The organism is Gemmatimonadota bacterium, from assembly GCA_026706345.1.
GTDB lineage: Bacteria > JAAXHH01 > JAAXHH01 > JAAXHH01 > JAAXHH01 > JAAXHH01.
Genome location: JAPOYX010000239.1, coordinates 1 through 46924 on the forward strand (window position 1 = coordinate 1; position 46924 = coordinate 46924).

At 61.1% G+C, this 46924-nt stretch carries 43 protein-coding genes; 17 read left to right on the forward strand and 26 right to left on the reverse strand.

What is annotated here, in order from left to right; all coding sequences use genetic code 11:
• On the reverse strand, window positions 1-561 hold a 561-nt coding region (locus OXG98_17245), incomplete at its 3' end, for an Rrf2 family transcriptional regulator (GenBank protein ID MCY3773755.1).
• A gap of 255 nt (window positions 562-816) precedes the next feature.
• Here OXG98_17245 and OXG98_17250 point away from each other — a divergent pair.
• Together OXG98_17250 and OXG98_17255 are read left to right on the forward strand one after the other, a co-directional pair.
• A complete protein-coding gene (locus OXG98_17250) occupies window positions 817-1908 on the forward strand; it encodes a sialidase family protein (protein MCY3773756.1) in 1092 nt (363 codons plus the stop codon).
• Between the two features lie 39 nt (window positions 1909-1947).
• Entirely contained in the window at window positions 1948-3078 is a 1131-nt protein-coding gene (locus OXG98_17255; GenBank protein MCY3773757.1) for an exo-alpha-sialidase, read from the forward strand.
• Window positions 3079-3133: 55 nt separating this feature from the next.
• On the opposite strand, the gene OXG98_17260 is transcribed toward OXG98_17255, so the two are convergent.
• Window positions 3134-4324: a D-galactonate dehydratase gene (locus OXG98_17260; GenBank protein MCY3773758.1), complete on the reverse strand. Its 1191-nt coding sequence runs from the start codon at window positions 4322-4324 to the stop codon at window positions 3134-3136.
• A 60-nt stretch (window positions 4325-4384) separates the two neighbouring features.
• Window positions 4385-5362, reverse strand: a complete 978-nt coding sequence (locus OXG98_17265) for a mannonate dehydratase (protein MCY3773759.1) — start codon at window positions 5360-5362, stop codon at window positions 4385-4387.
• Window positions 5363-5648: 286 nt separating this feature from the next.
• Here OXG98_17265 and OXG98_17270 point away from each other — a divergent pair, with 286 nt between their 5' ends.
• Window positions 5649-6374, forward strand: a complete 726-nt coding sequence (locus OXG98_17270; protein ID MCY3773760.1) for an aldolase/citrate lyase family protein — start codon at window positions 5649-5651, stop codon at window positions 6372-6374.
• A gap of 50 nt (window positions 6375-6424) precedes the next feature.
• Here OXG98_17270 and OXG98_17275 read toward each other — a convergent pair whose 3' ends face one another.
• The 5 genes from OXG98_17275 to OXG98_17295 form a co-directional block, all read right to left on the reverse strand.
• Window positions 6425-6649 (reverse strand): hypothetical protein, encoded by a 225-nt coding sequence (locus OXG98_17275; GenBank protein MCY3773761.1) that lies wholly within the window; start codon window positions 6647-6649, stop codon window positions 6425-6427.
• Window positions 6650-6693: 44 nt separating this feature from the next.
• Window positions 6694-8436, reverse strand: coding sequence for an ABC transporter ATP-binding protein (locus tag OXG98_17280; GenBank protein MCY3773762.1), 1743 nt, complete (start codon window positions 8434-8436; stop codon window positions 6694-6696).
• 206 nt (window positions 8437-8642) lie between these two features.
• Window positions 8643-9914 (reverse strand): histidinol-phosphate transaminase, encoded by a 1272-nt coding sequence (locus OXG98_17285; GenBank protein MCY3773763.1) that lies wholly within the window; start codon window positions 9912-9914, stop codon window positions 8643-8645.
• Between the two features lie 53 nt (window positions 9915-9967).
• A complete protein-coding gene (locus OXG98_17290) occupies window positions 9968-11635 on the reverse strand; it encodes a GMC family oxidoreductase (GenBank protein ID MCY3773764.1) in 1668 nt (555 codons plus the stop codon).
• 13 nt (window positions 11636-11648) lie between these two features.
• Entirely contained in the window at window positions 11649-12329 is a 681-nt protein-coding gene (locus tag OXG98_17295) for a gluconate 2-dehydrogenase subunit 3 family protein (protein MCY3773765.1), read from the reverse strand.
• Between the two features lie 197 nt (window positions 12330-12526).
• Here OXG98_17295 and OXG98_17300 point away from each other — a divergent pair, with 197 nt between their 5' ends.
• From OXG98_17300 to OXG98_17335, 8 genes are all read left to right on the forward strand, one after another.
• Window positions 12527-13483, forward strand: coding sequence for an LD-carboxypeptidase (locus OXG98_17300; GenBank protein MCY3773766.1), 957 nt, complete (start codon window positions 12527-12529; stop codon window positions 13481-13483).
• Window positions 13484-13542: 59 nt separating this feature from the next.
• Window positions 13543-14484 carry a D-glycerate dehydrogenase gene (locus OXG98_17305; GenBank protein MCY3773767.1) on the forward strand — a complete coding sequence of 314 codons (942 nt, stop codon included), beginning with the start codon at window positions 13543-13545 and terminating at the stop codon, window positions 14482-14484.
• A 7-nt stretch (window positions 14485-14491) separates the two neighbouring features.
• Window positions 14492-14725: a hypothetical protein gene (locus tag OXG98_17310; protein ID MCY3773768.1), complete on the forward strand. Its 234-nt coding sequence runs from the start codon at window positions 14492-14494 to the stop codon at window positions 14723-14725.
• A gap of 12 nt (window positions 14726-14737) precedes the next feature.
• A complete protein-coding gene (locus tag OXG98_17315; protein ID MCY3773769.1) occupies window positions 14738-16030 on the forward strand; it encodes a Ppx/GppA phosphatase family protein in 1293 nt (430 codons plus the stop codon).
• 99 nt (window positions 16031-16129) lie between these two features.
• The gene (locus OXG98_17320; protein ID MCY3773770.1) at window positions 16130-16858 is read left to right on the forward strand and encodes a phytanoyl-CoA dioxygenase family protein; all 729 of its coding nucleotides are present in this window, start codon (window positions 16130-16132) and stop codon (window positions 16856-16858) included.
• Window positions 16840-18528: a dihydroxy-acid dehydratase gene (locus tag OXG98_17325; GenBank protein ID MCY3773771.1), complete on the forward strand. Its 1689-nt coding sequence runs from the start codon at window positions 16840-16842 to the stop codon at window positions 18526-18528. The genes OXG98_17320 and OXG98_17325 overlap by 19 nt, the downstream gene beginning before the upstream one ends.
• A 65-nt stretch (window positions 18529-18593) precedes the next feature.
• Window positions 18594-19340 carry an isochorismatase family protein gene (locus tag OXG98_17330; protein MCY3773772.1) on the forward strand — a complete coding sequence of 249 codons (747 nt, stop codon included), beginning with the start codon at window positions 18594-18596 and terminating at the stop codon, window positions 19338-19340.
• 72 nt (window positions 19341-19412) lie between these two features.
• The gene (locus OXG98_17335; GenBank protein ID MCY3773773.1) at window positions 19413-20372 is read left to right on the forward strand and encodes a carbohydrate kinase family protein; all 960 of its coding nucleotides are present in this window, start codon (window positions 19413-19415) and stop codon (window positions 20370-20372) included.
• A 20-nt stretch (window positions 20373-20392) separates the two neighbouring features.
• On the opposite strand, the gene gcvT is transcribed toward OXG98_17335, so the two are convergent.
• Complete coding sequence (gene gcvT, locus OXG98_17340) at window positions 20393-21490, reverse strand: glycine cleavage system aminomethyltransferase GcvT (protein ID MCY3773774.1); 1098 nt, start codon at window positions 21488-21490, stop codon at window positions 20393-20395.
• A gap of 173 nt (window positions 21491-21663) precedes the next feature.
• Here gcvT and OXG98_17345 point away from each other — a divergent pair, with 173 nt between their 5' ends.
• The 3 genes from OXG98_17345 to OXG98_17355 all read left to right on the forward strand — a co-directional run bounded on the left by OXG98_17345 (window position 21664) and on the right by OXG98_17355 (window position 25610).
• Entirely contained in the window at window positions 21664-23322 is a 1659-nt protein-coding gene (locus tag OXG98_17345) for a lamin tail domain-containing protein (protein ID MCY3773775.1), read from the forward strand.
• 116 nt (window positions 23323-23438) lie between these two features.
• Window positions 23439-24386, forward strand: coding sequence for a ribose-phosphate pyrophosphokinase (locus OXG98_17350; protein MCY3773776.1), 948 nt, complete (start codon window positions 23439-23441; stop codon window positions 24384-24386).
• A 105-nt stretch (window positions 24387-24491) separates the two neighbouring features.
• Window positions 24492-25610, forward strand: a complete 1119-nt coding sequence (locus OXG98_17355; protein MCY3773777.1) for a TRAP transporter substrate-binding protein — start codon at window positions 24492-24494, stop codon at window positions 25608-25610.
• A 61-nt stretch (window positions 25611-25671) separates the two neighbouring features.
• Here OXG98_17355 and OXG98_17360 read toward each other — a convergent pair whose 3' ends face one another.
• The 15 genes from OXG98_17360 to OXG98_17430 form a co-directional block, all read right to left on the reverse strand.
• The gene (locus tag OXG98_17360) at window positions 25672-26385 is read right to left on the reverse strand and encodes a hypothetical protein (protein MCY3773778.1); all 714 of its coding nucleotides are present in this window, start codon (window positions 26383-26385) and stop codon (window positions 25672-25674) included.
• A 97-nt stretch (window positions 26386-26482) separates the two neighbouring features.
• A complete protein-coding gene (locus OXG98_17365) occupies window positions 26483-27451 on the reverse strand; it encodes a phytanoyl-CoA dioxygenase family protein (protein ID MCY3773779.1) in 969 nt (322 codons plus the stop codon).
• 109 nt (window positions 27452-27560) lie between these two features.
• Entirely contained in the window at window positions 27561-29321 is a 1761-nt protein-coding gene (ptsP, locus tag OXG98_17370) for a phosphoenolpyruvate--protein phosphotransferase (protein MCY3773780.1), read from the reverse strand.
• Between the two features lies 1 nt (window position 29322).
• Window positions 29323-29586 carry an HPr family phosphocarrier protein gene (locus OXG98_17375; protein ID MCY3773781.1) on the reverse strand — a complete coding sequence of 88 codons (264 nt, stop codon included), beginning with the start codon at window positions 29584-29586 and terminating at the stop codon, window positions 29323-29325.
• Between the two features lie 38 nt (window positions 29587-29624).
• Entirely contained in the window at window positions 29625-30590 is a 966-nt protein-coding gene (hprK, locus tag OXG98_17380) for an HPr(Ser) kinase/phosphatase (protein MCY3773782.1), read from the reverse strand.
• A 100-nt stretch (window positions 30591-30690) separates the two neighbouring features.
• Window positions 30691-30993 carry a ribosome-associated translation inhibitor RaiA gene (raiA, locus tag OXG98_17385; protein ID MCY3773783.1) on the reverse strand — a complete coding sequence of 101 codons (303 nt, stop codon included), beginning with the start codon at window positions 30991-30993 and terminating at the stop codon, window positions 30691-30693.
• Between the two features lie 31 nt (window positions 30994-31024).
• Window positions 31025-32500: an RNA polymerase factor sigma-54 gene (gene rpoN / locus OXG98_17390; protein MCY3773784.1), complete on the reverse strand. Its 1476-nt coding sequence runs from the start codon at window positions 32498-32500 to the stop codon at window positions 31025-31027.
• A gap of 15 nt (window positions 32501-32515) precedes the next feature.
• Complete coding sequence (gene lptB / locus OXG98_17395) at window positions 32516-33259, reverse strand: LPS export ABC transporter ATP-binding protein (GenBank protein ID MCY3773785.1); 744 nt, start codon at window positions 33257-33259, stop codon at window positions 32516-32518.
• Window positions 33260-33272: 13 nt separating this feature from the next.
• Window positions 33273-34523: a hypothetical protein gene (locus tag OXG98_17400; protein MCY3773786.1), complete on the reverse strand. Its 1251-nt coding sequence runs from the start codon at window positions 34521-34523 to the stop codon at window positions 33273-33275.
• 101 nt (window positions 34524-34624) lie between these two features.
• Window positions 34625-35236 carry an LPS export ABC transporter periplasmic protein LptC gene (gene lptC, locus OXG98_17405; GenBank protein ID MCY3773787.1) on the reverse strand — a complete coding sequence of 204 codons (612 nt, stop codon included), beginning with the start codon at window positions 35234-35236 and terminating at the stop codon, window positions 34625-34627.
• Window positions 35237-35294: 58 nt separating this feature from the next.
• A complete protein-coding gene (locus OXG98_17410) occupies window positions 35295-36191 on the reverse strand; it encodes a lysophospholipid acyltransferase family protein (GenBank protein ID MCY3773788.1) in 897 nt (298 codons plus the stop codon).
• A gap of 19 nt (window positions 36192-36210) precedes the next feature.
• The gene (gene kdsA, locus OXG98_17415; GenBank protein MCY3773789.1) at window positions 36211-37041 is read right to left on the reverse strand and encodes a 3-deoxy-8-phosphooctulonate synthase; all 831 of its coding nucleotides are present in this window, start codon (window positions 37039-37041) and stop codon (window positions 36211-36213) included.
• Entirely contained in the window at window positions 37038-37808 is a 771-nt protein-coding gene (kdsB, locus tag OXG98_17420; GenBank protein MCY3773790.1) for a 3-deoxy-manno-octulosonate cytidylyltransferase, read from the reverse strand. The genes kdsA and kdsB overlap by 4 nt, the downstream gene beginning before the upstream one ends.
• Before the next feature lie 7 nt (window positions 37809-37815).
• Complete coding sequence (gene gatC, locus OXG98_17425) at window positions 37816-38100, reverse strand: Asp-tRNA(Asn)/Glu-tRNA(Gln) amidotransferase subunit GatC (protein ID MCY3773791.1); 285 nt, start codon at window positions 38098-38100, stop codon at window positions 37816-37818.
• A gap of 42 nt (window positions 38101-38142) precedes the next feature.
• Entirely contained in the window at window positions 38143-40374 is a 2232-nt protein-coding gene (locus OXG98_17430; GenBank protein MCY3773792.1) for a UvrD-helicase domain-containing protein, read from the reverse strand.
• Window positions 40375-40661: 287 nt separating this feature from the next.
• Here OXG98_17430 and OXG98_17435 point away from each other — a divergent pair, with 287 nt between their 5' ends.
• The 3 genes from OXG98_17435 to OXG98_17445 all read left to right on the forward strand — a co-directional run bounded on the left by OXG98_17435 (window position 40662) and on the right by OXG98_17445 (window position 43862).
• Entirely contained in the window at window positions 40662-42089 is a 1428-nt protein-coding gene (locus OXG98_17435; GenBank protein ID MCY3773793.1) for a GHMP kinase, read from the forward strand.
• A 33-nt stretch (window positions 42090-42122) separates the two neighbouring features.
• Window positions 42123-43019: a sugar phosphate nucleotidyltransferase gene (locus OXG98_17440; protein ID MCY3773794.1), complete on the forward strand. Its 897-nt coding sequence runs from the start codon at window positions 42123-42125 to the stop codon at window positions 43017-43019.
• Window positions 43020-43145: 126 nt separating this feature from the next.
• The gene (locus tag OXG98_17445) at window positions 43146-43862 is read left to right on the forward strand and encodes a ribonuclease activity regulator RraA (GenBank protein ID MCY3773795.1); all 717 of its coding nucleotides are present in this window, start codon (window positions 43146-43148) and stop codon (window positions 43860-43862) included.
• Window positions 43863-43866: 4 nt separating this feature from the next.
• Here OXG98_17445 and OXG98_17450 read toward each other — a convergent pair whose 3' ends face one another.
• Together OXG98_17450 and OXG98_17455 are read right to left on the reverse strand one after the other, a co-directional pair.
• Window positions 43867-46200 (reverse strand): MFS transporter, encoded by a 2334-nt coding sequence (locus OXG98_17450; GenBank protein MCY3773796.1) that lies wholly within the window; start codon window positions 46198-46200, stop codon window positions 43867-43869.
• A 76-nt stretch (window positions 46201-46276) separates the two neighbouring features.
• A partial coding sequence (locus tag OXG98_17455) for a sodium-coupled permease (GenBank protein ID MCY3773797.1) occupies window positions 46277-46924 on the reverse strand: 648 nt, incomplete at its 5' end.

Sequence of the window (46924 nt, forward strand, 5' to 3'; positions counted from 1 at the left end):
CTCCTTGAAACGATTAATCCCTGCCGTTCTGAACAAGCCGTGCGTACGGGCTATGTGGATCGTGCCGCCCCTCGCCTGGCCCCGCAGGGTATCGCGGGAAACCTGCTCCACCACCTCGAGCACCTGGTGTTCCGTCTGCAGCAGGTCCGCGAGGGAAATGTGATCGAGCACGCCGGACAGGTACCGGGCCAGGACCGTCCAGACCGGACGGATGGCGCATGCGTTCAGGTGCGCGCACGCCTCCAGGTGGCCGGAGAAATGATCGCACATGTGGCTGTCCGGGCTGGTGATCACGATCCCCTCTTCAGAACTCAGGGCGCGCATGACCTCGCCCAGCGTGATGCTTCGCGGCTCCTTCGCCAGCGCGTATCCTCCCCTGATTCCCCGCACGCTTCGGACGAGTTCCGCCCGCCTGAGGATCATCAGCAGCTTCGAGACGTAGTCCAGGGAAATGCCCTCCGACTCGGCGATCTGGCGGCCCGTTACCGGGTCGCGGGAATGATGTCGCGCCAGTTGCAGTATGCACCGAAGTCCGTATTCTTCCTGGGCGGTCACTTTCATGGAGGCGTCTCCTTTTTCATCCGATTTGCCTACGTGAATATAGCAAACCTGACTTTTCTGTCAAGTATTAAATCTGTTTCTTAATCGAAGCTGTTGTTGCGTGCGGGTTTGCTGTGCCGAGCCATGCCGGCCGCTCAAGCTGAGACGCTGTCGTTTCCTGTGCGATCTCCTTGACATCAAAGGCTGCCTGCGTTACAGTCGGTCCCATATCCGCTTAACCGAATCACACGCTTACACAAGGACATCAGACCACCCATGCCCGGTAAACTCGATGTACGCCTTTTGCCCGGTACCCATTCGATCGACGCGCTAGTGGGTGAGGGGTATTTCCCTGTCATAACCTGCCTGGGAGGCAGCGAACTGCTTGTGGCATACCGTTGCGGCGCCGCGCACATGGGCCTGGGCGGTCGCCTTGACGTAGGAAGGTCGCTTGACGGCGGTTTGACCTGGTCCGCACCAATGACCGTGGCCGACAGCGAAAGAGACGACCGCAACCCCGCACTGGGCCTGGCTCCTGACGGCACGCTCGTCCTGGCCTACCACTGGCAGGGTTCCTACGATGAAGACGGCGCGTGGAAACCGGAATTGGGCCGCGTCGATACCCGGGTCGTATTCTCCGCAGACGGCGGACATACCTGGACCGGCGACGAACTCATCGATTACACTCCGATCAACGGGGCCTCTCCCTTCGGCAAGATCTTCACCGCGGACGGTGTCCTGCACATGCTGATCTATGGCGGCTCGCCGTTGTGCCAACCCGGTGACGGTACGGTCCGCGTCGGCCCCGCGACGACACCGACGTATATCCTCCGATCCACGGACAACGGCCGTACCTGGGGAGACCCGACCCTGGTGGCGATGGGATTGAACGAATCGGACGTGGCCATCCTTCCCGACGGCCGCTGGCTGTTTGTCGCCCGTTCGGAGAACCGGTCCGAACAGGCGCTGTACGCCTGTGTTTCGGAAGACGGCGGGTACACCTGGCGTGGGACCGGACGGGTCACGGACGCGATGGAGCATCCGCCGGACATTACCCTGCTATCCAACGGCTGGCTGCTGATGCTCTTCGGACGCCGTCATCCACCCTTCGGCGTGGAAGGCCTGATCAGCCGGGACGGCGGGGCGACCTGGGACGACCGGAGGCTGGTCATCGATGACTCCCTGCCCGGGGCCGACATCGGTTATCCCTCCACTGCCCGCCTCGAAGACGGCCGGCTGGTTACCGCCTATTACACGGCAGGGACCGCGGAGAAGCAGTGGGAGATGTTCCGTGCCGCGGACGTCGCCTGCAAGGTCGTGTCCTACGACGAATCCAGCCTGATCGACCACTGGAGTAAAGTCACGTAACCACAAGTTCAAGAGCGGGTTACAATTTTTGGAGGATTCGTGCGCCTTGTAGATTCCGGCGTGATTTGCGACGACCAGGTCATCCCGGATCACCGCAGGAACTGCGCCTTCACCACCATCAGCCGGCTGCATGACGGCACGATACTCGTTTCGGGCCGCTGGGGCTCGGCACGCGATTCGGTGGACGGGCACGCCTGTATCTGGGCCACGGCGGATCTCGGCCGGACCTGGGAACTGCGTTACGACGGCTTCGGCAAGGGATCGTGGGACGGCAAGCCCGGCGAAATCAAGGGGCTTACCAGTACGGAACTGTCCCCCGGGAAGCTCACCGCCACGGCTCTGTGGGTAGACCGTTCCGACCCTGATCTACCCTTCATCCATCCGGAGACGCAGGGCCTGCTCCCCATGCGCATCATGCACGCGGATTCTGAGGACGGGGGATTCACCTGGAGCATGCCGCGCTCCATGGAAACCACGCCCCACCTCGCCGCCTCACCCTGTTCGCACCCCATCATACGGTTGCCCGGCGGTGTCCTGGCGCAGCCCTATGAACAGTGGAAGGAATACTTGGATTCGTCACCGGGCCGGCCCGCGGCCAGGCTGCGTTTCTCCCGGGACGGGGGCCGGACCTGGCCGGACTTCGCCACCGTGGCCCGGCATCCGGACAATGCGCTGGCCTACTGGGACCAGCGGCTGGCTGTCCATCCCGATGACGGCCGCCTGGTCGCCACGTTCTGGACCCACGATTTCTACGCGGGCATCGACGTCGACATTCATATCGCCTTCGGATCGCCGGACGGCAGGTCATGGACGGTCCCGCGCGTTACCGGCCTTCCCGGCCAGCACTGCCAGCCCCTGTCCCTGGGCGGCGACCGCCTGCTGGCCGCCTATCCGCGACGCAGGGATCCTCCGGGCATCGTGCTTTCCATCAGCGAGGATTTCGGGGAGAACTGGGATCGCGAACGGGATCTCCTGGTCTACGACAGCACTGCGGGCACGGAATCCGGCGCCAGCGGCGCCCGCAGCCAGTCCGAACTGTGGGGCGACATGGAGCGGTGGCGCTTCGGACATCCCCGGATGGTGCGTTTGCCGGACGACGAGGTGTTTGTCGTCTACTATGCGGGCAATGATACCGTCAAGACCGCACGATGGGCGAGGGTGCGCGTTTAGGCGGGCGGCGACACGGCCCGACGACCAGCGATACGCTTACTCCAATCACCCGGGTTCAGCCCCGCACGTCCCGCCACGGCCGGGCCATGATCTGCTCGAATCCTTCCGGGTCGATGTCGACACCGAGACCCGGGCCCTGGGGAACCGCCACGCAGCCGTCCGCATCCAGCACGAAGGGTTCGGCGAAGTACCCCTTGCCGATGAACGTCCTGCCCCCCTCGCGCCAGCAATTCACTTCGTTGTGTTCCTGGACCAGGAAATTCGACGCGCAGGCGTCGATCTGGATGGACGCGGCCAGGGCCAGGGGGCTCAAAGGGCAGTGCAGGGCGAGTTTCGCGTAAGCGCTTTCACCCATCACCGCGATCTTGTGGCATTCTGTGATCCCGCCCGCGTGGCACAGGTCCGGCTGCATCACGGACAGGGCGTTCTTGCGCAACGCATCGTAGAAGATCCACTTGCCCATCCATCGTTCCCCGGCGGCGATGGGGACTTCGCTGTTGCGCGCGATGTCCGCGAGCACGTCGACCCGTTCCACGGGCATGGGTTCCTCGATGAATAAAGGACGGTGGGGCGTGAGGGCGGAGATCATCTGTTTCGCCATCGCGGGGTGCGGATTGTGGATATCCACGGCCACTTCTACATCGGGACCGGCCCCCTTCCGCACGGCGGCGAAAGCTTCGGCAATCCGTTCCACTTCATAAGTAGGTTCCAGTCCGGTACCCATGCCCACGTGCAGCTTCATGCATCGGAAGCCCCATTCTTCGATAATGACCCGGGCTGCTTCCTCGTGGCCCTCCGGGAAAACCCAATCCGGTTCCCGGGAAGGATCCCAACCCGCATCGTAGGGCAGACCGGGCTCCACGCACCACGGCAACTGGCCTCCCACGGCGCGGTACATGCGTATCCGGTCGCGGCAGGCCCCGCCGAGCATGCCGTGGACCGGGATCCCCGCGGCTTTCCCGGCAAGGTCCCAGAGCGCCATGTCGATGCCGCTGATCGCGCTCATCTTCACCGGTCCGCCCACGTAGCCGGAACCGCCCTCGTACATGGTATGCCACAGCGACTCGACGCGGCATGGATCCTTGCCGATCAGCAGCGGCTCGAGGCGCCGCACTTCGGCAATGACGCTTTCGGGGTGGTTTTCCAGATAGGGTTCGCCCCAGCCGAACAGCTCGGTGTCCGTGTGGATCTTCAGCCATACCCAACTGGGCGGAACGCGCAGGATTTCGAAGTGGGTTATTTTCATGTTCGATTTCGCTCCTCGTCTGGTTTTGCGGAATGGCCGGATCGGACCGCCTGGCCGTGATTACCGGCCGTAGACCGTCTGGATCGTGGCGCGAATGTAGCCGTTCGCATAGGCGCGCCCGGCCCATCCGGCCCGTGCCTGCGGAAATCCCGGCGTGTGGTCCATCCCGAAAGGCCCGTCGTACCCGTTGTCGCGATAGGTTTCCATGGCCCGGCGCATATCCACTTCGCCTTCATCGATGAACACCTCGGCGAACCTCGGCAATTGGCCCCGGACGTTTCGGAAATGAACCAGGGCGATCTTGTTCCGGGACGCCATCTCGGCAATGATGCCGTATACACCCTGGGGACCCGCCAGTTCGGTCATGCAGCCCTGGCAGAAAAGCATCCTGTGGTTATCGCTCGGTACCGTGTCGAAGATGCGCCGGAAGTGCTCCACCGTGGAACAGATCTGCGCGACGCCGCCCAGCGGCTCGGGAATGGGCGGGTCGTCCGGGTGGAGCGCCAGGTTGACGCCGGCCTTCTCGGCGGCCGGAACCACGATATTCATGAAGGTGACCATGTTGTCCCACATCACCGCTTCGGAGACGGGCGGCTCGCGGGGCGGAGGACGGTTCCGGTCGAACTCGGCATAGTCGAACGTGCTGTAGACCACGCCGCCGCGGCCAATGTCGGAGGGGGTCCGGAAATTCCCCATCGGCTTGAAATTCCAGGCGAGGGTTGGTATGCCCGCGCGGCCGATGCATTCGATGAGCCGGACAAAGGCGCCCAGTTCGTCGTCCCGCTTCTCCGTGGCCAGGGTGATCCCTTCCAGGACCGGCATGAAGACGGTATGCAGCCGGAGCCCATGGGATTCGGTCTTCTCCCGGGCTTTTTCGAAGAGCTCCGTGCTGTCCTTGCCCGCCCTCACGTGCCGTTCAGCCTCGACCCTGCCGCCGGTCCTGAGATCCAGCTGGATCAAATCCACGCTGATCGCGCGATAGAAGCTGAGCGTATCGTCGTCGAATTCGGTCCAGTTTACGACATCGTGCAGATACATCGGGCTCCTCCAATGCGGGCGCTGTGGACCGGACGCCGGATTTCTGCGGCCTGGCCATGGGGATGGGGATCTGGTGTTAAGATAGACCGCCCGGAAGTCTCGGCAATTCGAAAATGGAAAATGAAAGCCCACAGCGCCATATTGACTGTCGAAAAAAGGCGTCGCGCATTATACTCGAGATTACTTGACCATCCCTGTACGGCGTCAGTCGCGGCAGGCTGGCGCGATCCTTCGATAGTTTTACACCCTATTTGCAGAAAGCAAACCACAACAGGAGCAAATCCATATGGCGGCGGGCAATTTGAAACAGCGCATTGGTGCGGGCGAGCAGATCATTGGCGCCAATGTCGGCATGACCCATACCCTGGAGCAGTTGAAAAAGATCGTTGAATCCGGAAAATTCGATTTTCTCTGGGTGGATGGACAACACAGTGCCTTCAGCGAAGACCGGCTGGTGGAGTTCTGCGACCGGGCCGATACGCTGGACGCCGACGTGGTATTCCGAATCAAGCACACCTGTCACAGCTATCTCGTCGGCAACCTGCTCGACCTCGGCCCGGCGGGGATCGAAGTGCCCCAGGTCGAAACGGAATCAACCGTCGAGGAGGCGGTCGACTTCTTCTACTACCCGCAGAAGGGCATGCGGAGCTGGGGAGGCGGGGCGCGGCGGAAAGTCAACGAAGTCGGGGGAGACCGGCTTCAGTACGCCGCATGGTGGAACAACTACGGCGTATTGATGATCCAACTCGAATCGATCCCCGCGGTGACCGGTGCGCGGAGACTGGCCAAGGCGGGCGTGGACTGCCTGTCCTTCGGCCCGAACGATCTGATGTACAGTATCGAAGCGCACCCGCAACACCCCTTCCGCGACGTGGACGACTGCGTCCAGCACGTGGTCGACCAACTCAGGGACTCTGACACGCGAGTATGCTTTCGCAACTACGCGCCGGAAACCCGCCAGGAATACGTGGACATGGGTGTAACGGTATTTCTGGAGAATCCGGTTCTGTAAATTACCGGTTTGCCAACTGATATCGTAATCTTTTCCTGTCGGTCACGCCGCTAGTCCCTGCCCGACGAGAACGCGCCAAAAACCACGTTGGCCAGTATGAACGCCACGGCGAGCTTCAGCGATGTCGTCCAGGACAGGGTATCGACGATGAGACCCTGGGCCACCGCTTCGGGGAACAAATCGGGTATGATCCAGGCCCATAGCCATCTCAGAACCAGAATCGACAGGACAAAGATGACGACCATGGCAAGCAGTCCGATTGGAAGTATGTTCATGACTATCTTTTTATTCACCGGATGACCTCCGCAAATGGTAGATTCTACTCGAAATCCAGCGCCTGGGCCTCGTACATTTTTGAGAAGATGCCACCGCGAGCTACCAGTTCTCTCGGTGTGCCCGATTCGACCAGTTTTCCTCCGTCGATGACCAGGATGCGGTCCGCATGACGGATCGTGGACAGACGATGGGCAATGACGATGGCGGTTCGGCCCGTTCTTGCCTCTTCAACGGCTATTCTGATCTTCTCCTCGGCCAGGGCGTCCAGGGCGGAAGTGGCCTCGTCGAGAATCAGGATCCTCGCACTGCTACGCATGAATGCCCGTGCCAGCGCGATGCGTTGCTTCTCCCCTCCCGAGAGCGCGACCCCGCCCTCTCCCGCGAGCGTATCGAGGCCCTCCGGTTGATTTCCAATGAATTCTTCCAACGAGGAGGAATGCACGGCCCGGGCTACCATCTCCGGACGATAGTCGGTTTCGGGGTAAGCGATGTTCTCCGCGAGCGTGGCGTTCCAGATGAATACATCCTGGGACACCACGGCGATCTGGTTCCGCAGCGATTCAAGGGACATATCACGAATGTCCCTTCCAGCGACTGTGATCCGGCCGCTTTCAGGTTCCTGTAATCGGGTCAGCAGATCGATAATCGTGGTCTTCCCCCCACCGCTGGGACCCACGACGCCGACGAATTCCCCTCCGTTCATCCTGAACGACAGATCCTTCACCTCATAGCCCCGTTCGTATCTGAAATCCACATTGGAAAATTCGATGGCCGGCGGTTCGATGACGAGCGGTTGAGGGCTGAACGTACCTCGCAGACCCGGTTCAAGGGGAAGATCGAACAGGTCGTTCAGACTCTCGACCGAGACCTTGATCAACCGTGTGCCGGTATAGGTGGTGAGCACCGTTCGCAACGCGGCGTACGCCCGAGGCGCATAGGCCATAATCGCCACCAGGCTGCCGATGGTGACGGCATCGTCCATGACCTGGAATGCGCCGTATCCCAGCAGCACGCCAAGTACCAGTCCGTTGATTACTTCGTTCGGAAAAGTGAGCATGATGTCGTGGAGGGCCGCGCCTCGTATCTTGATCCGGGTGAGGCTGTCCATGTGGCCGGCCCACCGCCTCATGGCATGTTCCTCGCCGTTGAACATGCGTATCGTGCGAAATGCGTTGAATACTTCGTAGAGAAAGCTCTCCGAGACCTTGCCCTGGTCGTTCACCTGCCGGTCCATTTCCTTCGAGTACCGGGTCAGGTACCGGGTCACGAGATAGGTCGCCGGCAACGCGGCGCAGAAGACGGCCGCCAATTCGACGTTCAAAACGAACATCACGGCCAGCACGCCGGCCAGCACGATCGCGCTGGAAACCACCGGCAACAACTCGTTCTTTATGTACATGTCGCCGATCTTGCCGGCATCCCGCGTTACCCGATAGACCATGCCGCCCCTGGGAATCTTCTCGACGGCATCGAGCCGCACGTGCAGCAGATGGTTCAAGACCGCCTTGCGCAGGGCCAGCGTTACCGTATAGCCTATTCGGACCCTGATATGTCCCTCGAAATAGGAGATCCCGATCGCCACCAGGGGGGTCGCCACCATCCCCGTCAGCAGCCACCACAGCAGACCGGTGTCCGATTCCGGGATCACCCTGTCGAACAGCATCTTGTAAAACAGGGGCTGGACCAGCATGACGGCCGATCCCGCAAGCATCATGAGGACCACTGCGATAATGGCGTACTTGCGCCGATACAGCGTCTGCCGGATTATCTCGGCGGTACGTGGCACTGAATCATGGTTTCCTTGGATTCGCCTGTTTTTCGGTTCGTCTGACGCCATGTCTATGAACTCCTTTGATCGTCAAAATCCACCCGTCGACCGTAAAGTCGCCTACGCGCAGGCATCCGATCTGTCGACCTCACAAACAGGCAAAGCCCCCGGCAGCATGCACCACCAGGGGCTTGGTCTTGTTTGCTTCGAAACCGATCGTCTGACTAACCCTGGTTCGACCCACCCAGGATATCCTCGAGTTCATTCACGAACACCTCGAGTTCGTCCGGCTTGCCGATGGTGACCCGCAGATGATTTCCGAGGAGATCGGTCTCCCTGGTGCGGTATCCCGATCCGGCGCGCACCATAACACCGCGTCTGAACAGTTCGCCCGACATCCGCCGGCTGTCCCGCTTGACGTCCACGATCATGTAGTTTCCGTGGCTCGGCGTATACGCCAGTCCCAGGCGGTCGAACTCGGCAGACAGGTATTCCTTGCCGTCGTTCACGACCTTCAGCGTGCGCGCCACGAATTCATCGTCGTCCAGGGCCGCCAGCGCCGCGTGCATGCCCAGCGTGCTCAGCCCGCCCCCGAAGAAACCCATGTGCGCCATCAGCATATCCATCATCCGCTGGCCAGCGACGGCGTACCCGATGCGCATGCCGGCCAGGCCGTAGATCTTGGAGAAGGTGCGGGCGACCACCACGTTTTCCCGCTCCAGGGCGAGTTTGACGGCATCCTGGTAGTCCGGATCCCGAACGAAGTGGATATAGGCTTCGTCGATGAGCACGATGGCCTTCTCGGGCGCCGCATCCACCAGGGACACCAGTTCGTCGTAAGGCACAATCGTTCCGGTGGGATTGTTGGGATTGGTGACGACGATCAGGGACGTATTCGGGGTGATGGCCGCCTTCATGGCGCCAAGATCGTGCACGAAATCACCCGTGGTCGGCACGCGGACGACGCTGACGTTCTTCCCCATCATCTGAAAACTCTGAAATCCCCGTGCGACCGATCCATATCCCGGGACCGCCTCGATACACTCCCTGCCGTCGCTCGCGGCCATGACGGCGAGCGCCTGAAGAATCGGACCCGAACCGGGGGTAACCATGATCCGGTTCAATTCCCTGAAACGCATGAAGGAGCGCATGTCAGTGAAACTCAGTTCGAAATTCTCGACGCCGGGGACGCCGTGGAACTTGTTGAGGCGGACCGGCAGGTCGACGCCGAAATCGTATCGGTTGATTTTATGCAGGTTCTCGGCGATGGCCGCAATGGCACGGGGGGACGCGCCAAGCGGGTTCTCGTTGGCACCGATCTGAACCCGGCCCGGATCAACACCGTAGCCATGGACGTCGCTCGCCTTCTTGCCGGTGGCGAGCGCTTCCGCGATGTCCCAGGTCGATCCCGCGGCCACGGCGCCGGCGCCCAGCAAAGCGCCCTTCATGAAACGACGCCGGGTGAAACCGTTCTTCAGTACACTCCCGAAACCCATGATCATGCCTCCGCAATTAAAAGTGATCAAACCACGTTCTGAGCTCGAACCTGCTACCTGATATTCAATCTTGACATCTGCGTAATGATGTAATCGGCGCAGCGGAACGCCAACGCCTGGATCGTCAGCGTCGGATTGCTCTTTCCGCTGGTGACGAAGGACGAACCGTCCACGATGAACAGGTTGTCCACGTCGTGGGCCTGGTTGAACTTGTTGACCACCGAAGTCGCCGGATCGTTGCCCATGCGGCAGGTACCCATGAGATGAGCGTCGCCGTGGGGTACGAAATTCGGTGAGGCGACGATCCCGTGGGCCCCGGCGGTGTCGAGCAGCTCACGGGCCCGGTCGCGGAAGAAGTCCCCGAGTTTATGCTCGTTCGGATGCACGTTGTAGGTTACGCGCGGGACAGGCAGGCCCCACTTGTCCCTGACGTCTGGATCCAGGTCTATCGTATTGGATTCCTGGGACATGGACTGCATGCTCGTCAGGGCGACCATGTAGCGGGTGTAGTTGTCCATGATCCATTTCTTGCGCCGGGCGCCCCACCTGCGAAGGCGCGGCATGTTCAGGTTGGCGAAAGATATGGTTTCGCCGTCTCCCCGCGGTTCCAGCACGCCCCCGCCGAAGAAGCCGTACTTGTCCGGATCGGGGTCGTAGACATCCTGTATGATCCGGGAATCCATGACCCCCTTGTACTCGTTCAGATCCTTCTCGAAGAAACCCCGCGCGGACTGGTAGTAGTTGAACATGAGGTGCCTGCCCACCTTGCCGCTGCTGTTCGCCAGACCGTCCGGAAAGAGATTCGATTTGGACATGAGCAGGAGGCGGGGGGTATGGACGCCGTTGCAGCAGACGATCACGGCACGGGCCTCCAGGCGATGCTCCCGAAGGTCCTTGTCGAGGTAGATGACCCCTTCCGCTCTGCCGTCCTCGTCGACGACGATCTCCCGCACGCAGGAATCGGCCCGCACCTCGCAGTTGCCCGTCCTCAGCGCACGGGGGATCATGGTGACCAGCATGCTGGACCGAGCGCCGATGGTACAGACGTAGCTTTCACAAAAGCCACAGTTCATGACCGGCGGCCGCCCGCCGTATTCCCGGGAGTTGATGGCCAGCGGCGCCGGGTAGGAGTGCCAGCCCAGCTTCTGGGCCGCCATGTCGGCCAGGGCGCCCGAGCTGGTCCGCGGCACCGGCGGCATGGGATAGGGCCGGCGGCGCGGCGGATCGAAGGGATTGGCGCCGGCGAGTCCAGAGATGCCGACTTCGTACTCGGCCTTTTCGTAGTAGTGCTCGAGGTCCCAGTAGTCGATGGGCCAGTCCTGCACGTCCGCGCCGTCCAGGTCGCCGAAGAGGCTTCGCTCCTTGAAATCGTTCTCGTGGAGCCGCCAGGATATGCCCGTGTAGTGGAGCGTGCTGCCGCCCACCGTGCTCTGCATGTGAATCCCGTGATCCTCGATGGCCTGTTCACTGGCCGACTGCCGGTAGGTATTGGGCTGGTCATGGCGATAGATGTCGGCGTGTTCATGCAGGCTGCTGCTGGCGGGATGCATCGCCGTGAGCTCGTCCTGGTCGAAGTGCCGCGTCTTCAGGAAGGGCCCCATTTCCATGGCGACGACCCTTAGGCCCTGCGTGCTCAGTTCCTTCGCCATGACGGCGCCGGCGGCACCGGTGCCGATGATGATGACGTCAGGTCGGCGGATTCTGGGATTGGGAAGGGACATGATCGCTCCGGAACTACTCCTTGCCGATGATCCTGCTCTTCATAGGTCCGCCGTAGGGCTGCCATTCGGGGTAGGCGATCTCCGGAATGGTCATGTCGAATTCACTGAAGGGGGGATCGTAGCCGAAAGGCGCACGGCCCGGGAAACGGATCAGCTTCCATCCAGTCTCACGGTAATTCCCGCCGTGGGCTGGATCGCAGAACATCCCTTCCATGGTATGCGTAACCACTATGCGCAGGAAGTCGCGGGCGCCCATGGGGGCGTCCTGCGGCCATTCCCGGGGAGACCTGGCCCGGTCGATTCCCATGAGCGCTCTTCGCTTTCCCCGGGTATCCAGATCCACGAAATCGGATTCGAGCGTAGCCCGGCAATACCGGTCGAAGGTGTCGAGGCCGGCTGTATAGGACGCCTTGTAGTCTGACCGATGGGCGCCGAGGGCCTGGTCGATATACACGACCACGCGGGCTTCCGCCGCGCCGGGACCGTTTTCGTCCGACGGCATGATCATCCGGGTCAGGGCATCCACCGTCCGTCCCTGGCGGGCGTCCAGATTCTGCCAGACATGTTCGTAAGGGACGTCCTCCTGCGCGTCGAGGACGCCGGTCCGGCTGAGTACGCCCAGCGTGACCACGCCGCCCGTGGCCCGGGCGGTGTTGGATATAAACGACCTGCGTGAAAACCGCTTGGTAGTCATGGTTGCGGGGCTCCGGAATCCGGTGATTACCACGTTCGAACGTACATCGGGAATGTATACACATTTCGGGCCGATTTATTCAAACTATCCGCTCCAAAAATACGGCTGGATACCGGGTTGACAATAGAATTCGGCCGCGCGTAATCAGACGGGCAAAGAAGTTGACGGCTATGCCTTCGAATCTATATTCATTTAGCATGGATGTTCTGAAACCTCCGGCATTAAAACCCGGAGATACCATCGGGATCGTCGCGCCGGCCAGCCACTCCGCGCTCCCGAGCGCGTTGAATAACGGCCGCCGATCGCTCGAAACGCTCGGATTCCGCACGGTCACGGCGACGCATCATGCCGACAGGCACGGGTTCCTGGCCGGACGGGACGATGATCGTCTTGGCGATCTGGAAGCCATGTTCGCCGATCCGGATATCCAGGGCATCGTCTGCCTCCGCGGCGGGTACGGCTCGGCGCGGATGCTGCCGCGCATGGATTTCGAGATGATTCGCGCCCACCCCAAGGTCTTTGTCGGCTACAGCGACATAACGGCACTCCACGGGGCCATACGCCGGCATACCGGTCTGGTCACATTCTGGGGGCCCATGGTCTCGTCCGACATGAGTCCCGATTTCCGTCCGTTCAACCGGGACGCTTTCATGAAGGCGGTTACAGGCACGGCCGCCATCGGGACGATACCGCATCCGGACGATCTGCCCCCCGTGCAGGTCATTCGTGGTGGAACGGCCGTCGGACCATTGATCGGGGGCACGCTTTCGTTGCTTGCCGCCGCGGCGGGGACACCGTACGAATTCGAATACGACGGCGCCATCCTGTTCTTCGAGGATGTGGGCGAGGAGCCCCACCGGATCGACCGGATGCTGACGCAGTTGCTGCAGGCCGGCAGGCTGGAACGGGTATCGGGGATCGTGATCGGCGAATGCGCCGGATGCGGCAGCGCCCCGAACAATCCCGCCTTCCCCTACGGAAATTTCAGCATCGAGGAAGTGTTTGCGGAACGCCTGCTGCCTCTTGGCATTCCCGTGATCTTCGGCCTGGGAATCGGCCACGGCACGTACAAGGCGACGCTGCCCCTGGGGGTACGGGCCACGCTGGATGGAGATGCCCGCAGACTCACCATCGAAGAATCGGGCGTCGGCTAGTCTTCATCGGTCGAAATGTCCCCCCGGTAGCCCGCAGTTTACGTGACAAAGGAATCTCAATGGGCAGTCACATCTTGCTGGACGTACCCTTGCCGCCATCCGTAATGGATCTCTTCGACTCCGGGGACCGGTTTCATCTGCTGGGTGACCTGGCAGATGAAGATGACCGCTGGCAACTGATCGACGCGTACCTCACCTACGGCCATCCCCCCACGGACGGCGCGGTGATGGACAGGATGCCGAATCTGAAGGTCATCAGCAACTTCGGGGTGGGCGTGGATCATATCGACACCGAAGCGGCCCGGGTCCGGGGGATCCCCGTCGGCAACACGCCGAACATGCTCGACGGCGCCACGGCCGATATGACCTTCACCCTGCTGATGGCGGCGGCGCGGCGCGTTGTTGTCGGCGACCGGTTCGCGCGCAGCCCCGGGTTCACCCATTACGACCCGAGCATTCTCCACGGCTATGAAGTGCACGGGAGCACCATCGGCATCATCGGGATGGGCAGTATAGGGAAGCAGGTCGCCAGGAGGGCCCGGGGATTCGACATGGAGATCATCTATCACAACCGGAAGCCCGATCCCGAAGGATCGGAATACGGGGCCCGGTATGTCTCCCTGGAAACGCTGCTCGATACCGCGGATTTCGTGACCCTGAACTGCCCCCTCACCGACGAAACCAGGGGACTCATCGACGAAGACGCGCTGAAACGCATGAAGCACACCGCCATATTGATCAACCTGGCGCGCGGCGGGGTGGTCGATCATGACGCCCTGTTCAACGCCCTGAGTAATGGCTGGATAGCCGGAGCGGCGCTGGACGTCACCGAACCGGAACCGCTGCCCAGGGACCACCCCCTGCTCACGTTGGACAACCTGGTCATCGCGCCCCACCTGGGCAGCGCGACCACGCGCACCCGCCACGCGATGGCCCGCAGGACGGTGGAGAATCTCAAGGCGGGACTGGACGGGCGGACTCTGATCACCGGCGTCGCCTGAGGTTGCATTGTATTCCTTTGCGCCACTCGATCACCGTGTTGCCATTATCGACCTGGGGTCGAATACCCCCCGGCTCATGATCGCGCAGTACACCACCGACCGGGTCTTCAAGATTACGGATGAGGTGAGCCGCCGGGTCCGCCTGGGCGAGGGCACCGCGGCCGAGAACCGGTTGCGCGTCCGGGCGCGGTCACGGGCGATCGACGCGGTCCGCATGTTCAGGTCCTTCTGCGACGCCTAGGGCATTGAAGAGGTGATCCCGGTGGCCACGGCGGCCGTAAGGGACGCGGAAGACGGTCCAGCGTTCCTCGAAGAAATCAGACAGGCGACCGGACTGGAATTCAGGCTCCTGAGCGGGGAAGAAGAGGCCTTCTACAGTTCCGTGGGCGTTATGAACAGTCTGGGGCTGTACGACGGGGTCATGCTGGACATCGGCGGCGGGAGCGCGGAGATCGGGTTGATCCGGAACGGTGCGTTTGCCCGGGGCGTAACCACGTTTTTCGGCACAGTGCGTACCACCGAGACCTTTTTCCCGGACGACAGGGTGTCTCCGGGCCAGATGAAGCGGCTCGACAAGGTGCTTGACGCGTGTTTTTCCGGCATCGATTGGCCGAAGGCGAAGGGGAACCGGGCCATCGCGGGCGTAGGCGGCGTCGTTCGCGCTCTGGCCCGCATCGACCGCGTGGACAGGCGGTACCCGCTCGGACTGGTCCATGGGTACGAACTGAAGCGGGGACGGGTAGAAAAGCTGATCGGCCGCATCGCCGAGTTACTCGTTTCAGACCGGGCCCGACGGATACCGGGACTCCAGTCGGATCGCGCAGACATCATCCTGGCGGGCGCCATGGTCGTGGCGGGCGTTATGCGGAACGCCGGCGCCGGCGGACTGGTCGTAAGTGGACAGGGGCTGAGGGAAGGACTGTTCTTCGAGCACGCCCTCAGGCCCGCCAGCCGTCCCGGTCACAGCGCCGAGTTACGGCGCTTTACCGTTCTGAACCTGGTCCGTCTCTACGGCTACGAAGGAGCGCACACGGCCCACGTCGCCCGGCTTTCGCTCTCCCTGTTCGATCAGCTTCATGACGTGCACGGGTACGGAGTACGCGAAAGGGAATACCTGTGGGCCGCGGCCATGCTGCACGATATCGGCACGGTAATCGACTACTACGATCATCACAAACACTCGGCCTACATCATCGTCAACGCCGGGCTGCCCGGCTTCGACCACCGCGAAATCGTGATCATTGCCTATCTCTGCCTTAATCACCGTCGCGGGAAACCGGACTTCTCCCGGTACCACGCCATGTTGAAAAAGGGTGATTTGAACCTGGTATACCGGCTTTCCGCGTTGCTCAGGCTGTCCGAGTACCTGGACCGGAGCCGGTCTCAGGCCGTCGAAGGCGTTCGACTTGTCGTGACGGACAAAGAGGCGCGTCTGAAGATTGTGGCCGACAGCCCCGCTGCCGCCAGGGTCGAGTTGTCGGAGGCCCGCCAGCGTATTCAGTTGTTCGAAGAGTACTTCGGCTTAAAACTCGACATCGTAGTGTGACCGAGGGGCCGGAGCGGGCTGTTGTTCAAAGCGTACTTCGGTCCTGGTGTGGTGTGGCGGCGGCGCGGACGGCGGCCGTCACGAGGGAATCTGCCCGAGATGATACTGAGCCATCACCAGAAGCGATTTTTTGGCGACTTCGGCTACCTCGCCCTTCCCGGCCTCATGCGGGAGGAGGTCCCGTGGATCGTCGAGGAATTCGAACGGGTGTTCCGCGAGGCCGGCGTCGTGCACGACGGAACCGCCCGCTCGAGTCTGGGATGCTTCATAGAACGAAGCGAACGGCTGTGTGCGCTGCTCGACAACCCCGGGGTCGACGGACTGCTGGCGGGCCTTCTGGGGGAGGACTACAACTACCTGGGCAGTGGCGGCGAGTTGTATGTCGGGGACGGCCTGTGGCATCCCGACTGCCATGGAGACCCGGTAGTCCAGGTCAAGTGGGCCATGTATCTCGATCCCCTGACCCGGAAGACCGGGGCCCTGAGGCTCGTGCCGGGTTCCCACCGACAGGGTTGGCAGGGAAACCTGGATACCCGGGCGCTCTGGGGCATCGGCATGGAGGAGGTCCCTTGCGTTGTTCCGGACAACCAGCCCGGCGACGTGATCGTGTTCAACCAGATGACCCTGCACAACGCCCTTGGGGGCGGAAACCGCAGGCGCATGCTGAATATCCTGGCCTGTTCGTCCTGCCGTACGGAGACCGAACGGGCCTTTCTCAGGCGCAGGCTCCCGGCCGGCCGGAACGAACTGCGGTGGGAACTGATGCGCAAGACGGCGACGCCGGAGCGCATGCGCCACCTGGATCAACCATGGCAGATGCTGGCATAAAGGGAATCGACCGGAACCTGACCCGGTACGGCGACACGGAATTCAGCCGTTACATGCGGCGGGCGTTCCTGTCTTCCGCGGGCTATGACGGCGAAGACCTCGACCGGCCGATTATCGGTATTGCGGACACGTCATCGGACTACAACACGTGTCACCGGGATATGCCGGCCCTGGTGGAGGGCGTCAGACGCGGGATCGCCCAGGCCGGCGGTCTCGCCCTGGTCTTCCCCACGATCTCGCTGGCCGAAACGCTGCTTTCGCCCACCTCCATGCTCTTCCGCAACCTGATGGCCATGGATACGGAGGAAATGATCCGGTCGCAGCCGATGGACGGCGTCGTGCTGCTGGGAGGCTGCGACAAGACCGTGCCGGCCCAGTTGATGGCCGCCGTTTCGGCCGGCGTGCCGGCGATCTCGCTGGTGACCGGGGCCATGCGCACGGGCAGCTGGCAGGGCGAACGCCTCGGAGCCTGCACGGACTGCCGGCGGTACTGGCTCCGGCACCGGGCGGGTGAGATCGGCCCGGAGGAAATCGGCGAAATCGAACAGGCCCTGTGCCCCACGGGCGGAACGTGCATGGTCATGGGAACGGCCTCTACCATGGCCTGCCTCACGGCGACGCTGGGCCTGATGCTGCCCGGTGGAGCTACCCCTCTTTCGGGATCGGGAGACCGGCTCAGACAGGCGGTAATGACAGGCAGACGCATCGTCGAACTGGCCAGATGCGGGGCAGATCCGCTCAAGTTCCTTACCAGGGCGTCATTCGACAACGCCGCGACCGTGCTCGCGGCGCTGGGCGGGTCCACCAACGCCGTGATCCACCTCATCGCCATCGCCCGCCGCGCCGGCATTGCCCTTACGCTGGACGACATCCACGAAGCGGCTGCGGAAACACCCGTGCTGGTGAACTGCAAACCCGTGGGTACGGGATACATGGAGGACTTCCACAAGGCGGGCGGCCTCCCCGTACTGTGGAAGGCCCTGGAATCCAGGCTGGAACCGGATGCCCTGAACGCCAATGGCAAGTCACTGGGGGAGATCCTGAAGGACACGCATCCGCCGGCCGTCTGGCAGGATACCATTGGCACCCTGGAAAAACCCATCGGTCCACCCGGCGTACTGGTCGTCTTACGCGGGACCCTGGCGCCCGACGGCGCCCTGATCAAACAGGCCTCGGCAGCATCGAATCTGCAACATCACCGGGGGCCGGCCGTTGTATTCGAGTCGCCGGACGACGTGGCGGCGCGGATCGACGATCCGAAACTGGGGCTGACCCGTGATCACGTGCTCGTCATGCGAAACGCGGGTCCCGTGGCCATGGGCATGCCGGAAGCCGGCTCGCTGCCCATTCCGGCCTACCTGGCGAAGAGAGGCGTGGTAGATATGGTGCGCGTGTCCGATGCGCGGATGAGCGGCACGGCCTACGGTACGGTCGTGCTGCACTGCTGCCCCGAGGCCGCTGCCGGCGGCCCGCTGGCGCTCGCCAGGGATGGCGACATGATTGAACTCGATGTGGAGAACAGGCGGCTAGACCTGTGCGTGGATGGGGAGGAACTGGCCCGGCGCAAGTCCGGACACCTCCCTCCCCCGGCGCCTGACCGGGGGTGGCGCAGATTGTACGCCGAACACGTCCTTCCCGCCCATCTGGGCGCCGACCTGGATTTTCTTTAGGACGGAACGTATAGAACCCGATTCGTTATTCGCCCAGGCAGTTCGACCGAGAAAGGAACCTTGTCATGGCAGATAACCGGCTTGACCTGAAACTGCGCCGCCAGGAACTGGTGCGTGACGACGGCTTTGCCGTGTGGAAAACGATCACGAAGGCGACCCGCTGGGAACCGGAGCGTACCGCGCTGGTACTTTGCGACATATGGGATTCTCACTGGTGCCGCGGCGCGGTGGAGCGATTGAACGCGCTGACCCCGCAAATGAACGAAGTCGCGGCAGCCTGCCGGTCCCGCGGAGTCCTGATCGTTCACGCTCCGTCCGATACGCTGGATTTCTACAGGGATACGTCCGCGCGGAAAAGAGCCGAGTCCGTGCCGCCCGTGGATACACCGCCGGATCTCGATCTCCCGGATCCCCCGCTCCCCGTCGATGCGTCCGACGAAGGTGCGGATACGGGCGAAACGAAGACTTTCAGTGCCTGGTCCCGGCAGCATCCGGACATCGTCATCGACCAGGAAAGAGACCTCATGTCCGACAACGGCGGACAGATCTACGCCTGTTTCCAGCATTACGGAATCCGCAACATGCTGATGATGGGCGTGCATACCAACATGTGCATCCTGCACCGGACCTTCGGCATAAAGCAGATGGCCCGGTGGGGCGTTCCCGTGGCGCTGGTCCGCGATCTCACCGACACCATGTACAATCCCGCGATGCCGCCCTACGTCAGCCATGAAGAAGGCACGCGCCTGGTGGTCTCCTTTATCGAGAAGCACTGGTGTCCTTCGGTTCACAGCTCGGACCTCCTGCCGTGAACGCGAGGCTCGGACCAGCCCGCGGCTGTGTGGAAACAGCCACCTTCATATGACCCGGTTTCAGGTGATGCGATGAAGCGCGAGCTGGAGGTGCTGTCCGTGGGGGACGGTAACCTTGACGTCTGGATGCGGGTACCGCGCCATCCGGACCGGCGCGCCGGAGGCGTAAGGGAAACCGGCGTCGTCGGTGAGGCCTGCCATGTCGGTCCGGGAGGCGCGGCGGCCAACGTCGCCCTGGGCGTTGCCCGGCTCGGCGGTCGCGCGGCCTTTGTCGGCGCGGTAGGCGACGACGCGCCCGGCGCTCAGTTCGCGGATCGCATGCGGGCGGAGGGGGTAGATCTGTCCCATCTCCACGTCATGCCGGGACAGGCGACCTCCCTGGCCTGCATGTTCGAGACGCCGAACGGCGAGTACGAGTTCTACGTGTGCCCCGGTCCCAGGACCATACCCGCCCACTGCCTGCCGCACGATTTCGTTCGGTCGGCGCGCATCCTCTACCTTACCGGGCATGTACTGACCGAGGACGAATCGACCAGCCGGAACATGCTCGACGCGATGGCGGCCGCGCGGGAGGGCGGCGGGACGGTAGCCTTTGATCCGGGCAAATACTGGCTGAATCCAGCACTGGAATCACGTGTGCACGAGGCCTTGAAGCTCACTGATATCATCATTCCGAACGAGCCGGAAGCGGAACAGCTCACCGGCCGGAAACCGCCTCACGACGCCGCGGCGGTTCTGCTCGAGACGGGTATAGCGGTTGTGGCGCTTACCATGGGCAAACGCGGCTGTCTGGTGGCCTCCAAAGACAGCATGGTTGAACAGCCAGCCTTCCACGCCAGCGACGGGTCCACAGTGGGTGCGGGGGACGCTTTCGCCAGCGGACTGCTGTACAGTTACCTTGCGGACAGGACTCTGGAGGAAATGGCGGCATTCGCGAATGCCGCGGCGGCCATCAAAATCGGTACGCCCGGCGCGGCGGAAGGACTGCCTGCCGCGGATGTCGTATGGGCGTTTCTGAATAAAAACGGTTAGAGGTACGGTTTGAGTTCCAGCTACTTTCTGCTGCCGGTATAAAAGGGCAGTTTCACCACTTCGGCGGCGATGTGCCTGCCTCTTATTCCTATCGCCGCCTCCCTGCCGGGTTCCGCCAGATCTACGGGGACGAATCCCGTCCCGATCCCGTGACCCAGCGTGGGTGAGATCGCTCCGCTTACGACCTGGCCGACGGGGACCCCATCGTGGAGGATTTCATAGCCCTGCCTGGGAATTCCCCGTTCCAGTAATCTCAGTCCGACCAGCTTCCGCTTCACGCCTTCGCGCCGGACCCTCAGGAGGGCTTCCCGGCCGATGAACCCTGGTTTCTTCAGCTTGACCGTCCATCCCAGACCGGCTTCGATGGGATTGATCGATTCGTCGATCTCGTGATCGTACAGCGCGAGTCCGGCCTCCAGCCGAAGGGTATCCCTCGCCCCCAGGCCGCACGGCGCCAGACCCCGTGAAGCGCCGGATTCAAGCAGGAGGTTCCACAAGTCGACCGCCCGCTTCGCAGGATACCAGATTTCGAAGCCGTCCTCTCCCGTGTATCCCGTACGAAACACCCTGGCGTCAATGTCGCTGATACGCGTTTCAACGAAACCCTGGAATCTGAGCGTATCCAGTTCGGTTTCCGCCAGGGGGTTCAGGATCGCCTCGCTGGCGGGGCCCTGCAGGGCGACGAGCATGGTCTCGTCGCTCAGGTCCCGGATCTCGACGTCGAAGGCGGAGGCGGATCTCCGAAACCATTCCAGGTCCTTTTCGCTGTTACCCGCGTTGGGAATGATCAGCAACCGGTCCGGCATGCGGTAAACCAGGAAATCATCGATGATACCGCCGTTTTCTCTGCATGCCAGCGTATACTGGGAACGGAAAGGCTTCAGCCGTTCGACATCGTTGACCGTGACATGATTCACGAAGGCCACGGCGTCCGGTCCGTGAATCTCCACCCGCCCCATGTGGGAAACATCGAACAGGCCGGCGTCCGCGCGTACCGCGTGATGTTCGGCCAGAATACCCTTGTACTGAACCGGCATCTCCCAGCCGCTGAAGGGTACCAGCCTGGCGCCCAGCTCCTGGTGGCGTTCGTATAGCGCGGTTCTTCGCAGATCCGACATGAGATGCTCCTGACGGCCATGTATCGTGTATTGCCCTTCGCATGTAACGCAAGGCCATCTGATGATGTCAATACAAAAACGAGATACCTGACGACTTTCCGACTGATTGGATCAGACAGATATCGAGGGTCGGCGAACACGCATCACCACTCAACAAAAGGAATCTCCTGATCATGATACGAAAACGTCATATGGCTATCGCGGGTCTATGCCTTTACATCGCGGGAAAAGCCGCGGGGGCGGAAATCGTCATAACCGAGGTCTTGTCCGACCCGGTCTCGGAATCCAAAGGTGAATTCGTGGAATTGTACAACGCAGGGGACGTTCCGATAGACCTCGACGGCTGGTCGCTCGGTGACACCAGGGACATAAACGACACGATTGCGGATTTTACGGGTCCATACGATGTCGGGCTTTCAGGTACTGTCCTGGGACCCGGCGCATACGCGCTCGTCGTAGATCCCGATTATGAGGGAGGATACGGCGGCCGGATCGTTGCGGGCGGCGATCCCGCGAGTCTTCTGATGCTGACGATAAAGGGAGACCGCACACTGGGCAACGGTCTCGGAAACAGTGCGGATCTGGTCTTCATCAAGAAAGACGATATTACGATCGACCGGTTTGAATGGACCGAGTCAGCAGGCGGAAACGGCATCTCCTGGGAGCGAAGACGATTCGACCTGGCCGTGGATGCATCCAATCTCTCCCCGTCTATGCATCCGGACGGATCGACCCCCGGGTTCAGGAACAGCGCGGCGAGCGAACCCCCCGCAGTACCGGAGCCGGAGGGACCCGAGGAGCCGACTGAACCCGAAGAACCGGCAGAACCGCAGGAGCCGGCACAGCCGGACGAACCGGAGCCGGAGGAGCCCGAGGAGCCGGCCGGAACTGAAGAACCCGTAGCGCCCGAGGAGCCGGAAGGACCTGCTGAACCCGATGAACCGTCAGAACCCGGCGAGCCCGAAGAACCGCAGGAACCGACGCAGCCGGTCGAATCCGAAGAACCGCGAACCATCGACCAAGCGGGGAAAGAAGTGTTTATAAACGAAATCATGTTTAATCCCGGCCCCGACCAGTCAGAATGGATCGAGCTGTACAACGGCGGGAGCAACGAAATCGATCTTGCCGGATGGTCTCTGCGACTGGATCACGTGGAGCGGTCGCGGCTCATTTCCACGGGTGGTGTCTCGATCGAAGGCCAGGGCTACCTCGTCATTGCCCATGACATCGGCCTGTTCCGGAAAACCCATCCCGCGTTCGACGGCAGTGTGGTGGAAGCCATGGGCGGCTGGGAAAGACTCCGCAACAGCGGCGCAAGGGTCCTGCTTATGGATGCCAGCGGAAGTATAATCCGCGACGTGGCGTACGACGGGGAGTCGAATCCCGATCCGGGCCGTTCACTGGAACTGGTGAACCCGAACTTCGATCCGCAGGTCTGGGGACCTTCCGCCGCTGCCCCGGGCGGTACCCCGGGACAAAGGAACTCACTGTACGCAACCCGTATCCCGGATGGCGTTTCTCTGCACGTGAGCAACAATCCATTCTCCCCGGATGGCGACAACCATGAAGACATTTGTCTCGTGACAGTCGATCTGCCGGCATCCCACGGGATTCTCCACGCGATGGTTTTCGATATCAGCGGACGTTTTCTCAAGACCCTCATCGATCAGACAACCGTGGCCAGCCGTCACGTCTTCACCTGGGACGGAACGGATCAACATGGGCGAAGACTGCCCGTTGGTCCGTACATTCTATACGTCGAACAGATGCTGCCGACGCTCAACAGGCTGACGGCGTCCAGACACCTGGTGGTCATCGCATCCTCGCCGTGAAAGTCAGATATTCTACTTGACACGGCTTGCCCGGATTTCTTGATTTACAGTGGCTCCCGCAACACGGCTCCAGGTCGCCTCGGGCTGAATCGGGTCGCGCGTACAGAGATGGATACATGAACAATATCGTGGTCTTCAGCGGCTCTTCCCATCCCGCTCTGTCGGAAGAGGTATGCCACTATCTGAACGTACCGCTGAAAGCCAGTACCCTGACACGATTCAGCAATGATTGTCTCCAGGTCCAGTTGAACGCGAACTGCCGGGAAGGGGATGTTTACATTATCCAACCCCTGGGACCGCCCGTGCAGGAAAACCTGGTGGAACTGCTGTTGATGCTGGACGCCGCGCGCGGGGCATCGGCGGCACGCGCCACCGCCGTGCTTCCCTATTATTCCTACTCGCGATCCGACAAAAAGGATGCTCCCCGCATATCCATCGCGGGACGCCTGGTAGCCGACCTGCTGGGAACAGCCGGAGCCAATCGCATTCTCACACTGCAAATGCATCAACCGCAGGTTCACGGTTTTTTCAGTATCCCGGTGGACCATTTGAACGCGATCAAGGTCCTGGCGCAACACTTCCAGCAGCGCGACCTGAGCAACACCGTCGTCGTATCGCCCGACTTGGGCAATGCAAAGAACGCCGCCCATTTCGCGCGGCAACTGATGTTGCCGGTGGCGGCGGGCAACAAGCGCCGCATTTCGGACGAAAAGGTCGTAATCGACATGATCGTGGGCGACGTTTCCGGCAAGAACGCGATCATCATGGACGATGAGGTCGCGACAGGCGGCAGCATCATCGAACTGATCGAACGATTGAAGGAGCGGGACGTACAAAGGGTGTCTGTCGCCTGTACGCACGGCATATTCAGCGGAAGGGCTGTTGAGCGGTTTAAAAACTGTTCCCGTATCGACGAGATCGTCACGACCAACACGGTACCCATAGGCGAAGAAAAACGTCTTCCTAATATGGTGATTCTTTCGGTCGCCTCGTTGCTGGCCGAGACGATTCGCAGGATCCACAACGGTGAATCGGTGAGCAGCCTGTTTGCCGACACGATGTAGTTTCCGGTCGGCCTGGCCGGAGCGTTTGATCCGGGCGTGTTTCACGTTTTAAGGACACCGGACTGATTGCCGAACTCGATATCAACCTGTTCACGGAGGAAAAGGATGGATAAGATCAAGCGAAGGGAGTTTCTGAAGACGGCATCTACGGCCGGACTGGCCGGAGGAGCCGCGCTGATGGCTGGATGCGGGTCGGGACAGGAAAGCGGCGGTCCCGCCATCCGCACGGACAAGACCTATGAATGGAAGATGGTCACGACGTGGACGCCGAACCTGCCTATTCTACAGGAGAGCGCGCGGCTTCTGGCCGAATGGGTGGAGGAAATGTCCGAGGGGAGGATGAAGATCACGGTGTACGCGGGCGGTGAGCTGATCCCAGCTCTCGAGGGATTCGAAGCGGTGAGCCAGGGCGTGGCGGAAATGGGACACGGCGCCGCGTACTACTGGGCAGGCAAGGCACCTGCCACGCAGTTCTTTTCGTCGGTACCCTTCGGAATGAACGCGCAGCAGGTCACAGCCTGGCTCTACAGCGGAGGCGGCTTGCGGTTGTGGGAGGATATCTACGCCCCCTTCAATCTGGTCCCCATGCCCGCGGGCAATACCGGATTCCAGATGGGGGGATGGTTCCGGCAGGAGATCAACACCGCCGACGACCTGCAGGGACTGAAAATGCGCATACCCGGCCTGGGGGGAGACGTGATCAAGCGGGCGGGCGGTTCGGCCATTCTGTCTCCCGTTGGAGAGATCTACACCAACCTGGAACGCGGCGTCATCGACGCTACCGAGTGGATCGGTCCTTACCACGATTACCTCATGGGATTCTACCGGGCGGCTCAGTATTACTACTACCCGGGCTGGCATGAGCCGGGAACCGTGACGGAACTTATGGTCAACAAGAGCGCCTTCGAGGAACTGCCGCAGTACCTGCAGACGGTGATTCGGACCGCGGCGGCCCGATCGACCCATTGGGTGCTGTCCGAGTTCGACGCCAGGAACAATGAATACCTGCAGAAACTGATAAACGAAGAAGGGGTACAGCTTCGCCGGTTCCCCGATACCGTGCTTAGGACTCTCAAGGGATACGCGGACGAAGTCATCACCCAGCTGATCGACACGGACGAAGACAGCAGGAAAGTGTACGAGTCCTTCATCGCTTTTCGGAAGACGGTAAGCGGCTGGACGGACCTGGGAGAGAAGATCTACTACTCCGGCGCCATGGGGTAAGGCGGAATCTAAGCGGGGACGGCCGGGCGGAGCACCTTGCCGTCTGCACCCGGATGAGTCATCATCCGAATACGCCGTCTATCCGGGCGATCCAGCCCGTCGTCGCGTCGCAGTACAACAGGTCGTCTCCGCAACGCGCCAGGCCGTGCGGTTCCGGATGATCCGGGCCGATATGGATCTCGTCGCGCACTGTACCGGTCTCGATATCCATCTTGGCAATGACGCGGTCCACCTTGAATACCATCCACAGGGCATCGTCTTCGGTCCTTACGACACCGTGCCCGGCGTCGTAAGGCAACGGAATAACTCTTTTTACCGACCAGTCCGGGATACGAACCTGGGTAAGCGTTTTCTCCTGAAGCGTGCTGAGCCAGATCGTACCCTTTTCCACGAAATCGTAATCCAGGCCATGGGTGCCTCCAGGGGCGGGCAGCGGCCGGCGAAGCAGCGTAGCTCCGGTCCGGGGATCGACCTTGAGTATCTCGCCCGTTCCGGCCGGAGCGTCGGTATCCTTCGGGAAGCGCCACCGGTCGCCCGGACCGTTCGCGGCCAGCCAGAGCCCTCCTTCGCCAAATGACATGCCGCTTGAATTGGAGGATTCGGTCGGCAGCTCGCGGAGTATTCTGGATACGCCGTACTCGTGCGGAGCTTCCAGGGCCAGGAGTGCCACGCGATCGGTCAATTGATCCACGACCCACAGGCCTTCGCCGGTGACCTGCAGGCCATTGGGCGCTCCGTAGGGCGCCCGCATGTATCGGGTAATGCCGGGGTTCATAGCGGTTTCCTGGATAATCGATTCTCGACTTAAAGGATCCAGAGGTCCTTTCGACTTCGTTCATTTAGTCCTGCGATACAGCATCCGCAACCGCAGATCATTCCCGGTCCTTGAGGCGCGTCCAGCCCCTGCCCGGGTTATAGGGCTTCGCTTCGTGGTAGCGGTCCCGGAGTTCCCTGAAGGCTTCCGGCGTCCTGATCTCCCGCTCGGGACGATTCGAATCCCGGATCACGAAGTCCGCCTCGCTCGGATAACAGGCCATGGTGACCGGGTCCCTTTCCGGTGTATACGTTTCCGGATCCTCCTCCGCGTTGTTCGGCGCGTCCATGGACTGATACCTCAGGTCGATGCTCCAGCGAACGATTTCGGAACGGTTCACAAAGGAAGCGTGGGGTGTAAGATTGGTCATGAACAGGACATTACCCAGTTTCATTTCCATGGGAATAGGTTTGTTCTCCGGCAATTCGTCCCCCGGGATCTCCAGGTAGCCTCCATGCCCGCCCGTGTAGTGCCGGAACACACCTTTCTTATGAGCGCCAGGTATTACGTATAGGCATCCGTTTTCCACAGTAGTATCGACCAGGGGGATCCAGCAGGTCACGATCAGGTGCCGGTCGCAATGGGGCAGGAAGTAACCGGAATCCTGGTGCCACGGCACTTCCGTCCGCTCATACTCGGGGATCTTGGGACGTATGCGATATGCGGAGGCCCCAACGATGTCCGGTCCGATCAGGTCTGAAACACAGTCTACCAGTTTCGCGTTCCGCAACAGGGCCAGCATCGCCTCGCCGCTGAATCCGCCTCCACCCCGGCCCATAATCATTCCCATGATCACCTGGCCGGCTTCTTCGGATTCCTTGTATATACGGGCGAGCCGGGTCTCGAAGCCCTCGTTCTCGTAAAGACCGGCCAATTTACCGTCGCCGTGCAGTTTCTTCGCTCCACGATCGACGATACCACTTAAGGCGGTTGTCAATGGACCCAGATCACCCGGCGCCAGCAATCCCGCCTTAACCAGATATCCCCGCGCTCTGAACTGTGCGATTTCCGTCTGTGAAAAGCCCAAGGTACCTCTCCCGTACTTACTGGATGGGGCTCCGCGTGCCGCCCGCTCCTCGTACCGCCTACTCCGCGTGCGGCAGGACCTTCAGAACGCGGAGCCCTCCAGCCAGCCGTCAGATCCGCAGCATGTCGGATACGTCCAACTCAGTCCTGGGCTGGTAGGGTTTCAGGAATCGCATGATCTCTTCCGACGTGGGCAGATCCAGGGCATCGCGCGTGATGGTCTTGAGCTCCTGGTAATCCGCCGACCGGATCAGGCTCTTGATCTCCGGAATATCGATCGGGCTCATACTGAGTTCGTCAACGCCCAGGCCCAGCAGTATGCAGGCCGCCAGCGGATGAGCGGCCATGGCGCCGCACACCCCGACCCAGATATCGTTGTCGTGCGCGGCATCGATAATCGATGCGACCAGCCGGAGCACAGCCGGGTGGCACGGATTGTACAGAGAGGCGATACTCGAATTGCCCCGATCGGCCGCCACCGTATACTGGATCAGATCGTTCGTTCCGATACTGAAAAAGTCCACTTCCTTCGCTAGATCATGGGCTGTAAGCGCGGCAGAAGGAATCTCGACCATGATCCCAACCGGCATCGATTGACCGACAGGCACCCCGTCTGTGAGCAATTCATCCCGCGCCTCATCAAGCAGCGCCTTTGCCCGTCGCAGTTCATGTACTCCGGAAATCATTGGAAACATGAGGCTTACGTTCCCCTCGACACTGGCTCGCAGGACGGCCCGCAACTGTACTTTGAACATTTCCGGACGATTGAGACAGAGTCGAATACCCCGCTGGCCGAGGGCGGGATTGGCTTCGTCCGGCATCTGCGTCGGCATCTTGTCCGCCCCGAGATCCAACGTGCGTATGATTACGGCATGGGGCGCCATGCGTCGGGCGATATCCAGGTAGGTTCGGGTCTGTTCTTCTTCGGAGGGTAACTCGTTGCGAACCAGGTAGAGGAACTCGGTACGATACAGGCCTATGCCGTCCGCGCCATGATTCAAGACGTCTTCGAGTTCGGCCGGCAGTTCGATGTTTGCCGAAAGCTCGATACGCCTGCCGTCCCGTGTCTCCGCCGGAAGATCATGAAGTTCCTGCAATTCATGCTCCAACACGGATAACTGGGACTGCGTTTCCTCGTACCTGCCGACGGTTTCGGGATCCGGGTCGAGATGGACCATCCCGGTGTTGCCGTCGATGATGATCATCATGCCATCGGTGATTTCCTGCGTGGCGATATTGGCGCCGACCACCGCCGGCACGGCCAGACCACGGGCCACGATCGCCGTATGCGACGTCTGGCCTCCGGCGTCCGTTATGAATCCGCACACCGAATCCCGGTCGATTTCCGCCGTATCTGAAGGGGACAGGCTGTGGGCTACGAGCACAATCTTTTCTTCCGTGGCTTCGATCCGGGGCCGGGCGCTGCCCGTGAGTTTCGCCAGTACCCGGTAATGCACGTCTTCGAAATCCGCGGTCCTTTCACGGAAGAACGGATTCTCGATCGAGGAGTAACTGGATATCCATCCTCTCATCACATCGTCGAAAATATACTCTGCATTGGTCTTTTCCCGACGGATACGGACGATGGTGACGTCCACGACTTCCGGATCCTCGAGCACTGCCTGGTGGGTACGGAAGATCTTCAGGATGTCCTGGTCGATATCAACCGCGATACGGCGCTGCAATTGGGTGAGGTCGTTCAACGCCTCGTCGACCGCGCCTCTGAATCGTTCGATCTCCTCTTCCACTTTGTCGGGAGGAACCGGGCGCTGGTGTATGGCGGCGAAACGGCGATTGTAGACGAAAGCGCGGCCGATGGCGATACCGGGTGACGCCGGAATGCCTTTCAGTGCGCGGCGCTCTTCGCTCATTTCACGCCTCCTGATCCTGGTCGAACATCTCGGTTATGGCCTTCAGCGCGTCTGTTTCATCGGGACCTTCAATCTCGACGGTGATGGAACTGCCGTACTCGGCAGCCAGCATCATCACGCCCATGATGCTCTTTCCGTTCACCGGCACAGCGTCCTTGACCAGGGTGACTTCCGATTCGAACATGGAAGCCGTGCGGACCAGTTGCTCCGCGGGCCGCATGTGCAGACCCTTTCTGTTCTTAACGGAAACAGTTTTCCTTACCAAGGCGCTTCCCGATTCAGTCAGCCGTACGTGATCCGCGTCTATTCGTAATCTTCCCTGCGGTACCGGACTCTTTCGCCTTCCTTCATGACTTCCAGCACGCGCTGATTCAATATCGACGCCGGGTTTATTCCGACAACTTTAAGGAGATGCCGCAGCGCGACCACCTCGGAGATTACGGTCAGGTTTTTGCCCGGATTGATCGGAATGCGGACATAGGGCAGTTCCGCGTCGAGCAACGTCGTGGTCTTCTCGTCGAGTGCCGTGCGTTCGTAGTCCCCATCGCTGTTCCAGTCTTCCAGGTTCACCACGACTTCTATCCGTTTACGTACGCGGATGCTCCGGATGCCGAACATGCGTGTGACGTCGATAATCCCGACCCCTCGAATTTCCATGAAATGCTGCGTTATCGTGTTGCTCGTCCCCATGACGATGCCGCGCCGCATCCGGTACGCGGTCACCACATCGTCAGCCACCAGCCTGTGGCCGCGTTCCACAAGATCGAGGGCCGTCTCGCTTTTGCCGATTCCGCTGCGGCCCGTAAACAGAAGCCCCACGCCGTAGACGTCGACCAGCGCGCCGTGTACCGTCGTCATCGGCGCGAAATAGGGCTCCAGGTACTCGATCAGCGAGTGTACGAAGGCATCCGTCGTCAGGGTGGTTCCCAGGACGGGCGTATCGAACCGCTCGGCGGTTTCGGTCAGTTCCGCCGGCGGCTCCATGCCCTTCGTAATGACCATGCAGGGGATGCCCATACCGAACAGCCGGACCAGCGACGCACGCCGCTGTTCTCCGGACAGGCTCTTCAGGTAGGTTAATTCGGTTTCTCCCAGGATCTGAATCCTGTTGTTGGAAAACCTGTCGACAAAACCCGACAGCGCGAGTCCGGGCCGATTCGTCTCCGCGTTGGTTATCTTCCTGGAGAGTCCCGTTTCACCCGTCAGCGGCGACAGTTTCAGATCGACCTGTTCTACCAGGGACTTGATCAGCAGGGCGCGCGATTTCAAGGGCGATATCGTGGCCATCGGTCATTTTCAAGGAGATTGGTTTGGATCGATCCTGAATCGCCATTCCTAACGCTTCAAGACGCGTGCGTGCCGAAGCCTTTCAATGGCGCCTTACCCGGTGGTCGTGCAACTTGCCATTGTGCTTTTTCAACTGAGTTTCCATCTTGTTGACCGCCTGATCAAGTGCGGTATAGGCCTCGGCGTCCTCTTCCTTGCTGGTCAGGACGTGACCTCCGACATGCACGTTCAGTTCGACCATGTACCGGTATTTTTCTTGAGAGACAATAAGATCTGCGCTCAGAATATTGTCGCTGTAACGGTTCAATCGGTCCATCTCTCTATCAGCGTGCTGCTTGTATGCGTCTGCCAGTTCGCAGTGGCGGGCTGTCATGGTTTTCTGCACGGTCGCCTCCCTTCGCTGTGTTTCTTACGGGTTAGATCCTTCTGCGCATCCGCGCTATGGGTATCCCCAGGTTCTCGCGGTATTTCGCCACGGTCCGCCTTTTGATCTGCACACCCTCTTTCGAACGCAGGATCTCCTCGATGGCCTGATCACTCAGTGGTGCGTGCTCGTCTTCTTCCGCGATGATCCGGGCGATTCGGTCCTTGACCGTCTTTGTCGCCAATTGGCCGGCCGGGGCTTCGTCCGTATGCTCCGATGACTTCTTCTGCAACCTGCCGTCAAAGAAAAACCTCAGCGCGTAAATCCCCCTGGGGGTTTGTATATACTTGCCCTGCGTTGCCCGGCTGACGGTCGTTACATGCAAACCTACCTTGTCAGCGACCTCCTGCAGAATCATCGGTTTGAGACGGGACAAGCCCGAATCCAGGAATGCACGCTGCGCTTTGACGATGCAGTTCGTGACTTTCAACAGGGTAGACCGCCGTTGCTCGATGGAGTTCACGAAGTGGTTGGCCTCGGTCAGCTTCTGCCGCACGTACCGCCGGTCTTCTTCGGTGGAGTGCTCGCCCCGGCTCAGGATGGCCTGATAGGCATGGCTGACACGAACCCTGGGCAAGTTGCGGTCGTTAAGGTATACGACGTATTCCCCCTCCATCTTTTCGACAACCAGATCGGGGTGTATGGAGATTACAGACGAATCGCTGATGGCCAACCCCGGGTGGGGGTTGAGTCCCGAGATCACATGCAGGGCATCCCCGACATCGTTCTGGGAAGTCCGGGTTTTCCTCCGAATTGCCGCAATGCGCCGCAGTTTGACGTCTCGCCAGTGTTCCGATACCATCCGGTATGCCAGCGATTCGCGCAGGTTCAGCGCATCCAACTGCAACATCAGGCACTCTCGCAGGTCCCGCGCGCCCACGCCGGTGGGTTCGAGGGTCTGTACGACCTTCAGAACCCGTTCGGCCTCGTCGAAAGGTACGCCGGACTCCAGCGCCAGATCCTGCAACGGGACGTCCAGGAGGCCGCTGTCGTTCAGGTTGCCGATCAGGTATTCGCCGATTTCCCGATCCCGGACGGATAGTTCGAGAAGATGCAACTGCTCGATGAGGTGCTGGGTGAGCGTCGGGCCCGACTTCCCCTCGCGTTCCAGGATATGCTGGTCTTCCCGCTTTTCGGTCTCCTCGCGGGAATCCATCTGGTTGTGCATGCCGTCACGTATGTAGGCATCCCAATCGACTTCGTCCCGGTCAGGCGTCATGTCCCCGGGATCGTCCTCGCGCGTCGGGTCCGGCTCCTCCGCCAGCGGTTCTCCCGCCGGTCCATCCTCCGGTCCGTCCTGTCCGTCTGGTTCGCCCGTCTCCTCCTCCAGTTCCAGCAGGGGGTTCTCCTCGATTTTCTCCTTGATCTCCTGCTCGAGTTCCACCGTGGTGAACTGCAGCAGTTTGAGCGAATACATCAACTGGGGAGAAAACTGCTGCCTTGTCTGCGGTTGGAGATGAAGTTCCATGGGTGTGTCTTCCGGTTATTCCAGGCGGAATCGCTCGCCGAGATAGATGCGGCGCGCTTCGGGATCGTCGGCCAGGGCTTCGGCCGTACCGGACAGGTATATACGGCCGTCGGCCATTATATAGGAACGGTCCGTAATCTGCAAAGTCTCCCGGACCATGTGATCCGTGACCAGTATACCCAGTTTCCTTTCCTTGAGGCGCCCGATGACTTCCTGTATATCTTCCACTGCAATAGGGTCGATCCCGGCAAAGGGTTCATCGAGCAGTATGAACTTCGGTTCGGTGACCAGAACCCGGCTGATCTCGGTTCTTCGCCGTTCGCCTCCCGACAGCGTATAGGCTCTATGCTTGGCCAGATGCGCAATGCCGAAATCCTCCAGCACAGCCTCCATTTTCTGGCGCCTGGCCTTGCGGGTCATGGGCAACGTCTCGAGAATGGACATCAGGTTCTGTTCCACCGTCATCCGCCGAAAGATCGAAGGCTCCTGGGCCAGATAACCGATCCCGACGCGCGCGCGCCGATACATTGGCCACCGCGTAATCTCTCTTCTCTTCCCGGTTTCCCGATCCTCGATGAGCACCTGTCCGGACCTTGGCTTGACCATGCCGACGATCATATAGAACGAGGTGGTCTTCCCTGCCCCGTTGGGACCGAGCAGGCCGACCACCTCGCCCTGGTCTACGCGTAAGCTCACATCGTCAACGACGCGGTGATTCTGATAGGATTTTACCAGGTTCTCAGCTTGCAGGCACTGCACGGGCCCTCCGCTTTCAACGGTTTCCGTCTTCGTCTTCCGGTGTGAGATAGGTCCCGTCCACACCGCCATCCGCGTTCACCTTGACCAGTTCTCCCCCGTCCAGCTCGATCACGATTTCTTTCGCCCGGACCACGTTATGGCCAGCCGGTCCGCTTTCGAGCGTGGTAGGGTTGTAGGTACTCACCGCATTGCCCTGGGCCGTGATCGTCCTGACGGATTCCCCCGCGAAGTCCACGACCATGCTGCGGCCTTCTATAGTGCTGCGGCTTGCCTGGTCTCCCTGACCCGCCTGGCCCGCCTGGCCCGCCTGGCCCGAGCGGGCGGTCCCTTCCGACTTTTCCGCGGCATATGAACCCACGGCGTTACCCGTAACCAGGGCTTTCGTAACCTTGCCGTCCTCCATTTCGAGAACGATTTCATCTCCGGTGATCTCGCTATGGGCGCTTCGGATCACCGGATTGCTGATTAAATCAATCTTTTGGCCTTCGCTGTCGTAGCGCAACGTATCGCAAATCCCTTCCAGCGTTCCCTTCACTACCTTGACTGAATCGAACACTTCGGCGGCTCGATTATCGAAGGTGTAAGTCATACTGATCCCCGTCACCACGATATCGCTCTCATCGTTCTCCTGGCGCTTGATCAACCGGGGTTCGCCGCTGAATCGCGCGCTTTCCGTCTCCTTGAAATACTCCGCGCGGTCACAGTAAATGGTCACCTCTTCCCTTTCATCCACAACCACGACCGATTCCTGCGCTACCGCTTTCAGCAGGGTATTGGATTCCGTGAAATAATATTCCAGGCGGCGGCCCTCGATGTTGATCCTACTTTCGTCCTGCTGCCAGGTCATATCCGGTTCGCCCGTCGCCACGGCGCGGTGAGGCTCCTGGGTAAATACCATGCGGATACCCGTCAGCGCCACGCCGTCCAACTCGTCTTCGAGTCTCACCCGGCCCGTAGCGACGGCCGTTAGATCGTTTTCGTAGTATACTGCCGCGTCGCCGGTGAGCGTGCTGGTCTCGCGGATCATGCGCACGTTTCCGGCAAGATGCACGATTCCGTTTAGGCGATCATAACGTACCCTGTCACTTGTCAGCACGGTACTGCCGTGCAAGAGCCGCACAGAACCGAGCAGGTCGAAGATCTCGTCGAGACCGGTAGCCCTGAGACTATCCGCTTCTTCGATTTGCACCGGCTCGCGACGTTCCTGCGCTATCGCCTGCGGGACGGAGACCGCGACCAGGAAGCAGACCGAAATCAGTGACATGACGTACGTATTTCTACGGTACAATATACCTGAATTCCGGCTGGACGTCAAGGATAGGTCCCTTTGAGAAACAGCTGGCGAAGCGACGTACGGCAGCCCGGTCAGTTCGACTGCGCATCCGGTAGAAACTGGCCCTTGATGTTGCGGCGGATGATATACTGACGCATGCCCGGATCGGCTTCAAATCCATCGCCAGCAATGACATCCGTGTCCCCGGTCAATCTGACGGCGGCGTCCGTTTCGATACGGTTCTTCGCGTTTACCCAGGTCAGGGAATCAGTTTCCAGGGTGCCGCGTTCCGTGCTGTGGACCGTTACGCCGCCCCTGACGCGCAGGTCGTGGGTCTGCCCGTCGATCTCACCCTGCTCAGCTTCGAGTGTCGAGGCCAGGCTGCCGTCTTTTTCGTAAAACTCGACATGGACTCCCCCGTCCATGATGGTAACGTTTGTTTCCGAAAAATACAGACGGTGGCCGGCCTGGATCGTGGCTTCCTGCCGGCCGTGCCGGCTCAGGTAGATCGTCGTATTCCATGCCTCCTGATCCGGAAGGATATCCTGGTTGCCGCTCTCCACCACCTGCTGATCGACGGATCGACAGGCAGCCGAGCATACAACTGTAGCTATGAACAGGTACGACAGCCAGAAGCGGGCGTGCCTTTCTGCGTCGCGAAACTTCGGGTGAGGCCAAATCCGGGGAATAGGCAAAGTCGACATGCCTGAATATACCTTGCATTGCCTGGAGGTGCAAGATCAAGTTGCGGTCGAAGGCCTGTCAAGCCAGCCTGGACGCTTTCCAGCGGTCGTGCATCCATACCCATTGGGCCGGCGCCTTCCGGATGAACCGCTCCAGTTCCGCCGTATACGCGCTCGTCGTCATTTCCACGTCTTCCGGAGCCCGGCCGGCGGACCGAATCGGCGGGCGGACGGTTACGAGGTGCGTATCGTCCGCCAGGCGGTGAATGGCCATGGGAACGATTGGCGCACCGGCCCGGTCGGCCAAGACGGCGGGGCCGGTAGGTGTCCGGGCGGGCCTGCCGAAGAAAGGCACCGCAATACCGGCCCCCCGGGTGTCCTGGTCCACCAGGAGCCCGACGACGTGCCCCTTCCGCAGCGCGCGAAGAACGGCGGCGGCAGCCCTGTCGCGGCTGACGACGTTTAATCCGCCGCGCACCCGGTTTTTCAGCAGGAGGGCGTCCAGCCGGGGATCATAGAGGGGCGCGGCCACCACGGTGACGGTGAAGCCCTTGAGGGCCAGGAACGTCCCCATCAGTTCGAAGTTGCCCAGGTGGGCGCTTACGGCTACTACACCTCTCCCCTCGTCATAGGCTGATTCCAGGAAGGAAAGTCCTTCGGCCCGGACCAGGTCGTCCACATTCGCCGCCGTGACCCTGGGCAGACGGGCGGCATCGACAACGTTCCTTCCCAATTCCCGGAACACGGACCTGCCCAGTTGTCTGATCTGTCGGCGGGACTTTTTGTCGCCGTAGGCCAGCGTGAGATTGGAAAGGGCAAGGCGCCTGGAATGACGCGCAACGTGGTAGGCCAGCCCGCCCATCCACCCGCTGACAGACAACGCCGTCCGTCGCGGAAGCGCGTTCATCAGGCCGACGAACACGCGCGTACCGTGATAGACCGCAGTATTGCGCAGGCGTTTGATCAGGGAGGCCACGAGTGCACCTGAATGCGGCTCATGAAGCCGCGTGGGGCCGTACGGCCTCGTCGATCGCCATAAGGCTTTCCAGCAGGGGTTCCAGACGATCAAGCGGCAACATGCTCGCGGCATCGCAAAGCGCTTCGGAAACACGGGGGTGTGTTTCTATGAATACGGCGTCGCATCCCGCTGCCACGGCCGCCTTGGCGAGGGGCTCGATGAATTCGGGCGTTCCCCCGCTCGTGTCGCTGCTCGGGCGGCCGTACAGCCGGACCACGTGGGTGGCATCGAAAACCACGGGGTATCCTGTCCGGCGCATGATGGCCAGCGATCGCATATCGGCGACGAGGTCGTGATATCCAAAGGAGACGCCGCGTTCAGTCAGGAGTATCTGCCTGTTGCCTGTGCTTTCTATCTTGGACACCACCGCGGCCATATCCTCAGGCGAGAGAAACTGTCCCTTTTTCACGTTGACGGGCTTTCCGGTACGGGCGAGGGCCAGGGTCAGTTCCGTTTGCATGGACAGGTGCGCGGGAAGCTGCAGCATATCGAGGACCTCCGCGGCCGCGTCCACTTCCTCCACGCTGTGCACGTCCGAGAGCACCGGAACGCCCAGGTCCCGGACTTTATGGAGCACGCGCAGGCCCTCGTGCATCCCCGGGCCCGTGTAGTAGTCGACAGAAGAACGATTCGCCTTCGCGTAGGATGACTTGAATACGAGCGGGATCCCCAGCCGGCCGGATATCGCGACCAGGCGTTCGCCCGTTTCCATGACCACCGCTTCGCTTTCGATCACGCAGGGGCCCGCAATCAGTGCCAGCGGCCTACCTCCGCCGATGGCGACGTCTCCGACGGCGACCTCTTTCATGAATTCCCTTCCTCGGCGGCCAGCCTTCGCTGCGCCTTTTCCAGGTCCTCCGGCACATCGACTCCCAGCGGGGCGTAATCGGTCTCTTTCACCATAATGCGGTAACCATGTTCGAGCGCCCGCAGCTGTTCCAGCCGTTCCGCGCATTCCAGTGGCGTCGGCTCCAACGCGGCGAAGGCAAGCAGAAAAGCACGCCGGTATCCATAAAGCCCCACGGTATTGTAGTACCGGGTCCGGCGCAGGCAGTTCCCGTCGATGTTCTCGCCCGGCCAGGGCAACGGCGACCGGGAGAAATACAGCGCCCGTCCCTGCCGATCGAATACGACCTTCCCCATATGGGGGTTGAGCAGGTCTTCCGGACGGGTTATGCGGTGCGCGAGGGTCGACATGGGCACGTCGGGATCGTCGAGCAGGGCCTGCACCACGGTATCGATGGCCTCGGGCGTTATCAGCGGCTCGTCGCCCTGTATGTTGACGACGACGTCCGAATCCAGGTCCCGGACGGCCTCAGCCAGCCGGTCGGTACCGCTGGGATGATCACGGGACGTCATGATGGGCTCGCCGCCGAAACGGCGCACCACATCCGCGATCCTCTCATCGTCGGTCACGACGTAAAGGTCGGTCAGGCGACGGGCCCGCCTGGCGCGCTCAAACGTATGCTGGATCATCGGTTTGCCCAGCAGGGTTGCCAGCGCTTTGCCGGGGAATCGGGTCGAAGCGTAGCGGGCCGGAATGAGCCCCGTGATTTTCGTTTTACCGGATGCCATCTCGCGTTCAGATCACCTTGGGGACCGTGAAATGACCCCGGTCCGAAGAAGGCGCGTTGCGCAATGCTTCCTCCTGGGACAAAGACGGTCCGATTTCGTCACGGCGAAAGACGTTTTTCAGATTCAGCACGTGGGAAGTCGGTTCCACGCCGGAGGTGTCAAGCGTATTGAGCTTCTCCATATAGGCCAGGATGGCGTTCAGCTGCCCGACCAGTTGTTCCCGTTCGTCGTCCGAGAACTTGAGATGGGCGAGCGAGGCGACATGGTCCACATCTTCGATTGAAACCGTCATGGCATACCTCTTTCCAGGCACCTGCCCGCTGCCGGCACCTATTCAGATCATCTCCAACGCGGCGTACTTGACGATCACCTTCTTGGTCGTATCGGAAAACCTGATCGTCGCCCTCAGGTCGTCCCCGCTTCCCGCGACCTGGACGATGCGACCCTTTCCCCAGACGGGGTGTTTGACGTCCTGCCCCCGGGAGATCCGCACTCTGCCCATGGGCGTCTGCACGACCCGGGGGGACGTGATGTCGTCGTCGAACGGGGTATCGGAGGGCTTTTCATCCTGTTTCCATGAAGTCCGTGCGTAAGACGGGCTGGTACGCTCCCGGGCAGTCAACTCCTCGGGAATCTCATCGAGGAAACGGGACCGCAGGGAATTCATCGCTCCGCCGTACAACCGCTGTCCGCCGTTGTAAGTACGCCGCAAACTGGCGTGGATAAGGAATAACCTTTCCCGCGCGCGTGTGATCCCCACGTAGAACAGCCGCCGCTCTTCCTCCAGGTCTGCAAGACTATCCATGGAACGAGCGAGAGGGAACAGGCCGTCTTCCATGCCCGTGATAAAGACATTGGGAAACTCAAGCCCCTTTGCATTGTGCAGGGTCATCAGGGTGACGCAATCCACGGATTCGTCCCACCGGTCGATATCCGTCACAAGCGCCACTTCTTCCAGAAATACGTCCAACCCGACAACCCCCTGCCCTTCTTCCGGTCTTTCGGTCGCCTCTTCCAGCGCGGCCACAAGTTCATTCACGTTCTGCACCTTGGCCTCGGCCTCTACGTTCCTCGCGGCGTCCATCTCCAACTGCTGCAGGTAGCCCGTTTTTTCCAGCAGGCACCTCGCCGCCTCAGCTCCGGATATCTCCTCCAATCTCGATCGGGTTCGCAACAGGAACTCCCCGAGATCCACGGCGGTGCGAGCGGCTTTACCCGAAAGACCCGACTCGCCGGCGCGGTACAACGCCTCGACGTAGTCTATCCCACGCTCGATGGCAAGGTGCTCGATGCGGCCCACCCTGACGGCGCCAAGACCCCGGGCGGGCGTATTGACCATTCGGCGGAAACTGATGACATCCCTGCCGTTAACGAGGATCTTGAGGTAAGCCAGAACATCCTTGACTTCTTTCCGTTCGAAGAACCGGACGCCACCGACGATGACGTAGGGAAGGCCGGCCCGGCGTAATTCATCCTCCAGGGTGCGTGATTGCGCGTTGGTACGATAGAGCAGCGTGAAATCCCTCAGAGGCCGCGGGGTGCCGGCGCGCATTTCCTGAATCTTCCGCGTTATCCACCGGGCTTCGTCCCGGTCGTCGATCGTTTCGACAATGCCGATCTGCTCACCGGACGGATTGTCCGTCCACAACTCTTTGCCTTTCCGGCCCTTGTTGTGTTTGATGACCGCGTTTCCCGCCTTCAGGATGAGCTGAGTGGACCGGTAATTCTGTTCCAGGCGGATAACCCGCGCTTCGGGATAGTCTTTCTCAAATTCGAGGATGTTGCGTATGTCGGCGCCGCGCCAGGCGTAAATGGACTGGTCGTCATCGCCCACCACGCAGAGGTTCCGGTATTTCCGGGCCAGTCGGTTGATCCATTCGTACTGGGCGCGGTTGGTGTCCTGGTATTCGTCCACCAGGATGAACTGGAATCTCTCCTGGTAGCGGTTCAAGAGGTCCGGATGAGTTTCGAATCCTACGGCCAGCCGCATGATGAGATCGTCGAAATCCAGCGCGTTGCAATCTTCCAACGCCTTCTCGTAGGCCTCGTAAACCCGCGACACCACTTCCTTTTCGAAGAAATCCCCCTGCTGCGCCTTGTACTCGCGCGCCGAAACAAGTTGATCCTTGGCACCGCTGATATGACTGCGCACCGCCTTCGGGGCAAAGCGGTTTTCGGAGATCTCCAGTTCTTTCATCACGCGCCGGATCAGGGCGAGCCGGTCATCGTCGTCGTAGATCCCGAAATCGCGCCGAAATCCCAGGGTCTCGGCTTCGCGCCGTAAAATCCGCGCCGACAGGGAATGAAACGTGCCCACCCACTGGGGCACGTCGCCCCGGCCGAGCATGCGGTCGATCCGGTCCTTCATTTCCGCCGCCGCCTTATTCGTGAAAGTGACGGCCAATATGTGAAAGGGGTCTACGCCGAGTTGTTCAATGAGGTAGGCGATCCGGTGGGTCAGCACGCGTGTCTTGCCGCTCCCGGCGCCGGCAAGGACCAGCAGCGGGCCATCTGCATAGGACGCAGCTTTGACTTGGGCGGGATTCAATACCGCATCAAGGTTCATTCACCGTTCCCAAACGGCCGTGTGGGAGGACTGTGAATCCAGTATTCAGCCTGCTTCATCCATTTGGAAACTACGGCGAGCAGCGCGCTAACATAATACACGCCCGCGAGAGACTCTGTCAATAGAATCATGGTTCACGCGACAACCGTCCAGGGTCGTCCCAGTCAAAGATTCGTTGAATATCCAGTGTGTTCTATATATTATGGCGGATTGATTCCAACCCGTTCAACCGAAGCGAAAACACGGGGTCGCTGTTTATGCTGGACTGCCTGACGGATCGTGGAACCTTGCCCGATGACGTTGAAGCCTTTGAAAATGCCCTGGCTTGCACGCCAAAGAGCCTGCACGGACCGCTGGGGAAGCGATTCCGCGTCGATAAACCGATTTACGTGGTCAGGGCTCCCGCACGACTGGACTGCATGGGCGGTATCGCGGACTACAGCGGCTCGCTGGTTTGCGAGATGACCCTCGACCGGGCGGTTCTGATGGGCATCCAGGCCCGCGACGACCGACAGGTGGCCATACACAGTGCCGGCGTAGACGCGATGGGCATGTCACCGGACGTTACGCTGGCGCTGGAAGATCTGACGGCCGGCAGGGCTACCGGGGACTACGATACCTTGAAACTGCGTTTCTCCAGGACGCCGGAATCCGCCTGGGCGGCGTACGTAGCCGGGGCATTCAGTGTGCTGCAGGGGGAAGGATACATGGGTCGTTTCCCCCACGGAGCCACGATCGTGCTGGTGAGCAACATCCCGCTTCGGGTGGGCGTGTCTTCCTCGGCCGCGCTGGAAATCGCGGCCATATACGGACTGAGCCTGCTGTATGGGATCGAACTGGACGGCATGGACCTGGCCGTCCTGTCCCAGAAGGTGGAGAACCGTGTGGTCGGCGCGGCATGCGGCATCATGGACCAGGTCACCTGCGCCCTGGGTACCCGGGGCCGCCTGCTTTCCCTGCTTTGCCAGCCCCATACCGTACGGGAACAGATTCCGGTTCCGGAGGGGGTACATTTTATCGGGATAAACTCCGGCATCCGCCGCGAAATCAAAGGCTCAAGGTATACGAACAGCAGAATCGCCGCTTTCATGGGCCTGGCGATCATACAGGATCATTTGCGTTCGGGTAACGGAGCCGCGGCGAATTCCCACCTGGGCTACCTGTGCAATTTATCCACGACCGAATACGTGGAATCCTACCGGTCCCTGCTTCCACCGAGCATCTCGGGCCGGGCATTCGAACAGCGCTACGGGGGCACGCCCGATCCCGTGACGACCGTTGACCCCGAGGCGTTGTACAAAGTGCGCAGCCGGGTGGAACACCCGGTTTACGAACACCGCAGGGCGACGGAATTCACCGAGTGCATCCGTCTGGCGGGCGTTACGGAACAGGCCGGGTCTCTCGAGCAGGCTGGCAGGCTGATGTACGCGTCGGACTGGAGTTACACGCACCGGTGCGGGCTCGGTTCGACCGAAACGTCCTGGATCGTCAGAGAAACGAGGAAGCTGGGCTTGGAAGCAGGATTCTACGGAGCCAAGATCACGGGCGGCGGAGCGGGGGGGACGGTCGCCGTCGCGGGCAACGACCGTATGTTCGACCACCTGGGTCATCTGCTTAAGCGTTACGGTGAAGCGACCGGTATCGAGGCCGAACTCTTTACCGGAACTTCGCCTGGCACCCTTGAGTTCGGGCACCGCGTCTACCGTATAACCTGAGCATTCGCGGCGGGAGCGAAGGAGTCGAAAGGATTGAAACGCATACGAAAGGCGGTCATACCCCTGGCGGGCCAAGGCATCCGCATGATGCCGGCGACACGCGCGGTGCGCAAGGCGCTGTTCCCCATTGTGGACGTACGGGGACGCGCAAAAACTGTTTTGCAACTGATCATGGAAGAAGCGATTAACGCGGAAATCGAGGAAATCGGCCTGGTGATCGCGCCGGAAGACGAGGCACTGATTCGCGCCTACTTCTCGCGGTTGCCCGGCCCGTTAAAATCCGCGATCGGAAATCGAGCGGACTTGCTCGCCGCGGCCGAATTCCCCGGTGAACTCTCGGAGAAGCTGACCATTATTCCGCAGGATCGTCCCCGGGGGTTCGGCGATGCGATCCTCCGTGCGGGAGCCTGGATCGGAAACGATCCGGTCCTGGTCATGCTCGGCGATCACCTGTACCTCAGCGGGGAGGAACGGTGCTGCGCGCGTCAGTTGCTGGACGCCTTTGCGGAACTACAGGCACCGGTCTCAGGCGTGATCCGCAAGTCCGTCGACGCCATAAAACACTTCGGTACCGTTTCGGGCTGTCCCGTGCCGCGGTGGAACGGGCTTTATAAACTTGACGCCGTGGTGGAAAAACCCGAAACAGTCCTGGCACGAGACCGGCTACGGGTAGAGGGCATGCCGGCGGATACATACCTCTGCTGGTTTGGCCTGCACGCCATGACGCCGGATCTGATCTCCTGCCTGGCGCGAATGGCAAGAGACGGCGCCACCGACGAAGGCGAACTGCAGCTTACCGGAGCGCAGGCCATGCTGGCGTCTCAACGGGCGTACTTCGCCCTGGAAATAAACGGTGAGCACTTCGATACGGGTTCGCCGGACGGATACGTCGAGGCCGTGGCGGCTTTCGCCGATCCTGCTCGTCCCTGACAGAGCCCTGATCACCGGAGTTGATCCGGTACGGTAAGCCGGCTGCGAACGCCGGTTGGAAGTCACGAAACAGATTAACCCCGGCGGCATAGTACGCCGTTCACAATAGAAAGGGAATCTGATACCATGTCTGAACAGCAAGCCCCATCACGAGAAACCCTCGAATCCCTGCTCATTCCGAGTACGGCCACACTGACTTCCGTGCTCACTGAGTACGGTTTGTATAACACTTTCATGCAGGACGTCGCGCCACTTGCGCCCGGCACGCGCATGGCGGGACCTGCTTTCACGCTGCGGTACATACCCGGCCGTGAAGACATCACGCACGTACCCGTGGACAACCTGACGGACATGCAACGCATCGGTATCGAAAGCATCCGGCAAGGTGAAGTGCTCGTGATCGACGCGCGGGGAGACACCAGGGCCGGTGTCATGGGCGACATCCTTGCCACGAGAATCCTGCAGCGCGGCGCCGCGGGAGTGGTGAGCGACGGCGCGTTCCGGGATACTCCGGCCATCGTCGAAGCCGGGCTCGCCGCGTATGCAAGGTCCATGAACGCCCATAACAGCAAGAGCGTGCACTACCCGAGCGATATACAGCGCCCCATCGCCTGCGGCGGCATAGCCGTTTTCCCGGGAGACATCATCGTGGGCGATGCGGAGGGCATCGTAGTGGTACCGCGCCACCTGGCGGAAGTGGTAGCGGAAAAGGCCGAGGCGCAGGAGGAGCGCGAAGTCTTCATCCTGCAGAAGATCCAGCAGGGACACAGCATCATCGGCGTTTACCCGCCCGATGAAATGACCCTGGCCGAATACGAAGCCTGGAAGGCGAAAAAGGGCTGAACGCTCAACCGGTGGCCAGATCCGCTATGCGTTGCAAGGCCACCACCGCCAGCAGTCTCTCCTCGGCGTGCAGGGTCCTCGTCCGGCCTTCGGATTCCAGGTCCGACAGCACCCTGTACGCCAGTTCGATATCGTCCCGACCCGCCGCTGGTCCTCCAGCGGGTGCCGCATAATCGGCAGAACGATCCGGGCGTTTCGGGCCGGCCGCCCCTTCCGGACGCGCTTCCCCGACGACGTCCCGAGCGACCTCCACGAGCAGCTTCAGCATCTCCCCGGTCTGTTGCCGCTCGAAAGCATTCATGGCGCGGTCGACGGCGGCCGTGTACTGATTCCTGGTATCTCTTTCGACATACGACCAGCCGCCCAGCTGCCGGCGAACAGTCCGGAATATCCGCACCATCGCCCGATCCTGGTCCATCTCGCCGGCCTGAAGCAACCGGTACAGGAGATCCGGTGCACCGAGCAGATGCCCTGCCGACATGACCAGCACGCCCCGCTCGAGGCTGGTTTCGCTGGTCCGTATAAGATCCTGAAGCCGGCCGAGGATCCCTGTACTTCCCATCCTGGCCAGCGTTTCCAGGGCGGACTGTACGATCGCTGGGTCCCGCTCATGTTCGAGCAGGGCTTCCAACGCCGTTTCCGCGCGCCGGTCTCCGATCCTATCCAGGGCGATAACTGCGCTTCTTCGGATTCCCGGGCGCTCATCGTGCAGCAGGGTCACCAGGATGTTGAGGCTAAGCGACGAAGGCACCGCGCCCAGGGCTTCCACGGCCTCTTCGGCGATGTCCGACGAGGGGTTGCCCACGCATTCGAGCAGCGGATTGACCGCCTCCTCCGCACCGATCCTGCTGAGGGACTGTACGGCCTCCCGCCGTACGTTACGATCGCTGTCATCGAGCAGCGCGATCAACTCGTCCACGGCCAGGTGGCTGCCGGTTTCACCCAGTTCACGGGCGGCTCGTGCCCGGACCGATGGATTGCCGGATTTCCCCATGCGCACGAGGTGCCAGAGGGTCGCGATGGGATTCCCCTTGCGCACGCGGTTGATCACGTCCCTGGAAGAAACCTGCGAATCGGAGACCAGACGGGCCAGCAGGCCCATGTAGGAGATTCGAAGCACTCCGTTGGCAAGGAACAGGTATTGCAGGCCCGCGAAGGTGTAGCCGAAAAACGATACGGCAGGGATGGAGGTACACAGGTCCGCGGCTATTCCTCCCAGTACGGCACCACACGCCGCGCACCCTCTCGAGACCGCGGAGTAGCATCCCAGGAAAGCGGATCGGTTGGCCGCCGGGGCCGTCTTGACGATGAGATTGAAGCGGGCGGTACTCCATCCCGCGCTCATGCTGCCGCCCCAGACCTGCACCAGCGGCACCATGATCCAGTAGTTTTCCAGGGTCACGAATCCCCATCCCAGCGGAAACAGGGCCAGTCCCGCGGCAGTAATCGACATGACCGGCTTGTAACCGTACTTGTCCGCCAGGTAACCCCAGAAGGGATTCATGATGACCGTGGCAATGGTCTGTATGGCCGAGAAAATCGCGATCTGGGCGTAGGAGACTTCAAGCGTCCGCAGCATGTAGACGGTAAAGAAAGGCGCGGCGATCTGGGCAATGAGGAGCCGGCCCGAAACCAGGAACATCAATCTGCGAAAGGGACCGTGACGGAAGGGGAGGCGAAGCAACTGGTTCGAAGGGATGTCCTCCCCCCGGCTTTTCTGTGGTTCGGGAATACGGGACCAGGCCCAGACCCCGAAGCCGGAGAAGACCACGGCCACGACGAATATGGAGCTGAAGCCTTCCTGTGAATCTCCAGCGGCGTACGTACTCAGGAAGAATCCCGCGCAGACCGACGTGATCAGACCGGCGGATGCCGTCAGGCTACGCTGCCGGGCGACGAAGCGGCCGCGTATCTCGTCGGGAACCAGGTCGGTCAGCCAGGACTGACGCGCCGGGGAAACCAGAGACATGGCTGCCTTCGAGAGGGCGATGAAGGCCATGAGCGCCAACAACTGGTACCCCTCGAAGAAGAGAAAGGGGATGAAGGCGATGGGCAGCCAGAGCGATGAACTGATGCCATTGGCGAACAGGCACAGCGTCTTGCGTCGGGGCAGGCGTTCGATCAGCAGCGGCGAGAAGGCTTGCAGCAACTGGCCGATGGAAATGGACGCGGAGATAAAACCGATCATGGCGCTGGATGCGCCGAGATGCAGCGCGTAACCCGTGGTGTAGACGCCCGTGGTAATCGCCGAATGAACCGACTCGAGCATACCGTTCACGTTCCACATGCGCATCCCGCGCGCCGTCTGCAGCCGTGTCAGTTTCTTATCTTCTTGCACGATCCCGTTTCCCTGGAATTAACCTATCCCGTATATACTGTCCGGCACGCGTGCGTGATTCTCTACACCTGCCCGGTTACTCCTGCCCGGCATCCCTATTCCTGGCCTGCTCGTTTCTCGCGTTCCCATTTCTCGCCAGCACCCAGCTGACCGCCGTGCCGACCCCCAGGTTCACGGCCAGCGCCATGGGACTGATCCACATGAAACTGACCGGGTCGTTCCCATCGGGCAACATGCCGAACAGCGGACCGGAAAAGGCGATCAGCGAGGCGGTGAGGATGCCGCACACGGCGCCTGCGACGACGCCTGCCGGGCGGGCGAACGGCACGAACAACGCGAAGAAGAAGAGGGCGAATATGGGTGTTGTCAGCAGGTTTGAGGTCTTGTTGGTCACCGCCGTGATGTTGCCGGGCACCAGTTCCATCAGCGAACTCGCGCCTACGGCTATGGCGCCTATGACGAACGCGAGCATTTTCGCCGTACGCGTCAGTTGTTTCTCGGTTGCCGGCGACCTCCTGAACCGGTCGATGAAATCAGTCGAAACCACCGCCGTGATCGCATTGACCCCCGAGTCCAGGCTCGACATGGCGGCCGCGAACATGGCGGCAACCACGAACCCGGACACGCCGGGCGGAAGGTAGTAGGCGATATAGTGTGGGAAAACATGGTGCGCCTGTCCGTCCAGGTCGGCGCCGGCGGGGAGCAGATCGGGTTGGGCCTGGAA

Coding starts and splice junctions, on each gene's coding strand:
- OXG98_17300 (MCY3773766.1), top strand. CDS start 12,527: ATGGATGTTCTGAAACCTCCGGCATTAAAACCCGGAGATACCATCGGG.
- OXG98_17445 (MCY3773795.1), top strand. CDS start 43,146: ATGTCTGAACAGCAAGCCCCATCACGAGAAACCCTCGAATCCCTGCTC.
- OXG98_17270 (MCY3773760.1), top strand. CDS start 5,649: ATGGCGGCGGGCAATTTGAAACAGCGCATTGGTGCGGGCGAGCAGATC.
- OXG98_17320 (MCY3773770.1), top strand. CDS start 16,130: ATGATACTGAGCCATCACCAGAAGCGATTTTTTGGCGACTTCGGCTAC.
- OXG98_17290 (MCY3773764.1), bottom strand. CDS start 11,635: ATGTCCCTTCCCAATCCCAGAATCCGCCGACCTGACGTCATCATCATC.
- gatC (MCY3773791.1), bottom strand. CDS start 38,100: ATGACGGTTTCAATCGAAGATGTGGACCATGTCGCCTCGCTCGCCCAT.
- OXG98_17285 (MCY3773763.1), bottom strand. CDS start 9,914: ATGGGTTTCGGGAGTGTACTGAAGAACGGTTTCACCCGGCGTCGTTTC.
- OXG98_17265 (MCY3773759.1), bottom strand. CDS start 5,362: ATGTATCTGCACGATGTCGTAAACTGGACCGAATTCGACGACGATACG.
- lptC (MCY3773787.1), bottom strand. CDS start 35,236: ATGTCGACTTTGCCTATTCCCCGGATTTGGCCTCACCCGAAGTTTCGC.
- rpoN (MCY3773784.1), bottom strand. CDS start 32,500: ATGGAACTTCATCTCCAACCGCAGACAAGGCAGCAGTTTTCTCCCCAG.
- OXG98_17260 (MCY3773758.1), bottom strand. CDS start 4,324: ATGAAAATAACCCACTTCGAAATCCTGCGCGTTCCGCCCAGTTGGGTA.
- OXG98_17345 (MCY3773775.1), top strand. CDS start 21,664: ATGATACGAAAACGTCATATGGCTATCGCGGGTCTATGCCTTTACATC.
- ptsP (MCY3773780.1), bottom strand. CDS start 29,321: ATGAGCGAAGAGCGCCGCGCACTGAAAGGCATTCCGGCGTCACCCGGT.
- OXG98_17325 (MCY3773771.1), top strand. CDS start 16,840: ATGGCAGATGCTGGCATAAAGGGAATCGACCGGAACCTGACCCGGTAC.
- OXG98_17430 (MCY3773792.1), bottom strand. CDS start 40,374: ATGAACCTTGATGCGGTATTGAATCCCGCCCAAGTCAAAGCTGCGTCC.
- kdsB (MCY3773790.1), bottom strand. CDS start 37,808: ATGGCATCCGGTAAAACGAAAATCACGGGGCTCATTCCGGCCCGCTAC.
- kdsA (MCY3773789.1), bottom strand. CDS start 37,041: ATGAAAGAGGTCGCCGTCGGAGACGTCGCCATCGGCGGAGGTAGGCCG.
- OXG98_17400 (MCY3773786.1), bottom strand. CDS start 34,523: ATGTCACTGATTTCGGTCTGCTTCCTGGTCGCGGTCTCCGTCCCGCAG.
- gcvT (MCY3773774.1), bottom strand. CDS start 21,490: ATGTCGGATCTGCGAAGAACCGCGCTATACGAACGCCACCAGGAGCTG.
- OXG98_17360 (MCY3773778.1), bottom strand. CDS start 26,385: ATGAACCCCGGCATTACCCGATACATGCGGGCGCCCTACGGAGCGCCC.
- OXG98_17335 (MCY3773773.1), top strand. CDS start 19,413: ATGAAGCGCGAGCTGGAGGTGCTGTCCGTGGGGGACGGTAACCTTGAC.
- OXG98_17275 (MCY3773761.1), bottom strand. CDS start 6,649: ATGAACATACTTCCAATCGGACTGCTTGCCATGGTCGTCATCTTTGTC.
- OXG98_17305 (MCY3773767.1), top strand. CDS start 13,543: ATGGGCAGTCACATCTTGCTGGACGTACCCTTGCCGCCATCCGTAATG.
- OXG98_17295 (MCY3773765.1), bottom strand. CDS start 12,329: ATGACTACCAAGCGGTTTTCACGCAGGTCGTTTATATCCAACACCGCC.
- OXG98_17330 (MCY3773772.1), top strand. CDS start 18,594: ATGGCAGATAACCGGCTTGACCTGAAACTGCGCCGCCAGGAACTGGTG.
- OXG98_17355 (MCY3773777.1), top strand. CDS start 24,492: ATGGATAAGATCAAGCGAAGGGAGTTTCTGAAGACGGCATCTACGGCC.
- OXG98_17250 (MCY3773756.1), top strand. CDS start 817: ATGCCCGGTAAACTCGATGTACGCCTTTTGCCCGGTACCCATTCGATC.
- OXG98_17350 (MCY3773776.1), top strand. CDS start 23,439: ATGAACAATATCGTGGTCTTCAGCGGCTCTTCCCATCCCGCTCTGTCG.